At 63.4% G+C, this 57,671-nt stretch carries 47 protein-coding genes, 4 tRNA genes and 1 pseudogene (2 of these 52 cut by a window edge); 32 read left to right on the top strand and 20 right to left on the bottom strand.

Going from position 1 to position 57,671, the window contains the following annotated elements; translation table 11 throughout:
* The 4 genes in view from H8R18_RS06425 to H8R18_RS06410 are tightly spaced (at most 29 nt apart) and all read left to right on the top strand, a layout consistent with a single transcriptional unit that may run on beyond the window.
* Positions 1 to 593: the 3' portion of a MerR family transcriptional regulator gene (locus H8R18_RS06425; RefSeq protein ID WP_191071235.1), read on the top strand. 322 nt of this gene lie to the left of the window's left edge; 593 of the gene's 915 nt are visible here — the last part of the coding sequence; its start codon lies beyond the left edge, outside the window; the stop codon is at positions 591 to 593.
* Positions 594 to 622: 29 nt separating this feature from the next.
* Positions 623 to 2,137, top strand: a complete 1,515-nt coding sequence (guaB, locus tag H8R18_RS06420; protein WP_191071234.1) for an IMP dehydrogenase — start codon at positions 623 to 625, stop codon at positions 2,135 to 2,137.
* Entirely contained in the window at positions 2,134 to 2,841 is a 708-nt protein-coding gene (locus H8R18_RS06415; protein ID WP_191071233.1) for an exonuclease domain-containing protein, read from the top strand. The genes guaB and H8R18_RS06415 overlap by 4 nt, the downstream gene beginning before the upstream one ends.
* Positions 2,842 to 2,851: 10 nt before the next feature.
* Positions 2,852 to 3,583 carry a hypothetical protein gene (locus H8R18_RS06410; RefSeq protein WP_191071232.1) on the top strand — a complete coding sequence of 244 codons (732 nt, stop codon included), beginning with the start codon at positions 2,852 to 2,854 and terminating at the stop codon, positions 3,581 to 3,583.
* Here the strand turns inward: H8R18_RS06410 and H8R18_RS06405 are convergent.
* The gene (locus tag H8R18_RS06405; RefSeq protein WP_191071231.1) at positions 3,580 to 4,116 is read right to left on the bottom strand and encodes a hypothetical protein; all 537 of its coding nucleotides are present in this window, start codon (positions 4,114 to 4,116) and stop codon (positions 3,580 to 3,582) included. The two genes, H8R18_RS06410 and H8R18_RS06405, sit on opposite strands and share 4 nt — an antisense overlap.
* Before the next feature lie 223 nt (positions 4,117 to 4,339).
* On the opposite strand from H8R18_RS06405, the gene H8R18_RS06400 reads away from it, so the two are divergent.
* Together H8R18_RS06400 and H8R18_RS06395 are read left to right on the top strand one after the other, a co-directional pair.
* The gene (locus H8R18_RS06400; protein WP_191071230.1) at positions 4,340 to 5,740 is read left to right on the top strand and encodes a class II fumarate hydratase; all 1,401 of its coding nucleotides are present in this window, start codon (positions 4,340 to 4,342) and stop codon (positions 5,738 to 5,740) included.
* 587 nt (positions 5,741 to 6,327) lie between these two features.
* Positions 6,328 to 7,569, top strand: a complete 1,242-nt coding sequence (locus H8R18_RS06395) for a hypothetical protein (RefSeq protein ID WP_194189199.1) — start codon at positions 6,328 to 6,330, stop codon at positions 7,567 to 7,569.
* Positions 7,570 to 7,584: 15 nt separating this feature from the next.
* Here H8R18_RS06395 and H8R18_RS06390 read toward each other — a convergent pair whose 3' ends face one another.
* On the bottom strand, positions 7,585 to 8,799 hold the full coding sequence (locus tag H8R18_RS06390) for a DUF4032 domain-containing protein (protein ID WP_191071228.1): 1,215 nt from the start codon (positions 8,797 to 8,799) through the stop codon (positions 7,585 to 7,587).
* Between the two features lie 136 nt (positions 8,800 to 8,935).
* Here H8R18_RS06390 and H8R18_RS06385 point away from each other — a divergent pair, with 136 nt between their 5' ends.
* The 8 genes from H8R18_RS06385 (at position 8,936) to H8R18_RS06350 (ending at position 17,106) form a co-directional block, all read left to right on the top strand.
* Positions 8,936 to 10,756, top strand: a complete 1,821-nt coding sequence (locus tag H8R18_RS06385) for a serine/threonine-protein kinase (RefSeq protein ID WP_191071227.1) — start codon at positions 8,936 to 8,938, stop codon at positions 10,754 to 10,756.
* Between the two features lie 51 nt (positions 10,757 to 10,807).
* Positions 10,808 to 11,608 carry a DsbA family protein gene (locus tag H8R18_RS06380; RefSeq protein WP_191071226.1) on the top strand — a complete coding sequence of 267 codons (801 nt, stop codon included), beginning with the start codon at positions 10,808 to 10,810 and terminating at the stop codon, positions 11,606 to 11,608.
* Between the two features lie 47 nt (positions 11,609 to 11,655).
* Positions 11,656 to 11,728 (top strand) — tRNA-Thr (locus H8R18_RS06375).
* Positions 11,729 to 11,910: 182 nt separating this feature from the next.
* A complete protein-coding gene (locus tag H8R18_RS06370) occupies positions 11,911 to 12,138 on the top strand; it encodes a hypothetical protein (RefSeq protein WP_191071225.1) in 228 nt (75 codons plus the stop codon).
* 89 nt (positions 12,139 to 12,227) lie between these two features.
* Positions 12,228 to 13,799: an alpha/beta hydrolase family protein gene (locus H8R18_RS10000; RefSeq protein ID WP_420826892.1), complete on the top strand. Its 1,572-nt coding sequence runs from the start codon at positions 12,228 to 12,230 to the stop codon at positions 13,797 to 13,799.
* A gap of 312 nt (positions 13,800 to 14,111) precedes the next feature.
* Positions 14,112 to 15,440 (top strand): serine/threonine protein kinase, encoded by a 1,329-nt coding sequence (locus H8R18_RS06360; RefSeq protein ID WP_191071223.1) that lies wholly within the window; start codon positions 14,112 to 14,114, stop codon positions 15,438 to 15,440.
* Between the two features lie 2 nt (positions 15,441 to 15,442).
* Positions 15,443 to 16,315, top strand: a complete 873-nt coding sequence (locus H8R18_RS06355; protein ID WP_191071222.1) for an ABC transporter ATP-binding protein — start codon at positions 15,443 to 15,445, stop codon at positions 16,313 to 16,315.
* Positions 16,316 to 16,353: 38 nt separating this feature from the next.
* On the top strand, positions 16,354 to 17,106 hold the full coding sequence (locus tag H8R18_RS06350; protein WP_191071221.1) for an ABC transporter permease: 753 nt from the start codon (positions 16,354 to 16,356) through the stop codon (positions 17,104 to 17,106).
* Positions 17,107 to 17,167: 61 nt separating this feature from the next.
* Here H8R18_RS06350 and H8R18_RS06345 read toward each other — a convergent pair whose 3' ends face one another.
* Both H8R18_RS06345 and H8R18_RS06340 read right to left on the bottom strand, forming a co-directional pair.
* Positions 17,168 to 18,175, bottom strand: a complete 1,008-nt coding sequence (locus H8R18_RS06345; RefSeq protein ID WP_191071220.1) for an aldo/keto reductase — start codon at positions 18,173 to 18,175, stop codon at positions 17,168 to 17,170.
* Positions 18,176 to 18,194: 19 nt separating this feature from the next.
* The gene (locus H8R18_RS06340) at positions 18,195 to 18,554 is read right to left on the bottom strand and encodes a cyclophilin-like fold protein (RefSeq protein ID WP_191071219.1); all 360 of its coding nucleotides are present in this window, start codon (positions 18,552 to 18,554) and stop codon (positions 18,195 to 18,197) included.
* A 428-nt stretch (positions 18,555 to 18,982) separates the two neighbouring features.
* On the opposite strand from H8R18_RS06340, the gene H8R18_RS06335 reads away from it, so the two are divergent.
* The 3 genes from H8R18_RS06335 to H8R18_RS06325 are packed head-to-tail and all read left to right on the top strand — an operon-like array spanning position 18,983 to position 23,233.
* Entirely contained in the window at positions 18,983 to 20,866 is a 1,884-nt protein-coding gene (locus H8R18_RS06335) for a beta-glucoside-specific PTS transporter subunit IIABC (RefSeq protein WP_223875098.1), read from the top strand.
* A gap of 15 nt (positions 20,867 to 20,881) precedes the next feature.
* Positions 20,882 to 22,294, top strand: coding sequence for a glycoside hydrolase family 1 protein (locus tag H8R18_RS06330; RefSeq protein ID WP_191071218.1), 1,413 nt, complete (start codon positions 20,882 to 20,884; stop codon positions 22,292 to 22,294).
* Between the two features lie 9 nt (positions 22,295 to 22,303).
* A complete protein-coding gene (locus H8R18_RS06325) occupies positions 22,304 to 23,233 on the top strand; it encodes a PRD domain-containing protein (protein WP_191071217.1) in 930 nt (309 codons plus the stop codon).
* 132 nt (positions 23,234 to 23,365) lie between these two features.
* Here H8R18_RS06325 and H8R18_RS06320 read toward each other — a convergent pair whose 3' ends face one another.
* The 5 genes from H8R18_RS06320 to H8R18_RS06300 all read right to left on the bottom strand — a co-directional run bounded on the left by H8R18_RS06320 (position 23,366) and on the right by H8R18_RS06300 (position 26,759).
* Complete coding sequence (locus H8R18_RS06320; RefSeq protein WP_191071216.1) at positions 23,366 to 23,605, bottom strand: hypothetical protein; 240 nt, start codon at positions 23,603 to 23,605, stop codon at positions 23,366 to 23,368.
* A gap of 5 nt (positions 23,606 to 23,610) precedes the next feature.
* Positions 23,611 to 24,216 carry a hypothetical protein gene (locus H8R18_RS06315; protein WP_191071215.1) on the bottom strand — a complete coding sequence of 202 codons (606 nt, stop codon included), beginning with the start codon at positions 24,214 to 24,216 and terminating at the stop codon, positions 23,611 to 23,613.
* A 652-nt stretch (positions 24,217 to 24,868) separates the two neighbouring features.
* Positions 24,869 to 24,941: transfer RNA gene (locus H8R18_RS06310), tRNA-Ala, on the bottom strand.
* Between the two features lie 13 nt (positions 24,942 to 24,954).
* Positions 24,955 to 25,030: transfer RNA gene (locus tag H8R18_RS06305), tRNA-Ala, on the bottom strand.
* 85 nt (positions 25,031 to 25,115) lie between these two features.
* Complete coding sequence (locus H8R18_RS06300) at positions 25,116 to 26,759, bottom strand: dolichyl-phosphate-mannose--protein mannosyltransferase (RefSeq protein WP_191071214.1); 1,644 nt, start codon at positions 26,757 to 26,759, stop codon at positions 25,116 to 25,118.
* A 74-nt stretch (positions 26,760 to 26,833) separates the two neighbouring features.
* Here H8R18_RS06300 and rsmI point away from each other — a divergent pair, with 74 nt between their 5' ends.
* Together rsmI and metG are read left to right on the top strand one after the other, a co-directional pair.
* Complete coding sequence (rsmI, locus tag H8R18_RS06295; RefSeq protein ID WP_191071213.1) at positions 26,834 to 27,703, top strand: 16S rRNA (cytidine(1402)-2'-O)-methyltransferase; 870 nt, start codon at positions 26,834 to 26,836, stop codon at positions 27,701 to 27,703.
* 43 nt (positions 27,704 to 27,746) lie between these two features.
* On the top strand, positions 27,747 to 29,561 hold the full coding sequence (gene metG / locus H8R18_RS06290; protein WP_191071212.1) for a methionine--tRNA ligase: 1,815 nt from the start codon (positions 27,747 to 27,749) through the stop codon (positions 29,559 to 29,561).
* Positions 29,562 to 29,628: 67 nt separating this feature from the next.
* On the opposite strand, the gene H8R18_RS06285 is transcribed toward metG, so the two are convergent.
* From H8R18_RS06285 to H8R18_RS06265, 5 genes are read right to left on the bottom strand one after another with little or no spacing between them, the layout of a single operon-like run.
* Positions 29,629 to 30,540: a glycoside hydrolase family protein gene (locus H8R18_RS06285; RefSeq protein WP_191071211.1), complete on the bottom strand. Its 912-nt coding sequence runs from the start codon at positions 30,538 to 30,540 to the stop codon at positions 29,629 to 29,631.
* A gap of 4 nt (positions 30,541 to 30,544) precedes the next feature.
* A complete protein-coding gene (locus tag H8R18_RS06280) occupies positions 30,545 to 31,501 on the bottom strand; it encodes a carbohydrate ABC transporter permease (protein ID WP_191071210.1) in 957 nt (318 codons plus the stop codon).
* 3 nt (positions 31,502 to 31,504) lie between these two features.
* Positions 31,505 to 32,407, bottom strand: coding sequence for a carbohydrate ABC transporter permease (locus H8R18_RS06275; RefSeq protein ID WP_227712776.1), 903 nt, complete (start codon positions 32,405 to 32,407; stop codon positions 31,505 to 31,507).
* A gap of 9 nt (positions 32,408 to 32,416) precedes the next feature.
* Complete coding sequence (locus tag H8R18_RS06270; RefSeq protein ID WP_191071209.1) at positions 32,417 to 33,718, bottom strand: sugar ABC transporter substrate-binding protein; 1,302 nt, start codon at positions 33,716 to 33,718, stop codon at positions 32,417 to 32,419.
* 39 nt (positions 33,719 to 33,757) lie between these two features.
* Positions 33,758 to 34,789, bottom strand: a complete 1,032-nt coding sequence (locus H8R18_RS06265; protein ID WP_191071208.1) for a LacI family DNA-binding transcriptional regulator — start codon at positions 34,787 to 34,789, stop codon at positions 33,758 to 33,760.
* Between the two features lie 155 nt (positions 34,790 to 34,944).
* Between H8R18_RS06265 and H8R18_RS06260 the strand changes: the two genes are divergently transcribed.
* The 7 genes from H8R18_RS06260 to H8R18_RS06230 all read left to right on the top strand — a co-directional run bounded on the left by H8R18_RS06260 (position 34,945) and on the right by H8R18_RS06230 (position 44,601).
* A complete protein-coding gene (locus tag H8R18_RS06260) occupies positions 34,945 to 37,413 on the top strand; it encodes an ATP-dependent helicase (protein WP_191071207.1) in 2,469 nt (822 codons plus the stop codon).
* Positions 37,414 to 37,583: 170 nt separating this feature from the next.
* Positions 37,584 to 38,345 (top strand): ATP-binding cassette domain-containing protein, encoded by a 762-nt coding sequence (locus H8R18_RS06255; protein WP_191071206.1) that lies wholly within the window; start codon positions 37,584 to 37,586, stop codon positions 38,343 to 38,345.
* Entirely contained in the window at positions 38,342 to 39,505 is a 1,164-nt protein-coding gene (locus tag H8R18_RS06250; RefSeq protein ID WP_191071205.1) for a hypothetical protein, read from the top strand. The genes H8R18_RS06255 and H8R18_RS06250 overlap by 4 nt, the downstream gene beginning before the upstream one ends.
* A gap of 59 nt (positions 39,506 to 39,564) precedes the next feature.
* Positions 39,565 to 40,116 carry a hypothetical protein gene (locus H8R18_RS06245; RefSeq protein WP_191071204.1) on the top strand — a complete coding sequence of 184 codons (552 nt, stop codon included), beginning with the start codon at positions 39,565 to 39,567 and terminating at the stop codon, positions 40,114 to 40,116.
* A 228-nt stretch (positions 40,117 to 40,344) separates the two neighbouring features.
* A complete protein-coding gene (locus tag H8R18_RS06240; RefSeq protein WP_191071203.1) occupies positions 40,345 to 42,132 on the top strand; it encodes a sodium:solute symporter family protein in 1,788 nt (595 codons plus the stop codon).
* A 19-nt stretch (positions 42,133 to 42,151) separates the two neighbouring features.
* Positions 42,152 to 42,409, top strand: a complete 258-nt coding sequence (locus H8R18_RS06235; protein WP_191071202.1) for a hypothetical protein — start codon at positions 42,152 to 42,154, stop codon at positions 42,407 to 42,409.
* Positions 42,410 to 42,579: 170 nt separating this feature from the next.
* Positions 42,580 to 44,601 (top strand): hypothetical protein, encoded by a 2,022-nt coding sequence (locus H8R18_RS06230; protein ID WP_191071201.1) that lies wholly within the window; start codon positions 42,580 to 42,582, stop codon positions 44,599 to 44,601.
* On the opposite strand, the gene H8R18_RS06225 is transcribed toward H8R18_RS06230, so the two are convergent.
* Together H8R18_RS06225 and H8R18_RS09995 are read right to left on the bottom strand one after the other, a co-directional pair.
* On the bottom strand, positions 44,598 to 45,602 hold the full coding sequence (locus tag H8R18_RS06225) for an ImmA/IrrE family metallo-endopeptidase (protein ID WP_227712903.1): 1,005 nt from the start codon (positions 45,600 to 45,602) through the stop codon (positions 44,598 to 44,600). The two genes, H8R18_RS06230 and H8R18_RS06225, sit on opposite strands and share 4 nt — an antisense overlap.
* 346 nt (positions 45,603 to 45,948) lie before the next feature.
* Positions 45,949 to 46,059: pseudogene (locus tag H8R18_RS09995) on the bottom strand (hypothetical protein); the annotation flags it as partial.
* A 155-nt stretch (positions 46,060 to 46,214) separates the two neighbouring features.
* Between H8R18_RS09995 and aceA the strand changes: the two are divergent.
* Positions 46,215 to 47,492, top strand: coding sequence for an isocitrate lyase (gene aceA, locus H8R18_RS06220; protein WP_191071199.1), 1,278 nt, complete (start codon positions 46,215 to 46,217; stop codon positions 47,490 to 47,492).
* Between the two features lie 59 nt (positions 47,493 to 47,551).
* Complete coding sequence (gene aceB / locus H8R18_RS06215) at positions 47,552 to 49,192, top strand: malate synthase A (protein WP_191071198.1); 1,641 nt, start codon at positions 47,552 to 47,554, stop codon at positions 49,190 to 49,192.
* A 125-nt stretch (positions 49,193 to 49,317) separates the two neighbouring features.
* On the opposite strand, the gene H8R18_RS06210 is transcribed toward aceB, so the two are convergent.
* Positions 49,318 to 49,743 (bottom strand): hypothetical protein, encoded by a 426-nt coding sequence (locus H8R18_RS06210; RefSeq protein ID WP_191071197.1) that lies wholly within the window; start codon positions 49,741 to 49,743, stop codon positions 49,318 to 49,320.
* 232 nt (positions 49,744 to 49,975) lie between these two features.
* Between H8R18_RS06210 and H8R18_RS06205 the strand changes: the two genes are divergently transcribed.
* Positions 49,976 to 50,578, top strand: coding sequence for a DUF2599 domain-containing protein (locus H8R18_RS06205; protein ID WP_191071196.1), 603 nt, complete (start codon positions 49,976 to 49,978; stop codon positions 50,576 to 50,578).
* 4 nt (positions 50,579 to 50,582) lie between these two features.
* Positions 50,583 to 50,894 carry a hypothetical protein gene (locus H8R18_RS06200; RefSeq protein WP_191071195.1) on the top strand — a complete coding sequence of 104 codons (312 nt, stop codon included), beginning with the start codon at positions 50,583 to 50,585 and terminating at the stop codon, positions 50,892 to 50,894.
* A gap of 1,005 nt (positions 50,895 to 51,899) precedes the next feature.
* Here the strand turns inward: H8R18_RS06200 and H8R18_RS09580 are convergent.
* From H8R18_RS09580 to H8R18_RS06185, 3 genes are all read right to left on the bottom strand, one after another.
* Positions 51,900 to 52,739 (bottom strand): hypothetical protein, encoded by an 840-nt coding sequence (locus tag H8R18_RS09580; protein ID WP_265087364.1) that lies wholly within the window; start codon positions 52,737 to 52,739, stop codon positions 51,900 to 51,902.
* Between the two features lie 963 nt (positions 52,740 to 53,702).
* Positions 53,703 to 53,852, bottom strand: coding sequence for a hypothetical protein (locus H8R18_RS06190; RefSeq protein ID WP_191071194.1), 150 nt, complete (start codon positions 53,850 to 53,852; stop codon positions 53,703 to 53,705).
* Between the two features lie 40 nt (positions 53,853 to 53,892).
* Positions 53,893 to 53,965, bottom strand: a tRNA-Arg gene (locus H8R18_RS06185).
* A gap of 104 nt (positions 53,966 to 54,069) precedes the next feature.
* On the opposite strand from H8R18_RS06185, the gene H8R18_RS09275 reads away from it, so the two are divergent.
* Complete coding sequence (locus H8R18_RS09275; protein WP_227712775.1) at positions 54,070 to 55,725, top strand: hypothetical protein; 1,656 nt, start codon at positions 54,070 to 54,072, stop codon at positions 55,723 to 55,725.
* Positions 55,722 to 57,671 carry the 5' portion of a hypothetical protein gene (locus H8R18_RS09790; protein WP_338089215.1) on the top strand. Its footprint extends 624 nt past the window's final position, so the window shows 1,950 of its 2,574 coding nt (coding positions 1–1,950); it begins with the start codon at positions 55,722 to 55,724; its stop codon lies off the right edge, out of view. Before H8R18_RS09275 ends, H8R18_RS09790 begins: the two co-directional genes overlap by 4 nt.

The following is a 57,671-nucleotide window of genomic DNA, read 5'->3' as shown; positions in this document are numbered from 1 at the left end:
CGCAAGATACCGTCGTCGCGCGCTCCATCCTCGACCGGGCGATCGCCACTGACGGGCTGGTGCACGCGTGGACCCACGTCATCTGCCCGGCACTGGCCATCATCGAGGACCGTCCGCAGGTTTCGTCCCCCGGCCACGCCCCGCGCGTCATGCTCCGGCAGCTGGCGCTGCGCGCGATTCAGCAGGTCGCCGGCAGCGCCGACACGCAGTTTTGTCCCGCCGAGGGCGTCGTTCCCGACGTCGTCATCGCGGTGCCGACGGAATCTGTCATCTCGGGGCACGTGCTCGCCGCGGCGTTGCAATGGGAAGGTGTCCTCACGGGTGTGTTGTCGACGTCGGTGCGCCGACTCAGCAGCGCGTGCGAAGACTACGTGGCCGGCTCGGCCGTGCGCGCCCTCATCATCATCGACGGTCCCGATGATGTGTGCGGCAGCGTCCAGCGCATTCAGGCCGACACCCCCGACCTGGCGGTCTATCTCGTCGGCGACGATACCCCGTGCCTGCTGTCCGCCCACGTCACCCGGCTGCACACCCTGCCGGCGACGGTCGCCGAAATCGTCGAGATCGCCGCGCGCTGGAGCCGGCCTGACTAAGTTGCGCTCGCGGGCGTTAGACTCGAGGCGTGAGTGCTGCATCCTTCACCGCCCCCGTAATTGATGGACTGACCTACGACGACGTTTTACTGCTGCCCGAACCCACCGATGTCGTTCCCTCCGAGGTCGACACGGCCTCGCGTCTGACCCGCGATATCACGCTTCGCCTGCCCGTTTTGTCGGCCGCGATGGATACCGTCACCGAGGCGCGCATGGCGATCGCGATGGCGCGCCAGGGCGGGATCGGGATCCTCCACCGCAACCTCTCGATCGAGGACCAGGCCCAGCAGGTGCGTCAGGTCAAACGCTCCGAGTCCGGTATGGTCTCGGATCCCGTGACGGTCAATCCCGAGGCGACGCTGGAGGAGCTGGATAAGCTGTGCGGCCACTACCGGATCTCGGGGCTGCCCGTCGTCGATGACAACGATGTGCTCGTCGGCATCATCACCAATCGCGACCTGCGTTTTATCCCGACCGCCGAGTGGGGGAGCATGAAGGTGCGCGAGGCGATGACCCCGATGCCCCTCATTACTGCGCCGCGCGGGATCGCTCGCGACGAGGCGCGTAAGCTGCTGGCCGAACACCGGATCGAAAAGCTGCCGCTGCTCGACGATCAGGGGCGTCTGGCCGGACTCATCACGGTAAAAGACTTCGTCAAGACCGAACAGTATCCTCATGCGTCAAAGGACGACGAGGGCCGCCTGCTCGTCGGTGCGGCGCTCGGGTACTGGGGCGACACATGGGAGCGCGCCCAGGCGCTGCGCGACGCCGGTGTCGACGTCCTCGTCGTCGACACGGCTAACGGCGCGGCCCGGCTCGCGTTGGACATGATCGAGCGGCTGAAGTCCGATTCGGCTTTCGCCGGCGTGCAGATCATCGGCGGCAACGTCGCGACGACGGAGGGTGCCCAGGCGCTCATCGATGCTGGTGTCGACGCCGTCAAGGTCGGTGTGGGGCCGGGATCGATCTGCACGACGCGCGTCGTCGCCGGTGTCGGCGTTCCCCAGATCACGGCTATTCAGCTGGCCGCCCAGGCGTGTGGACCCGCCGGCGTGCCCCTCATCGCCGACGGCGGATTGCAGTATTCCGGTGACATCGCCAAGGCGCTGGTGGCCGGTGCCGACACCGTGATGCTCGGGTCGCTGTTGGCCGGGTGTGAGGAAAGCCCGGGCGACCTGGTGTTCGTCAACGGCAAACAGTACAAGCACTATCGCGGCATGGGGTCACTGGGCGCCATGAGCTCGCGTGGTCGCAAGTCGTACTCGAAGGACCGCTATTTCCAGGCTGATGCGACGAGCGACGACAAGATTGTTCCCGAGGGAATCGAGGGGCAGGTGCCCTATTCCGGTTCGCTGGCCTCGGTCATCTATCAGCTCATCGGCGGCCTGCATCAGTCGATGTTCTACACCGGTGCCCGCACGATCGAGCAGCTGAAGTCGCGTGGCCGCTTCGTCAAGATCACTGCCGCCGGACTGCGCGAGTCGCATCCGCATGACGTCCAGATGACGCAGGAAGCACCCAACTACCACTCGGCTATGCGATGAGCCGCGGGTGGGAAGGACCACTGCTCGGCTTTGACACCGAGACGACCGGGGCGCGCCCAAACCAGGACCGGGTCGTGCAGGTGGCGCTGGTTGAACGCCGGGGTGCGCGCGAACGCACCCGCGTGTGGCTCGCCGATCCCGGGATCGAGATTCCGGCCGGAGCCGAGCGCGTCCACGGGATCTCGACCGAGAAGGCGCGCCACGAGGGCGCTGACCGTCGTGAGGTTGTCGATCAGGTGTGCGGATATCTGGCGGCGGCCGCCCGGGCCGGCGTGCCGATCGTCATCTTTAACGCGACATTCGACCTCACGCTGATTGAGGCCGAGGCCGCGCGGGTCGGAGTTCCGACGTTGATCGAGCGCGTCGGAGGGATGCCCTTCGTCATCGACCCGCTCGTCATCGACCGGGCGAAAGACCGCTTCCGCAAGGGCAAGCGTCGCCTCGCCGACATGGCCGACTACTACGGCGTGCGCGGCAGCGAGACTCTTCACGACGCGGGGGCGGACGTGCGTCAGACCCTCGCGGTGTGGGATGCCATCGTCGGGCGCTATCCCGATCTGGCCCAGACCGAACCCGAGCAGCTCATGCGTTTCCAGCGCGAGGCCCATGCCCAGTGGGCGGAGTCGATGAACGCGTGGCTCGCGTCGAGAGGTCGCACCCCCGATGCTCAGGTTGCCTGGCCCATGGCCACACCCACCCACTAAGGAGGCGATCATGCCCACGCGTGTTTCACCCGTCCGCCGCCTTGTCAACGCGGTGATCGGCCTCATCCTGCTTGCCGTGTTGATCGCTTTGTGTTTCCAGATTTATCGCGTAGCGACCGGCCAAACCGCCGTCTATGGGCGCGCGGAGTCCGTCAGCGACAAGGTCGAGGAGCAGATTCGCCCGCAGGCTGCGCCGCATGCCGATACGGCCGAGGTCCGCTCGATCCTGGCGACTCAGCCCGTTGCCGCGACTGAGTTGGGAGGCGACGCCCACCGCGTGACTTTCCGCTCGCCATCGGGGCAGCTGGTGTGCACGATCGCTGACGACGTGTCGGCCCTGGATGCGACCGGGTGGGTGCCGCGGCCGGCGAACGCGTCAGGTCAGGAGGCGACGGGCGCGGGAGCCGTGTGTGTCGGCATCGCCAACCTTGCCGTTCACCGCGGAGATGCGCATGCGTGCGCCGCGGGACAGTCTCTGCGCTCCTCGGTTGTCGGCGTGTGGAACGACTCGCGCGGCATCGGTGCCTGTTCGACTGACGCGACCCGCATGTTCGCCGACGCCCGCGACCACGCCGAGGGCGGGGATCGGTTCCAGATTCCCGAACTGGGTTTTGGGATGCACGTCGAACTGGGGGACTACGGCTGCACGATGACGGGGTCGCAGGCCGTGTGTGCCCAGTTGAGTACGGGCCGCGGCTTCAGCCTCGAAGACAACGTCGACTACGGCTTCTTCCCCAACTAGTTGCCGTTATCTGCGTCGCCCTGCGGCGCTTCGCTGGGGTCGGGGTTCGTCGGCTCCGCGCTCGGTTGCGTGGGGCGAGGAGCCGGTGCCGTCGGCGCCGGCTGTTGAGGTGCCGGCTGCTGTTGCGTCGTCGGCGATTCCGGGGCGTCCTGTGTCGGTTGGGTGGGCCGGGGAGCGTAGGTGCGTCGCGGCCTATTGGAGTACACGGGCGTCGGCTCGGAGGTCGACATCGTGATCGAGGGCTGCGTCACCTGTTCGCTGTGCGTCGATTCCTCCTCGGTACCGCCGCCGATCGCCCCCGTCGACATCGCCCAGATGATCCCGCCGAGCACGAGGACGAGGACGATGAGAAGGACATAGCCGACGATGATGGGCACGCGTCGTTTGGACGGGGTCGGCGGGATGGTCTCGGGCATCTCGCCGGCCTCATCGCGGTAGGCGGGGATCGACGCGGTGTCGGAGATGTCGCCTACCGGCAATCCAAATTTGGGTGTGTCCGAACCGTTCGCGTGCGGTCCGTCGCCGTCAGCCATCGCTTACGTCCCTTTCGTTGCCTCCTTCCATCCTACGAGTCCGCGCGGTCTAGGCCTAGCGAAGCGGGACAGGGGAGGCGGGTAGGAGGTCCCTGGTCGCGCGCCGTGAGGAGGCAATCCCCAGGGGATCTCCAGGTGAAATGTCGGCGATGGTGAGATGTCCGCGCCACAATAGAGGGGATGGGGCGTCCGCCCCGAATCGACACGTAAGGAGTACGTCGCCGTGAGCGAAACCGAGTACCGCATCGAACACGACACCATGGGCGAAGTGAAGGTTCCCAAGGACGCCCTCTATGCCGCGCAGACTCAGCGCGCCGTTGAAAACTTCCCGATCTCCGGTCGCACCCTCTCTCCTCACCACATCGCCGCGCTTGGCCAGATCAAGCGTGCGGCTGCACTGGCCAACGCCGAGCTGGGCGTACTCGACGAGGCCACCTCGAAGGCGATCGTCGAGGCCGCAGAACGCCTCATCGGCGGTGAGTTCGACGATCAGTACCCGATCGACATCTTCCAGACCGGGTCGGGCACGTCGTCGAACATGAACACGAACGAGGTGCTCGGCACCGTTGCCACCCAGATCAAGGGCGAGAAGGTTCATCCGAACGATCACGTCAACGCCTCGCAGTCCTCCAACGACGTCTTCCCGTCCTCGATCCACATTGCCGCCTACCAGGCGATTGACGAGGTGCTGCTGCCCAAGCTCGACGTCCTGGCGTCCTCGCTCGAGAAGAAGGCTGAGGAATTCGCCGACGTCGTCAAGGCCGGGCGCACGCATCTGATGGACGCGACGCCGATCATGCTCGGTCAGGAATTCTCCGGATACGCCGCCCAGATTCGTCTCGGCATCGACCGCGTCAAGAACGCCCTGCCGCGCCTGGCCGAGCTGCCGTTGGGTGGCACCGCCGTCGGCACGGGTATTAACACTCCCGAGGGCTTCTCGGCGCGCGTCATCGAGCTGATCGCCGAAAACACCGGACTGCCGTTCACCGAGGCGACGAACCACTTCGAGGCCCAGGCGGCGCAGGATTCGCTCGTCGAGACCTCGGGTGCGCTGCGCACGGTCGCCGTGTCGATGGTCAAGATCGCGAACGACCTGCGGTGGGCGTCGTCCGGTCCGCGTTCGGGCATCGGCGAGATTCAGCTGCCCGACCTGCAGCCGGGGTCATCGATCATGCCGGGCAAGGTCAACCCGGTTCTGCCCGAGGCCACGGTCATGGTTGCCGCGCAGGTCATCGGCAATGACGCGACGATCACGTTCGCTGGCGCTCAGGGTAACTTCGACTTGCTCGTCATGCTGCCGGTCATGGCCGCGGACCTGCTCGAATCGATCAACTGCCTGGGCAACGTTGCCGAGCTGTTGGCCGTTCGGTGCGTCGACGGCATCATCGCTAACCGCGAACGCTGCCTCGAGCTGGCCGAGTCTTCGCCGTCGATCGTGACCCCGCTGAACCGGCTCATCGGCTACGAGAACGCCGCGAAGATCGCGAAGCACTCGGTGAAGAAGGGCATCACCGTCAAGGAGGCCGCTCTTGACCTCGGCTATGTCAAGGACGGGGCGCTCACCGAGGAGCAGCTGGACGCCGCTCTCGACGTCGCGACGATGACGCGACCGAGTGGTAAGTAAGCTCTACCTATCACGCAGAGGGGCTGGGCGCACACGAGGTGTGTGCCCAGCCCCTCTCATATTTGCCTGTGATCTTCACCACTTACGCTCGACCGTGTTCGCGGGGGAGCACAGGTGGACCGCGGTGGTCTAGCCGCGCCGACCTGCGCAATCGCTTGACCGTTCATCGAAATAGCGCCGTTATGTGAGAGGTGTTCTCGGAGGGGCAGGTGTGGTCGCGAGCTGGTGGTCTGGTCGCGCGGTAGAAAAGTGTGCATGTGGAAAGAATGAGACCGTTGTGAAAGTGGTTGCGACGCGCGGGGGCGCCCCGTAGAAACGGTCCTGTAGGCATTCGCCTGCACATCGTGTCTGACATAGAGGAGACAGTCGTGGAATTTATTAACCAGCTCCTGGGTGTGGCCAAGCAGATCGTCGACCTCGTTATGGGCATCCTTCATAGCGTGGGGGTTATTGGCTAAGCGGTGGCATCCGCGCGAGGAACGTGGGCGGCGAGGATCAGCGATGACCTCGCCGCCCACCCGTTCCCGCGCTGTTCCGACCCCCGCCGCAGGGGTTTTCGCTACTGTGGGATGTGTAACGGATCACCGATGACGGAGGGCACGCACATGCCGACGCAGGAGCCTCTGGCTACGTGGACAGTTCAGGAAGGTGCGATGGTGGCACCCCACCTCGATCCGCACGAGGTGGCTCGCGAGCTGGCGTCGCTCAACGTTGTGGCGGAACTCGATTGGTATCCGGCAACGCCTCACCTGTTGGGGCTCAATATCTTGCAAAATCGCGCCGGTGGCGTGGCTGCGTTGGATCGCGCTGACGCGCTGTATCGGGTGGGTGCGACGAACGCCGAGGTCGTGCGCCACCTCGCGCGTCATTTCCAGGCGGATGTGCACATCGGTGACCAGTCTGCCAACGATATTCCTGCGAGTGTCACGTTCCCCGAGGTCGGCACCGACTCTCCGACGCTGCGCGCCGTCGAGATCACGTCGATGCCCGCCGCGTCGGTCCCATTCTGTGCCGCGGCCGAGGGACGTTCTCTCGGGGTGCGTGAACTTGACAACGGCCAGCGCACGGTCTTTTACGAATTGCCGGACGAGGACTTCGTCATGGGCGCAATGGTGACGATGACTCCGGCGGTGGGGTTCTTCGTCTCGCCCGAGGATGCCAAGCTCGTCGCGGTTCTCGAACAGGGTGAGGCCGCCCCCGAATCCCTCGCGGTCCATTCGTGGACTATGCGTACCCTCGTCATCGCCGGTGCGGTGACGAGCGGGGATCCGCAGCTCGAGCAGCGGGTGCGCGCTGATCTGGGGCACCGCGAGAATCCCCGGCGCGTCGCCGGAATCGTCACGGACGCCGACGCCGAGGGACTCGAGACGGCGTTTGCCATGACGGGGCGCGAGGGCGTTCTCGCGGCGTTGCAGGCGCTTGGAGTGCCCGCCGAATTGGCGTCCTTCCTCTACGGCCACGTTGACCTCGAGGATGTCCCGGGGGCCGACGTCCATCACAAGCCAGGCTGGCGTGACGCGCTGGGATCCCACGTCGACATCCTCATGGGTAACAACGGCGTCGAGGAGCCGGCCTTTCTCTCGCTGTACCGGCGCACCTACCTGGAGCGCCCGTGGCTCGGGCGCGGTCTCGCGCTGGGCGAGGCGGCAATTGGCGCGGCCCTCACCGTCGTGGCGGCGCGGGCGGGAACGCAGCGCAACGCCTGGCACAAGATCGGGGGCACCCTGGGTGCGGCTCTCTTGGCAGACTCGGTGGCCGAGGTGACGATGGCGACCTATCTGGGACAGCGCCTGCGCCGCTACCGCGACGCACACGATGCCACAGAGTAGGCGCGAGGCTTCGGCCTAAACGGGGTCGGGGTAGTTGAGGACGCGTTCCTCGTCCGCGCGCTCGGCCAGCTGCGACGCGATGTAGTCGGCAACGGCATCCTCTGTCGACACGTCTTTGCCGGCCTTTTCCGACAGGTACCAGCGGTGTTCGAGGATCTCGTGGAACACCTGGGCGGGTTCGAGCTTGGCCCGCATGTGTGGCGGGATGGCGGCGATGGTCGGGGCGAACACCTCGGCCAGCCAACGCGCGGCGACGGTGGATAGCGGCAGCATGGGGCCGGTGGTCGCCCGATACGTTTCGATGTCGTTGAGCAGGCGCTGAGCCTGCTTCTCCTCGACGCTGAGTCCGGTCAGGTCGTGGATCTGGCGGCGGTAGTGGCCGGCGTCGACGATGCGCGGCTGGACGGTGAGGACGCCCTCCTGCGTGTCGATCGCCATTTCGCCGACGTCGAATCCCAGCTCGTTGAGGCGGCGGATGCGCTGGTCGAGTTCCCACCGGTTCGACACGTCAATGACCTGCTTGGCCGTGAGATCGTTCCACAATTCTTGGTAGCGGTGCACCGTGTGTTCGCCGATATCGACGACGTCGTAATCGTCCGGCAGGACGCCGCCCGATTGAAGATCCATGAGCTCGCCGATGATATTGACGCGGGCAAGGTCGACGTCGTAGTCGCGCTGACCGTCGGAGAGTTCGGGGTAGATGCGCGCGGTCTCGGCGTCGACGAAATAGGCTGCGTACTCCCCAGCATCGCGACGAAACAGCGTGTTCGACAGCGACACGTCGCCCCAGTAAACCCCGGCGAGGTGCAGGCGCACGAGAAGGACGGCCAGGGAGTCGAGCACGCGACGCAGTCGCGTCGGTGACATCCGCTGCTGCAACAGCGAGCGATAGGGGAGCGAGAAGTGGAGGTGGCGCGTGACGAGGGCCGCAGGCAGCGGTTCACCATCGAGGGTTTGGCGACCAGAAATGACGGCGATCGGCTCAACCGTCGGCAGATCGGTGCGCTGGAGCCGGTGCAGAATCTGGTACTCGTGGCTGGCCAGGGATTCCTCGATTTCCTTGACCGCAAGGACGTTGCCGGCGACCTCGGCATAACGCACGACGTGGCGCGACAGACCGCGTGGCAGAGACGAGACGACCTCGCGCGGCCACTCGGCGAGCGGCGTGTGCCAATCCATATCGAGAAGCCACGACGCGGGGCGCGCGGCAGTGATGTGCAGTCCGGTCATGGCTCCTCGTTTGGCTCGATTCCGCCAGCCGGAAAGGAGGGGATAGCTGGCGTGGTGTTCTTAGTCTATGCAGTCCGGTAACCCGAAAGCGAGACCCCATCGTAAGACGCAACGCGCGATCGCCTAGGCTGGAGGCGTGGGGCAGAGGATCGGTAACTACGAACTGCGTGAGCAGCTTGGCACAGGGGGGATGGGAACCGTCTATCGGGCGTGCGGACCCGATGGGGCAACGGTGGCGCTTAAACTCCTGCACCCGGCGCTCGCCGGCGATGAGCAAGCGCGCCGACGAATGCAGCGCGAGGCCGCCGTCCTCACGAAGGTTGCCTCCCCCGGGGTGGCGGCAATCATCGACTGGGAAATCGATACCGATCAGCCGTTCGTCGTCACCGAGTACGTCAACGGCCCAACGCTCGCCGATGACGTTCGCCACCAGGGCGCGTGGAATCGCGAGGATCTGGCCGACCTAGCTCAGCGCCTCGCCGAGATCCTGCGTGCCGTGCACGCAGCGGGCATCATTCACCGCGACATCAAGCCGTCGAACATCATGCTGTCGGCGGCCGGTCCCGTCCTCATCGATTTCGGCATTGCTCAGCTGGTCGACGGCGAACGTCTGACGCAAACGGGCCGAATCATGGGGACCCCCGGCTACGTCCCGCCCGAACTCATCGGGGGACAATCCCCGAGCGAGGCGTCGGACTGGTGGGCGTGGGCGTCAGTCCTGCTCTACTGCGCGACCGGCCGTGCCCCCTTCGGGTCGGGACCGTTTGAGAGCGTGCTGGCCCGCGTCGTCCACTCCAGCCCCGATCTTGAGGGGCTAGATAGCGAGCTCGCCGACATCTTGCGCGCGGGACTGCGTGCTGAGCCCGACCAGCGCGCCGATGCATTCGCCATCGCCACCGCCCTAGCACAGGCCCCGGGAACGTGTGACCTTTCCACGTTGCGTGCGCCCGAGGCGGCAGCCACCCAGGTACTTTCGGCACCCGAGGGTGGCCAAGATACAGCGACGACGCTCCTCGATGGTGAGCGGACGCGCCCGCTGACGCCGGCAGATATGACGCCACCGGCTCCACCCGCGGCATACACCGCACCAAACGAGCCGAGGCCCTATCCCGGTGCGGGCACACAGGAGACCCGGGTCTTCGCCGGCGCATCGCCGTCAGCGCCGCCCCCGTATCCCGTCGCGGCAAATCCCGCGCTGGGCTTGGACGCGGCGGCTGCAACCGCGCCCGCCGCATCGATGCCCGAGGCCGAGCAGAGTCCATGGGACGGCGGAAACGCCCGGCACCACTGGTATACGCCGTATCGGCCCCCGCGCCACGTCGTCACCTGGCCGATGTCTCTCGCGGCACTCCTGTGCGGGGCAGCACTGACGTTGCACACCCAGCTGCTCATGCCCGTCGTCGCCGCGTGCGCCGTCGTCGTGCTGGCCTGTTACGGTCACGTCGGTGCGCGCCTCGAGGCCGAGCGGATGCAGCGCGGTTTCGCCTCCGACGGCGACGTCTCACGCGCGCTCGTAGCGCTGCCCGGTGGCTTGCTGCGGGCGCTCGCGGGAACCGCCGGTGCCGCCGTCCTCGTCACCGGCGGGGCGTGGGCCGCGTGGTGGGGCCTACAGCTGAGCAGCCGCGGGGCGTCCTCGCCGTGGACGTTGCGCCAGGCGCTCTTGTTCCCGCAGGAACTGCTGGCGAGCGAGCGGGCGCAGCTGTGGGGCGTCATCGTCGTCATGGCGATGATCGGCTGGGCGTCGCCGATGCTCAAGACTGCACGGTCGGGGTATCAGCGCCTGTGCGCTCAGGTCCTGTCTCCGTGGTGGCTTCGGCTCGTCATTGTCGCGGTACTGCTCATCATTGCGTGGGCCAGCTTGAGTATGACGGGCGTCGGCGGCGTCGTTACCGACTGGATGGCCTCCCTTGTCTCCCGCAGCTCGGCGGCCTCTGGTCTCGCGAGGTATGCAGCCTAACGCTAGGCTAGGCGGCGTAGTTTGGGGTAGTGGCAGAAGGAGATCCCCCCAATGAGCCGAAAATCTCAGCCGCGTTCGTCCAACGCGACCATGCGCGCGGTCCAGGAACGGCGCGACCAGCAGCGTAAGCGCGACCGGCGCACGCTCGTCACCATTAGCGCAGCCGTCATCGTTGTCCTCCTTGTCCTTGCGGGACTCGTGACCTGGGCGGTGCTCCAGCGCCAATCGGATATCGCCTCCGGGGAGGGCGCGTCGAAGAGCCTCACCCTGTCGACGGCGATCAAGCAGGACCGAGGCATGGTTCTTGGCGCGGATGGTCCCGGCAAGGCAACAGCGGGCGCACCGGTTGTCGAGCTGTATTTCGACTACTCGTGCGCTCACTGCGTGGATTTTGAACACCGCGTCGGCAAGGACGTCATGGCGGATGTCGCTGCTGGGAAATACACGCTGAAGCTCCATCCCGTTCTCACCGAGGCGCTGCCTTACCAGTATCCGGCGACCGAGCTGTCACTGCGGGTGTATCAGTCTCAGCCCGACAAGTTCACGGCACTTCATGAGGCCTTGACCGAGGAGGCCTATCAGGCGATGGTCAATCGCGATTACGATCCGTTGACCAACGATCCCGTCGAGACGGTGCGTAAGGTCGGGAAGAAGGTCGGCATCGACGATAAGATTCTCGACACCCTCAGCACGGGGGCGTCGCAGTCGATCCTTACGGATTGGTCGAAGGCGTGGACGAGCAGCGGCCTGAGCGCCGACGGAAAGTACGGCACGCCGATGTTCGTTCGCGACGGCAAGATGGTGCAGATTACGAGCATCGACGATGCCCTAGCGAAGATGCGCGGCGAGTAGCCGAGCGGGTATGCTGAGGCGGGTCCGTGCCCGCGTCGGCATGCCATGCCTCCTTAGCTCAGTTGGTAGAGCAACGGTCTTGTAAACCGTAGGTCGCGAGTTCGAGTCTCGCAGGGGGCTCTGAGGCCCACCATCTGTAGCTCCCTCGATAGAACTCATTGGGCCAACGCTGTCGTGCAGAATCCCGAGTTGACTAGCGAATGGACATCTCACTCGACGTATAGGAAATCTTGACGAAACGTGGGGGTGCCGCTACTATGTGTTGGGTGGCCAACGGGGGCCACGGTAGTGAAAGGTGAAATATGAATCGGGATCAGTTCGTAAACGCTATGCTCACTGACTTCAATGTCGTTTCCGACTATTTCAACGACCCGGCAGGCACTGTTGCTCGCTTCGGCATGAGCGCCAAGGAGAGTGCGGCGTTTGTGGCCAGGGATCTCGATGCGCTCGCGCGGCTCGGCATCGACGGGGATCTCGTTAGCGCGGCGCTCTCTGGTGCGCACAGCAAGACCTGCCCTATCCCGGTCTAAAATGACAGGCCGATAGGCGGGCGCAAAACGGGTGTAGGGCACCTGCCTTTGCTTGGCACGGCTGCCCTACACCTGTCTGAAGGCGGCTAATGAATGTGATCGGCGTGCTGACTAGCAATTCTTGCGGTGTCGCAACTCTAGTTTGTCAAATCGATGGCGATCGTTACCTGTGTCGGCCGGCGTTGAGTAACGGGCCCTCGCGTCGAATAAGGTCTCTCGAGATTGTGCGGGGAATGCGTGTCGAAGGATCTCTTGTCCCCGATTTGGCCGGCGAGAGATTCATCTCGATACGCGACGATAAATGTCATGTGTACGACTGGATGGGAGCTAAAGTTCTCGAGCTTGCGATCGCGCCCACTATGGTACCCCTGGCGGTTATGGGGCAAGAGCGACTTCTGATAGTTGCGCGGGGGCCACGTGGATTTTGTACTATGTTGCGGAGCGGTAATATGTGCACGAGCATATTTGTATCTGCTTTTCGTCCAGAGAATGCCTTGGCCTCTCCAAGCGGTACGCGAGTGGCTCTGTATGTCCGACGCGGTAGGGCGCCTTTTGCTCATGAATGCATAGTTCTTGACGATGTTGGCGAGCTCCTCGGTCGTGTGGCCGCTACGCCAATTACATGGATAAGCGATAGATTTCTTTTGGTGGCTTTAAATGAGAATTTAAGCGGCGTGGCAATAGTTGATATCGACGGTCAGGCAATAAAGAGTAGATCCGTCGCGCCTGCTGAGGTTTCTCGGACTTCACCGTATGGTGCGATCAATTCACGTATTTACCTTCAGTCGGACTGTAGCGTCTACGCCGAGGGCGCTAGCCCAAGTCCCGGATATGCCCATTGGGCTTCTGTTGATGACACTCAGTCTGTCTGGTCGTGCTTTAGACACGCTCCCGCCCTCCGAAATGTAGGAAGAGAATCGGTTGAGCGGTCTGCGTCGGGCGCTAGTGAATATGTTTCCTGGCGCACGACTGCTGGCGTGATAAATGGGCTCGCGATAGGAAATGGTGATACGCTTATTATCCTTCTGCCAGGAGGGCCGGGGCAGCCCGTTTTGGACCGCTATACAGCTGCCTTTAGCTGGATGTGCAGTTCGAGGACCTCCGTGTGGGTTCCGCAGCTCAGCGGATCGAGTGGGCTGGGCGCTGAGCATCGGTCTCGTATCTATGGAGCGTGGGGTAGCCAAGATTTGCGAGAATTGCATGCCCTTATAGCTTTGGCGAAAGCGCGTAAATTCGCCGCGGTTATCCTGGTGGGTCATAGCTACGGCGCGTATCTGGCACTGCTTAGCGCTAATCGAAAACTTGATGGCCTAGTGGCGATTGCGCCTTTTTCGACTGTGGACGATCTATGGCAGAACGTTGCTTCTTCGAAGGTGCTATTGACTGAATGGGGCTTAGATCATGCGTATTGCAGGCAGAATTGCGGGCGGCCGCCGGCTGCACGGGAGCGGTTAGCTCGTCACGTCTGCGTGGTTGGAAGCCGTCAGGATCATGTTACGCCTTGGACCGAAGAATTGTCGGATTATGCTTCCGAGTTATGCTGCTCGTCGGGAGATATTCTAGAGGTTTTGGATTTCGACCATTCGCTTGTTCGATGCGAGGATGCTGCTATGGTTGGCCGTATTGTTCGAGGATTTTTCAGTGAGCATTTCGGAGTATGAACTTGGGTGTCTCCGACGCCGCGTTGGGGAACAATTCTGGGGCCTGTTTGAAGATCTCGTCGCAGAATGTGTCTCGAGTGAGTTTATGTCGCCGACGGCTTGGTATCTTCTGTATCGTCTCAGCATCGTTGGTTACGAGGCTCGCCCCGATAGGAGGTTTCGGACTTCAGAAATAGCTATGTTGGCATCCCATTTTGGAGTCGAGAGGCCGGGTGACCTCGCGGTAGCCTACAGTCATTGTGTACTTTGTTTGGCGGTGAAAGATGACGTTGAGATTTTCGGCGATGGTTTTACGGTATGAAGGGTGCCGTTATGGATTACAATCTGGCCTGCACTGAGGTTTTAAATCATGTTGAGGTGGGTTGTCGGATCTTGCATACCCCGGTCTGGACACAGATCGGAGACACTGATCACCTTCCAGAGGTTGGTTTCAAGCTCCATGTCTCCGCTGGATTGGATAATGCAGGAGATGTATTACTTCGAGTTGCGGAGCAACTCGTAGGTCAGGTACCGTTCAAGTTCGCGCGAGATGCGCACACTGTAGCGACGCTTAACATGGGCACGCTCGGGATTGCACAGGCTGGAAAGGTGATAACGGTCTACCCGCAGGACGTGGCGGAATTTTTTAGTGTGGTAGATACACTGAGAGCAGCGCTTGGGCGTCAATCTGGACCGCGTCCGCTGAGCGATTGCGCTGTTCCTGATTCTGACTGTTTGTACTACAGGTATGGATCGCTTGTTACAAAGGGCACGGATGTTGAGGATCCCGGCCTCGAGGCGGGGCGTGAGCGGTTCCCCGGATGCGCACTACCCGAGGGCGTGGAGAACCCGTTCGGCGAGGAGGGCGGTCCATCTAAGGGCGAGAGTGCTCTTTTTGCGGGGCGATATTTAGTTACCCGTAGCCTGTCTATGCGTGGAAAAGGTGGCGTTTTTGAGGCGCTTGATTTCTCGGCGAAACCGGGGTCGTGTTTGCCGCAGCGGGTGGTTCTAAAGGAAGCAAGAGCCTTTGCTGAACGCGATAGTTGTGGTGTAGACGCGGTGGATCGATTAAACCGTCAGTGCCGTTTTTTGGATGTGCTGGGAGATTTGCCCGCCGTACCAGCTGTTATTGACACGTTTGTGTTCGATTCGTCTACTTTTGTTGTGTTGAAGTATATTGATGGCGCCGGAACGCTTGTTCGCGCTGGTACTGGTAGCGACTCTCCCATTTTTGGGGCGGATTTAGAGTGTGCGTTACGCTATTTTTTGAACGCGATGGTGCGGCCGTGCCATGCGCGCGGTGTTCTATTGAATGATATCTCGTCAGGAAATCTCTTCATGGATGACCGTAACGGTCGTGTGTGGATGTGTGATCTTGAAGAGGCCACGATGCGTTCTATGGACGTCGATCCATATGTTCCGCTTGCGACCCCTGGTTATCTTTCGCCCGCGTGGCCGCGTCCTTCGCGTGAACGGGATTTATTTGCGTTGATGAGAGTGGCGTTGTTTGCTGCTCATCCTGCATGGCATACTAGTATTTTAAGTAACGAAGAGGGTGCGTTTTGGAAACCAGCTTTCTCGTCCTTGGATTGCATGCACAGGTTTTGTAAGCGTATCTGTAAGGAAGAGGGGCTAGATGCGCGGGAGGTGTTTTATTTATGAGGATGGCGATTCGCGTAAGCGGGGCGCAGAAACGCTACGGCGACCATGTCGCTCTCGACATTGCCGAGCTAGAGATCCCGAGCGGCCGCGTTGTTGGGCTGTTGGGAGAGAACGGCGCGGGAAAATCCACCCTCATCGACCTGATAGCCGGGGTGTCGAGCCCCACGCGTGGACATATCGAGACAGCAAGTTCGAAGATCGGCTGGTGCTCGCAGCGACTGGTCATTGACTGGTTTGTCAGCGGCTGGATGAATGTCTGGCTCGGCGCGTGTCTCGCCGGCTTGTCGGGATCGCAGGCGAAGGAGGCGACCGACCGCGCGATCACCCAGGCGGGTTTGGACGATGCGAAGCTTGACTCTACTCCCGAAGTTCTTTCGGGTGGCCAGCAGCAACGGTTGATGATCGCACGAACGTTTGCCATGAACCCCGATATCTATCTGCTAGATGAGCCGACCGTGGGCCTCGATATCGGCAATCTCGAGCGCTTTACCCAGCGTGTCCGTGAGGTGAGGGCCGATGGTGCCACCGTTATCGTGTCGTCTCACGAGTTTGAAGCGGTCGAAGACCTGATTGATGATGTCATCTTTCTCGCGGGTGGACGCGTCACGTTCTTTGGGAGTAGGCGCGACTTCACCGACACGTTTGTCACGCGAGAAGTCATTCGTGTCGTCGTGGACCGGCCAGTCGATCGCGAGGAGCTTGGCGAGATTCCTGGTTGTTCGATGGAGGTCGACGGGACTGCGGTGGTGATCGATGCGCCTCGTGGCACCGATTTTGCGGCAGTGCTTTCGTGTTTGCCAGCGGATGCGGATGTCCGTGAGTATGCCCGCCAGCCCGTAGGACTTCGGCAGGCTGTGAAGTGGGCGTCGCAGTGAGGCGGCGTGGGAAATCGTCGAAGGTGGGGAGCGTAGACATGAACTGGTGGAGTTCTTTCCGGGCGCTGTGTCGACTCGAGATTTGCGGCGCCGATCTGAATACGTGGCGGCGATGGTTGTCGTTCTGCATCTCGCCTGCGGCCTACTTTTGCCTGCTCGGCCTTGGCTTGTCGGGCATCCTGGGTGGCGAGGACTATCTGGAATTTGTGGGGCCGGGCATCGTCGTTATGCAGGCGCTGTCTGCGCTGTCGCAGATCATCTATCGGGTTGTTATCGAACGGCGGTGGGGTCTGGCGGCAATGAAGCTCCAGGCGGGAGTTCCCATGAGCGCGTATCTTGCCAGTCTCCTCGTGCCGCGCATCATCATCTTTTTGCTTCAAGGATTCGTGGTGCTGGTGTGCATGCTGGCCTTCGGCGTGAGGGTGTCGCCGCTCCCGGCGCTACTTGGCCTCCTTGGCTCAGTGGTGTGCGTGGTCTTTTGGAGCTTCCTCGGCGTCATTGTCACCAGTGTCGTGTCGAATTATCAGACACGCGATTTCATCGTCAGCATCATCGTGCTGCCGTTGACTTTTTCGGCGCCGGTGTTCTATCGCCTCGAGGGCGCGCCGACGCTCGTTCGCGTGCTGGCTCGAGTTAACCCGCTCAGCTATCAGGTTCAGTGGGTGCGCGGACTGTTCAACTCCAAGTTCGTGCTGGTCGACTTCGCCGTCGTCATCATCCTCGTGGTCGTGTGCTGTGGTTTCGCGCTGAGGGCAGTAAACGGATTGCGGATCGCAAGTTTCGAGGGATGAGCCTCACCCAACAGCTGCGCTCGCGCGTCGCGGGGACTAAAAGCCCCGCGACGCGTTGGCGCTATGCGCGATATTCGCCGGCGAGTGCTGCCTCGCCGGGGTGTGCGAGCGGACCGACGAGGGCGCGGGGGATATACGGCTCTTCGAGGTAGGCAATGTCGTCGCTCGACAGCTGAAGCGTCGTCGCCGCGATGGCCTGGTCGACGCGCTGGCGACGTGAGCAGCCGACGACGGGAACGGCTGGCCCATGCGACCACTGCCAGGCAAGCGCGACCTGAGCCATCTCGACTCCGTGCTTGTCCGCGACCTCTTTGACGCGCGCAATGATCGGCAGCGCGTTGTCGCGTTCCGCGTCGTATTTGCTGCGCATCGTCTCGTCGGTTTGCGAGCGAGTTGACTCGGTATCCCACGTCGGTCGCGTCAAATGACCCGAGGCCAGCGGGGAGTAGGGGGTGGGCACGACTCCGTATTGGCGGCACACCCGCAGCAATTCGCGCTCGTTTTCTCGATACAACAGGTTGTGGTGGCACTGCATCGTCGAGAACCCGACCCAGCCGTTGATTTCGGCAGCGTGAATCATGTTGTGGAACTGGTAGGCGTACATTTCGCTGGCGCCGATTGCGCGAATCTTGCCCGACCTCACGAGATCATCCAGGGTGCTCAGGGTTTCCTCAATCGGCGTCGAATAGTCGAAGCGGTGAAGGATGTAGAGGTCCAGGTAATCCGTACGGAGGCGACGGAGGCTGCCCTCGATCTCGCGACGGATGGCCCGGGCTGACGTGCCGCCGTCGTTGTAAAAGACCTTCGAGGCGAGGACGACCTTCTCGCGGGGAATGCCGAGATCGCGCAGGGCCCGACCGATGTAGTCCTCGCTGGTACCGTGCGCGTACGAATTGGCGGTGTCGATAAACGTAATGCCGCGCTCGAACGCGTAGCCGATGATGTCGCGGGTGTCGTCGGCGTCGAGCGTCCACTGGTGCCAGCCGTGACCAGCTTCGCCGAAGGTCATACCGCCCAGGCAGATGGGCGAGACGGGGGTATCGATTCCTGGCAGGGATAGGTACTTCATCGTGTCCTCTTCCTTCTGTTTAGTTTCCGCTGTTGCTTGCGGTGAGGGTAATCGTGGCGTGGGGGACGTCAAGCAAGTCAACAAGATCGCTGTGAGTCCGCCCCGTGATTCGCCCGAGTTTTGTGTAGCTCCACGAGTGAGAGTTGAAGAATGTCACGAGATGATCTCCACCGTAGAGGACGATGTCGCCAGCTCGGGTGTGCATGTTGGTATCAGTGCGCGGAAACGAGCGTGGCAGTGCTCCGACCTGTTCGACACCGTCGTAACGGTGAGCTGTCACCGAGATCGGGGCGGTTTGCACGGCCTCGTGGAGGCCGCGCGTCGCGGCGTTATCTTCCCACTCGACGTCAACTTCGACGTTGTTCACGCTCAGTTTCATAGCGATCTCCTCTGTGTTTTGTGAGGGGGTGGTGCTGGTAGGTGGCTGTGGCGACGCGTGCTCACCTGCTGGGCCGCAACCGCTCACTAGGGCTATGACCAGTAGAAGCAGCAGGACCACCCAGCGGCGTGTCCTCATCCTCAGCCGGTACAGCGCGCGAGAGTTCTGATGAGGGGCGAGGGGATAGTCGTCGCGGCGGCTAGGCATAGGGCCTCAGACTGTCGACCGTGGCGAAGCTGGCGTGCATAGCGCCACGGTAAAAGGTGAAGCGAGCTTTAAGTCAAGAGCGGGCGCGTCGCTTATTTCCTTGCGCGCAACGCCGGCCGCGTCCTACAGTGAGGGCAGGATTGTTACTCAATCGAGGCAAGACCTGAGACTGCGCTGGCCGTCTCAGGTCTTTTTTGTACCCGTCTTAGCTGAAAGGACCGATGATGGCGACAGATTTTGCCGCGATCGCGCCCAGGCTCGTGGACCTCGTTGGCGGTGCTGCCAACGTCGAGGCCCTCTCACATTGCGCGACGCGACTCCGCTTCGTCTTGCGGGATAACTCCCGCGCCGACGCGGATGCGATCAAAGCGCTGCCGGGAGTGATTACCGTGATGAAAGCCGGCGGGCAGGTGCAGGTGGTGATCGGCAACGACGTGTCCGAGCTCTATGAGCAGGTCAAGCCCCTCCTGACCCAGACACCGGCCGAGGCTCAGCAAGCGAGCGGCGAGCGAGGCAATCTGCTTGACCGCTTCATTAGCCTGATCTCGGCCCTCATCAATCCGCTGATTTGGCCGTTTGCTGGAGCAGGCCTTCTCAAGGCTTTCGTTACTCTGGGGACGACGTACCTGGGGCTGGATACGGAGTCGAGCACCTACGTGATCCTCAACGCCGCCGGGGACGCGATCTTCTACTTCCTGCCGATATTCTTGGCGCTCACGGCCGCACGGCGGTTCGGCGCCAACGAGATCACGTCGATGGCACTTGGTGCCGCCCTCGTCTATCCGACGATCGTCGCGCTGGCCGAGTCTCCAGATCCGGTGACGTTCTTCGGCATCCCCGTCGTCATGGCCACCTACACCTCGTCGGTGATTCCCATCGTCATCACCGTATGGATCCAGAAATACCTGGAGAAGGGGCTGCGACGGATTCTGCCTTCGGCAATCAGGAATTTCACGACGCCGCTGCTCGTCATGACCATCATGGTGCCGCTCATCCTCATGACGGTGGGACCGGTGACGCAGGGAATCTCCTCAGCCCTCGCCACGGGAGTTAACTGGCTGCTGAGCAGTGTTCCGTGGCTCGCGGGCGCGCTGCTGGGTGCGTTCTGGCAGGTCTTCGTGATCTTCGGCGTCCACTGGGGCCTGGTGCCGCTTGCGCTCACCGAGATTAGCGAGATGGGCTACTCGACGATGATGGCACCGCTCGCTCCCGCAGTGCTGGCTCAGGGGGCAGCGATCGTTGCTGTGGCGATCCGGACGAAGAGCCCCGAGCGTCGTCGCGTCGCCGGCCCAGCTGCGCTGTCGGCCCTGCTGGCGGGCATCACCGAGCCGGGCATTTACGGCGTCAACTTGCCGCTCAAGCGACCGTTCGTCTGCGGGTGCATCGGCGGTGCGATCGGCGGTGCGATGGCGGCTATGGCGGGTGCTGCCGCATCCGCTTTTGTGGTCCCTTCAGCCATCGCTATTCCGGCCTATATCAGTCACGGATCGGTGCCGCTGTTTCTTGCCGGGATCGGCGTCGCCATCGTCGTCTCCTTCGCATTGACGTTGCTCGTCGGCTTCCGTGAAGAGGAACCCGCTCGTGACGAGAACGCGGTGGGTGCAGCTGAGGAGGCGCCGGCACCCGTGGAAGCCGCCGGCGTTGTGGAAGTGACGACCGAGATCGCCTCGCCGGCGACGGGCCACATCGTCGCGCTCTCGGACGTCAACGATCGGGTGTTCGCGTCGGGAGCCATGGGGCAAGGGGTTGGCGTGGCCTCGCCCAGCGGTCCGGTGCTCGCGCCGGTGAGCGGGACAATCGTGACGGCCATGGACACGGCTCACGCCTACGGCATCAAAACGGATGACAACGTGGAGGTGCTCGTCCACATCGGTGTCGACACGGTGAAGCTCGGCGGAGAGGGCTTCGTTGCCCGCGTGGCTACGAAGCAGCGAGTCCAGGCGGGCGACGTCCTCGCCGACGTCGATTGGGCAACGCTCGAAAAAGGCGGATACGACCCGACGGTTATCACTATCGTCATGAATGCCAAGAAGCTCACGACGGTAACGCCGCGCTCAGCTGGCGACGTCGACGCCGGGCAGTCCATCATCGACATTGAGAAATAAGGAGGAGGAACGGTCGTGAGTGATCTTTTCCCGAAAGACTTTTTGTGGGGCGGCGCCGTTGCCGCGAACCAGGTCGAGGGGGCGTATAATGAGGGCGGCAAGGGGCTGTCGATCCAAGATGTCCTGCCCCACGGCATCAAGACGCCGCCCACCGCGGAGCCGACGCCCGACAACCTCAAGCTCGAGGCGATCGACTTCTATCATCGCTACCCCGATGACATCGCACTGCTCGCCGAGATGGGCTTCAAGGTGTTTCGCACCTCGATCGCGTGGTCGCGCATCTTCCCGCGCGGCGATGAGGAGGAACCCAACGAGGAGGGCCTGGCGTTCTACGACCGGCTTTTCGACGAGTTGGATAAGTACGGGATCACCTCGCTGGTGACGATCAGCCACTACGAGACGCCGCTTCACCTGGCCCGCACCTACAACGGGTGGACCGACCGGCGCCTGATCGATTTCTATCTGAAGTACTGCGAGGTCATCTTCCGCCGGTGGGGCGATCGGGTGCCTTATTGGTTGACGTTCAACGAGATCAATTCGGTTTTGCATTTTCCGTTCGTCTCGGGCGGCATTGCCACGCCGAAGGATGAGCTGAGCCGAGCCGACCTGTATCAGGCGATCCACCACGAGTTCGTCGCCTCGGCGGCGGCAACCAAGCTGGCGCGCGAGATCATGCCCCAGGCGCGCATCGGGTGCATGGTTGTGGCAGCTCCCGTCTACCCGTTGACGCCCGACCCGCGCGACGTGCTGGCCGCCATGCACACCGACCACGACTCCCTGGCGTTCTCGGACGTGCACGTGCGCGGAGAATACCCCGGGTATTTCTTGCGCCGCCTGCGCGAAGAAGGCGTCGATCTGAAGATGGGTGACGACGACCTGCGCATTCTCAAAGAGAACACGGTCGACTTCGTCTCGTTCAGCTACTACATGTCCGTGTGCGAGTCGGGTACTCGCGAGGTTCCCGCGGGGGAGGGCAACATCGTCGGCGGTATTCCCAACCCGACGTTGCCGGCCAGCGAGTGGGGCTGGCAGATCGACCCGGTGGGCTTGCGGATTGTCCTCAACCAGTTCTGGGATCGCTGGCAAAAGCCGCTGTTCATCGTCGAGAACGGCCTGGGCGCGAAAGATGTGCTCGTTGAGGGCCCCGATGGGACGCCCACCGTTGATGACGACTACCGCATCGACTACCTCAACGATCACCTGGTGCAGGTGCGCGAGGCCATTGCCGACGGCGTCGACGTCATGGGGTACACGACGTGGGGCTGTATCGACTGCGTGTCGGCGTCCACCGCGGAGCTGTCGAAGCGCTATGGCTTCATTTACGTTGACCGCAACGACGACGGCACGGGGACGCTCGCGCGGTACCGGAAGAAGTCGTTTGGCTGGTATCGAGACGTCATCGCGTCTCGCGGAGCCACCCTCCGCTAGGCGGTTGGCGTGACCAGGCGTGTTATGCGCGCCCTCAAGGTGCTCAATAACAACGTCGTCCTCGTTCAGGACGGGGACGACGTTGTTATCGTCACCGGGCGGGGGATCGGCTATCAGGTTCGCCCCGGCGCGCCGATTGACCAGGGTGCCATTCAGCGGATCTTTGCCCCGTGCAGCGAAGACGACACACTGACTCTCGCGCGCCTGCTAGCCGATATCCCCGCCAACCACATCGTCCTCGTCGATCGCGCGCTTGAACGTGTCGCCCGCGAGCATCCTGCGGCGCGGCGGGCGAGGGAATCCGTCTCGGCCACCGTCGCCCTGGCTGATCACGTGAGTTTTGCGATCGCACGAGTGCGTTCGGGCGTCACGGTGACGTATCCGCTGCGCAGCGAGATCGCCCACCTTTACCCCGAGGAATTGGCAGCGGCTGATCGATTGGTTGCCGAGCTTTCGGCTCTCATCGGTGACGTCGACCTGCCGGCGGGGGAGGCCGTCGCCATTGCGCTGCACCTGGTCAACGCCAGTTTCTCGTCCACTGATCTGACACACACGTATGAGCTGACGGACGCGATCATTCAGGTGTTCGACGTCATCGAGCAGTTCTATGGGCGTCCCGTCGATCGCGACGGGCTGACGGCGGCGCGCTTTACCGCGCACATGCGATATTTCTTCGTGCGCCTGGCGCGCGCGGAGCAATTTGACGAGTCTGACGTGCGCATGTCCGCGTTGATTACCGAGGCTTATCCCGAGGCGCACCGGTGCGCCATGTTGGTGAAAACGCTGCTCGAAGCCTGGCTGGAGACCGAAATTTCCCCGGCCGAGATCGCCTATCTCGCTCTGCACATCGAGCGTTTCTCGGAGAAGGATGACCGCGGCGAGACCGCCCAAGCTCACGAGGCGGCGAAGCAGCGCGGATACGCGGATCCGACGCAATGACCAGGGCGGTAAGGATAAGAAATACTTATGGACTCGTTGTCTGGAGTCTTTGTTTTCGAATAGTCCTGGTTCCGGGTCGCGGGCCGTGACGGATATTCAATTGATGTGATGGCGGATCGTGGCGCGTTGTTTCTATGATCCTTCTGGCTTATCTTGCGGATCGTATCTGGGGAGCTGTTTTAGAGTGGTGTAGCTGACCGTGGCCATGATGAGTCCGATACCGCATAGGGCGATCAGCAGCTCCGCATCGTTGAGTGTCGTCATGCGGTTGGGGTTCTTGTCGAATAAAAGGGGGATTGTTGTTAAGGCAAGTATGCCGAGGAGCGTAATGGATAGCACCGCAAGTAATCGGGCTAACGTTTTCGTGTCCATGGCGATTACCAGTATCCAAAGCATTTGACGACGCCAGTTATTGACGCGCCGCCGAGCGTGACGATCCCTCCGACGCAAGCAGCGCAGACCGCTTTAGAAAATGTTGGTTCTGGTACCGCGCAGGAGCCGCCGCACAGCGAGAGGACGACCGCGGCTACTCCTGAGCTGACACCCAACACGGCGGCAAGGCATGCGACGGCCTTCTGCCATGACCGATCCAGTGGGAAAGAGGGGGTGCTGTTTCCTCCGGGGGCGTCGAAATCCAGATCGCCTACATACGCCGTTTTCTCGAGAGATTTGCCTCCGTTAATCCATTGCGCAATATTTATGAAACCGTCGTCGGTCTTCTTTGTGTGTGTTTCGGCGTAGTTTGACACTTGCCCGTCGGGACTAAAGATGACCGTGAAATTGCTGATGCGTACTGCGCCAGTGATTGGTATCGTGACGCCGTAATGGGTCCCCTCGGGCGTCGGGAGAGCGTAAGCTACCGCGCGATCAAAGGCTAACGATGGCGGTGTGGTGAACACTTTGACGCGAGAGGTATCGAAGAGATCTCGCGTATGGGTAATGAGCTTTTCGCTAGTGTCGGCCGAAACGGCTTCAAACTTCAAGCCACCATTGTCGGGTGCGGAGCAGCTGGAATTTGAATTCGAGGCATTCCCCAGTGGTGAAATGGTACTGGGTGCGCTCGGTCCAAGAGGCATCTTTGCGGGCTGGCGTTCCGATGTGGAGGCGATTCCCGCGCCTGCGACAACAAGTGCTCCCGTTGTCAGAAGCGTAACGCAGGCCCTGAGTAGAATCTTGTGGGGTTTCAATTTGGTGCCTTCCGTCGGATGAGCTTTTGTCGATCGTGGCGGTGGCGTGTCCGTGCTTGAAGTGCTCGACAGGGTTGCGGTGCGGACGTCGCCGCTTGTCAAGTTCACTGTATATGATGTGTGTCACTTTGTGCAAGTGTGACGTCGTGTGTGGGCCTCACTGTGCGGACGTCAGAAGCTGGTGTTTCTCCTGCGTCTCGCTAGCGTGCGGTGGCGGTCGGTGAGTGATAGGTGGTGACTCCGTCGATCTCACCCGTGAATTTCGTGCTTGCGCGGCTCGGTGTTACCGCGGCTGGTCTGGTGTGGGGCAGGGCTGCGCGTAGCCGAGTGGGGCTTCGTTTGCGTGCGTGGCGGCACTGCCGTTGGTTCAGCTTGTGCAGCGCGCGAGCGACCATGATCCGGAGTGAGGAGTTGAGGTTTCGCTGTCGCGGCAGTAAATGGCTGATCGTGGAGCTAGGGGGATTCGAACCCCCGACCTCTTCCATGCCATGGAAGCGCGCTACCAACTGCGCCATAGCCCCCTGAGAACTCAGGTGGTGGAGCTAGGGGGATTCGAACCCCCGACCTTCTCATTGCGAACGAGACGCGCTACCAACTGCGCCATAGCCCCTTAACGACCACCCACTATAGAGAGGGAGCGGTCGTGGAGGCAAATCGGGTGGGCGACCGTCGAGGTGGCGTTGCTCACGAGGCGCTCAGATCCACGAGGGCAGCCACATGCGCCACTGCCAGTGATCGCGTGGAATGTCCCAGGCGGCGACGACGGGGAGGAAGAACAGACCGCACGCTATGACGAGGATCACGAGTGCCCAGGCGAGTAGGCGTGCTCGCGGCGATGTCGCCACGCGCGGCGGGCGCATCCGCAACTCCCACGCGATGAGCGGCCAGGCGTGCGGAACGACCTCGCCGAGGAACGTCGCAATGAGGTAAGCAACCGCCAACGTGACGAACGGGACGAGCACGACCGTGTAGAACATGAAGATCGTGCGATCCCAATAGATAAACCACGGCACCCACGTCCCCACGTAACCGAACACGATGAAGCCCGCGCGCCAATCGCGCAGCGAGAACGCCATGATGAGGACGAAGGCGAGGGCGGCGACCCCCAGCCACCACATCGCCGGATTGCCGATTGTCGTCGAGGCGCGCACGAATTCGTGATTGCCGCGCAGCTGCGACGACCACATCATCGACGTCGGGCGCAGGTCAAAGATCCACTGGGCGGCGTTTGCCTGATACCGGTGTGGAGATGTCACGCCCTCGTGGAATTTCAGGGTGTCGCGTTGATAAATCCAAAAGTCGCGGACGAGGCCGAGGAGGCGGCTGGCTCCCGAGGCACCGTGATCGTAGGCGCGTGGATGGATGAACCACGACGTCCACGTCACCAGGTACACGACCACCGCGGTGGGAACGAGCTGGACAAACGCCGGGATGCCGCCGCGCGTGACGCCGCGGCGCAGCGCGGTTAGAAAAGACAGGCTACCGGCACGCCTAGCGGTGACCTCACGGATAAACAGGAAGATCCCACCGGCGGCGATGACATAGAGGGCGTTCCACTTCACGCCCAGCGCCAGGCCCCACAAGATGCCGGTGAGGACGAGCCATGGCCGCCATAGCGAGAAGGTCTCGCGGGTACTGGAAGCGCCCGCGCTCGCGCGCAGGTGCCGGCTCAGCCGCTCGTGCCACGAGAACTGATCGCGCACGAAGCTCACGCATCCCGCTAATAAAAAGACGGCGACGAAGACGTCGAGAAGCCCGATGCGCGACACGGAGACGGCGACGCCATCTAAGGCAAGGAAGATCCCGCACATCGCGGTGACGATGGGCGAATCGAACAGCTGGCGAGCCAACACGCAGATGAGGGCAACCATGACGATTCCGGCGATCGCCGGCATGAGCCGCCACGCCCACGGATGCGTCCACCCGAACAGCTCCGGGCCAATGCCGAGCAGCCATTTGCCCAGTTGGGGGTGAACGACGAAGGCGCCTTCTCGCGACAAGCCCGAATAGTCGCCGGCGGCGAAGGCCTCGTTGACGTTGTCTGCCCACTGCCCCTCGTAGCCGAGATGCCACAGAGAATAGGAGTCCTTGACGTAGTACGTCTCGTCGAAGGCAATCCGGTTGACCCCACCCAGCGCGCTCAATCGCGTCCACGCGGCGACGATGACGCTGAGGAGGAGGGCGGCAAGGTGGCCGCGTGCCGTCGCCGTGCCCTCGCGCGGTCCTCGCGGGCTGCGGGGGCGGAAACCGTCGGCCCAGGCGTGCGCGAGGCGAAAGGTCGCGCGGGGACGAGCACGCGTGAGCGTGGGTGAGACAACCTCAAGTGGCGTATCTGTCACGCTGTGATTGTACGGGGCCGGCTTTCGCGTGCCCGTCAAGGCGGCCAGGCGTGCGAGCGTGAGACGATGAGGCCATGAGTGAGCACCGCACCGAGCCCGTGTTGATCCCCGGCACGATCGCACTTGCGGCCACGCCGATCGGCAATCCCCTCGATGCGTCGGTGCGACTGCGCCGCGCCCTCGCCGAGGCCGACGTCATCGCCGCTGAGGACACCCGCCGCCTCGAACGCTTAGCCGCTGCCCTTGACGTCGCGCTGCACGCGCGCATCGTTGCCAGCCACGACCACAACGAACGCGACCGCGCCCCCTGGCTCATCGAGGAGGCCCAGGCCGGCAAGCGCGTTCTCGTCGTCTCCGACGCTGGGATGCCCCTCATCTCCGACCCCGGCTTCGCCGTCGTTCAGGCCGCTCACGAGGCGGGCGTGGCGCTCACCATTCTGCCCGGTCCATCGGCTCCTCTGGCCGCGCTTGCCCTGTCGGGGCTGTCGCCGGCTCGGTTCTCCTTCGAGGGGTTTGTTCCGCGCAAATCCGGCGAACGCGGGCGAGTCTTCGCGGCGCTTGCACATGAGGAGCGCACTCTTATCTTCTTCGAGTCGCCCCGCCGCCTGGCCGACACCCTTACCGCTGCCGTCGAGGCGTTTGGCGCGGAGCGTCGAGGTGCCGTGTGCCGCGAGCTGACGAAAACGTATGAGGACATCTGGCGTGGCAGCCTTGCCGATCTTGCCGAACGCGCCCGCGATGGTGTGCTCGGCGAGATCGTCCTCGTCATTGCCCCCGCGCCCGCAGCCGACGCCGATGTGTCCTCGCTCGCCGACGAGGCCCTTCGCCTCGCCGAGGGGGGAATGCGCCTCAAGGACGCCGCCCGCCACGTCGCCGTCGCAGGAGTCAGCGCGCGCGACATCTTCCACGAGGCACTGGCCCACAAAGCCTCGCGCCGGGAGTAAGGCGAGATGAGAGCGGCCGCGCCGTGCCGCTAGACTGGCGCCCATGAGCCGTATTCTTTCCGCAGTTGCCTGGCCGTATGCCAACGGTCCCCGCCATATCGGCCACGTCGCCGGTTTTGGAGTCCCCTCCGACGTGTTCTCGCGCTACATGCGCATGGCGGGCCACGACGTCCTCATGGTTTCAGGCACCGACGAACACGGCACGCCCATCCTCGTCCAAGCCGACGCCGACGGCATGACGCCGCGCGAACTTGCCGACCGCAACAACCGGCTCATCGTTGAGGATCTCACGCGCCTGGGCCTGTCCTACGACCTCTTCACCCGCACGACGACCGGCAACCATTACGACGTCGTGCGCCGAATGTTCGCGCGCGTGCGCGATAACGGCTACATGGTCACCCAGAGCCAGATGTCGGCCATCTCGCCGTCGACGGGACGCACCCTTCCCGATCGCTACATCGAAGGAACCTGTCCGATCTGTGGGGCCGCGGGCGCTCGCGGGGACCAGTGCGACGCGTGCGGGAACCAGCTCGACCCGGTCGACCTCATTAATCCTGTCTCGCGGATCAACGGCGAAACCCCCAAGTTTGTCGAATCGACTCACTATTTCTTGGATCTGCCGGCCCTGGCCGAGGCGTTGACGCAGTGGCTCAACGAACGCGAAGAATCGGGCACGTGGCGTCCGAACGTCATCCGGTTCTCGCTCAACATCCTCGACGACATCAAGCCGCGCGCGATGACGCGTGACATCGACTGGGGTATCCCCGTTCCCGGCTGGGAAGACCAGCCGAACAAGCGCCTCTACGTGTGGTTCGACGCCGTCGTCGGCTACCTGTCGGCGTCGATCGAATGGGCGCGCCGCAGCGGCAACCCCGATGCGTGGCGGGAATGGTGGAACAATCCCGAGGCGCTGTCCTACTACTTCATGGGCAAGGACAACATTGTCTTCCACTCCCAGATTTGGCCGGCCGAGATGCTCGGCTACAACGGTGAGGGCTCACGCGGTGGCGAACCCGGGGATCTCGGGACCCTCAACCTGCCGACCGAGGTCGTCTCCAGCGAGTTCTTGACGATGGAGGGCAAGAAGTTCTCGACGTCAAAGTCCGTCGTTATTTACGTGCGCGACATGCTCGAGCGCTACCAGGCCGATGCCCTGCGCTACTTCATTTCCGCGGCCGGTCCCGAGAACCAGGACGCCGACTTTACGTGGAGCGAATTCGTTCGCCGCACGAACGATGAACTCGTCGCCGCGTGGGGGAACCTCGTCAATCGCTCGGCATCGATGATCCATAAGAAGTTCGGCGAGATCCCCACGCCGGGACAGTTGGAAGACGTCGACCGCGAGCTGCTGGACGCGCTGGCCGCGGGCTTTGATCGGGTCGGTGAGTCGATTCGCACCCACCACCAAAAGGCCGCGCTGGGTGAGGCCATGCGCCTGGTGGGACTCGCCAACCGCTACGTTGCCGACACCGAGCCGTTCCGCCTCAAGGGCGAGGACCAGCGCGAACGCCTGGCGACGGTGCTGTGGACGCTGGCGCAGGCCGTGTCCGACCTCAACGTCATGCTCAGCCCGTTCCTGCCTTTCAGCGCCAACGCCATCGACGAGATCTTTGGCGGCGACGGGACACTGGCACCGCTGCCGCGCATCGAGGAGGTCGAGGACCTCGACGTGACGAACGACGACGGATCGGCGCGGACATACCCGATCATCACCGGCGACTACGCGAGCGTGCGCGCGTGGGGACGTCACGACGTCACCCCCGGGGTGGCAGTCGCCAAGCCGAAGCCCGTCTTCACCAAGCTCGATCCGGCAATCATCGACGAGGAGCTGGAGCGCCTGGGCATTACGCCGGCTTAATCGCGCCTGAATGTGACACGGCCCCGACCACGTGAAGCGGTCGGGGCCGTGCGCGTGTGAGACGGACTCAGGCGGGAGTGCGCAGTTCCAGATCACGCCAGGCGATGGGATCGGCCACGACACCGGGGAAATTCGTGTCATCGACGGAATCGAACCCGGTGAACCACCACTGCGCGGACGTGTCCTGGAAGAGCTGTCCGGCATAGAGGTGATCGGGACTGACGTAGCGGGCACCGGCCAGGTCGAAGGGACCCAGCGGTGATTCGCCCTTGGCCACCCACACCGATCCTTGTGAGGGATCGACCAGCATCGTCGCCCCGCACGAGAACACGAGGTAATCCGTCCCATCGATGCGGCGAACCTGCGAACACTCGAGGTGGCGGAACCGCGACGGCTCGGTGAGGGGTTCACGCACTTGCCACGTCTCGAGGTCATCCGATACGGCATGGCCGATCACCCCGCCGTAACCGGGAGGGGCCCCGGCAGCCGACGCCGTAATCACCATGTGCCAGCGGCCCTCGTGGCGGAACACGAACGGGTCGCGCCAATTGACGTCGGCGTCGCCGGGAACGGCGTACCAGCGCGGATCTGCCTCGAGAGGAGGCCGCGACATGCGCGTGAAGGTCACGCCGTCACGCGAGTCCGCCCAGCCGATGCGCTGGACGAGCCGGCCCCCGTCGCCGTGGGATATCCCCGTGTAAAACAGCCGGATAAACCCATCCGGGTGACGGATTGCCGATCCCGTCCAGCAGGCCCGGTCATCGAAGGCCGGGGCATCGGCGTGAACGAGCGCGTCGGGCAATAACTGCCACGTCGCCCCGTCGTCGTGCGAGACCGCGTGCCCGATAGAAGCACGGAAGTGCCGGCGAAACGGATCATGCAGGGCTCGCGATGCGCGAAGAAAGAACAGATCCAGGTGGTCATCACCCGTGAGGATCCAGTGATCCCAAATCCAGTGATCGCGAAGTCGCAGAGCCATCGCCTTACCCCTTAACCCCCGACGACGCCAGCGACGAGACGAACGAGCGCTGGAAGATGACGAAGATGATGAGGACCGGAACGGTGATAATCGTCGCGTAGGCCATGATCTGTCCCCAGTCGGGATTGAGCTGGAAGAAGTACTGCATACCGACGCTCACCGGACGCATCGACGGCTTCTGGACCGCCATGAGTGGCCACAGATACGAGTTCCACGCCGGCAGCATCGTGATGATGGCGACCGTCGCGAATGTCGGCCCCGACATGGGAGCGATGATGCGCCGATAAATCGTCCACCAATTCGCGCCATCGACGCGGGCAGCTTCGTCAAACTCCTTGGGAATCGTCTTGAAGTGCTGCACGAAGAGGAAGATCGCCAACGCATTCGCCACGAAGGGCAGAATCTGGACCTGGTAGGTGTTCAACATGCCCTGCTTGAGCAAGAAGCCGTCGTGTGCCCACGTGATCGCGGGCAGCTTCGAGACCCAATAGACCATCGGCACGGCGATCGTCTCGAACGGCACCATGAGGGTCGCAAGCACGATCGACAACACGAAGCCCGCGCCGCGGAAACGCATCCGCGCGATCGCGAAGCCGATCATGGAATTGACGATGAGGCCGAGCACGACCGTGGCGACCGTGATGATCACCGAGTTTGCCATGAACTGCAGCGCCGGCACGCGCTGGGACGCGCCGGTGTAATTCGACAGCGTCAAGTCGCCCACCGGCAAGAACGCCTTGATAGAGCCCAGGTCGCCGAGGATCTGCTGGTCCGAGGCCTTAAACGAGGACACGACCATGAACAACAGCGGAGCCACCGCGATGATTGCCGCCAGAATAAGTCCGGCGTACACGGTCACGAGGTAGCGCCGCTTCGCGGCCACCTTGCCAACCTGGCGGCGCTTGCGCGGACGAGCCTGGTCGGTGACAACGGGAGAGGTAGGAGGAATCGTCGTAGCCATCGGTCAGTCCTTATCTCGAGTCAGGTAGCGCTGAATCGCGGTAATCACGAGCACCAGCGCAAAGAAGATCAGCGAAATCGCGGCACCGTAACCGACATCTTGTTCACGGAAGCCCTTGCGCACGGCGTGGTAGACGATTGTCGACGTCGTGTCCTTCGGACCACCCTGCGTCATGACGTCGATCTGGATGAACAGGCCCAGCGCGGCGATCGTGATCGTCACGAGGATGAACACCATCGTCGACCGCAGCCCCGGCCATGTGACATAGCGGAACTTCTGCCACGCACTGACCCCGTCGAGGTCAGCCGCCTCATACAGGGACGGATCGATCATTTGCAGGCCCGACAGCCAGATGATCATGTGCAAGCCCACGGCCTGCCAGATCGACAACACGATGATGGCCGGCATGGCTGTTCCCGGAGTCTGCAACCACGGGATCGCCGTCCACGCTCCGCCGGTGAGGGTGTTGAAGACGGAATTGAACAGGCCGTCTTCCTGGTAGAAGAAGCTCCACAGAATCGACACGACGACCATCGAGGTGACGACTGGCATGAAGATCATCGTGCGGAACGCCGTCACGCCCTTGACCTTCTGGTTGACGAGAATCGCCAGCGCCAACGCGATACCCGATTGGACGGGGACGACGACGATCGCGAACAACGCCGTATTGATGAGCGAGCGCACGAACGTCGGATCGGCCGTGAAGGCGCGAATGAAGTTCGTCAGCCCGGCAAACTCGGTGGGGTTGGGAGAAACGAGACGCGCGTTCGTAAAGGAGAGCGCAAACGTCAACAGGATGGGAATGATGAGGAACAGCGTCATCAGCAACAGAGCCGGGGCCGACATAGCCCACGCGCTGAGTTCCCGACGCGTGTTCGCACGCGAACGAACAGTTGTGGTAGCCACAGGTCTCACCTACTTCTTCTTCATTCCGTAGCCGTCATTGGCCTTGATATTGGCGTCGATATCGACGACCGCCTGGTCCAGGCTGCTCTTGACATCGGCACCCGCCATGATGTCGTGCATCGCCTTATCGAACACCGACGAGATCACCGCGTATCCGGGCGTGGGCGGGCGAATCATCGAGTACTTCTCGGCAATGGGGAACAGCGGTTCCATCGGGGCGCCTGGGGCGAAGTTCTTCGTGTACTTGTTCGCACGCTCTCGCGCGGGGAAGTTACCCGAGTTATCCGAGACCTTGACGAGGTACTTGTCTTGCAGCAGCGTCGCGATAAAGCCGTTGGCAGCGGGCTTGTTCGCGCACGTCGCCGAGACACCCCACTGCCACGAACCACCGCCGACCTTGGGGCCGTGGCCGAAATCGACGGGCGGAAGGATGAGGACCTCGTCGGTGCCCAGGGCTTCCTGGGCCTGGTCGACCTTCCACCCGCCGGTGTACATGAGGGCGGCCTTGCCCTTGGTGAAGTCGATTCCGTCTTGCGAGGGGGTCTTCGAGGCATAGCCCTTGGCGAACAGATCTTGGAACCACTTGCCGAACGCGATGGCCTCGGGGCCGTTGAGGGCGCCGTCGGCCGACAGATAGGTGTCGCGGTTGATGAGGTCACCGCCGAAGGACTGCAACATGGGGGAATAGGCGTAGGACCACCACTCGCCGCTATCCCACACGGACATGTCGATCGCGCGATCGTAGTGGGGATCCTTCGACAGCTTTTCCAGCGCGGCGTCGAATTCTGCCTTCGTCCACGGGTGGTCGACGTCGGGAATCCGGATGCCGTTATCGACGAGAGCCGACTTGCGGGCGAGGATCGTCAACGACGTATCGAAGGCACCCACGGAGTACAAGGTGCCGTTCCATTCGCCGCGAGCCGATTCCAGCAGCGTGTCCGTGGTGTCGGCCGGCAAGTCCAGCGGAGCCAGGTACCCCGACCACGCCCAGTTCGGCATGATGGGGCCGTCAAGGTCGAACAGGCACGGCAGGTCGCCCGACGAGGCCGCCCCGACGATCGCCTCGTTGTAGGAGCGCTGAGGGAACTCGGTGATGTTGATGGTGACATCGCTGTTCGCCATGTACTCCTCGGCGGCGGCACGAATGACCGACAACTCGGGTTCGTTACCGCCGACGTGCGTCCATAGCTCGAGCGTGTGAGGGTCGCCGCCGCTCATGCCCTGCTGAGATGAGCAGCCCGCGAGGGCCACCATCGCGGCAGCGGCGGCTGCGGCAAGCACCCGCGTGCGGCGTGGGATAACAGGGGACATCAGTGTTCCTTTCTTGAGATGAGCGCGCGGAGGGCACCGTCACGCCGGTGGGGGTGCCGTTGTTCCGCGCACAATCAGCGGACAGGGAAATCGATAGCGGGCGGTCCCTGGATCGGGGGCGGGTCCATCAGCTGGGGGAGTGCCCGTGACCAGGGACGTGATTGTCCACCGCGCCATGTCGGCGTGGGGGAGTTGAACGGTCGTCAACGACGGCACGCTGAATTCGATGAGCGTCGTAAAGTTGTCGAACCCTACGAGCGAGAGATCGTCGGGAATCTTCAGCCCCAGCTCGGCGGCAACCTGGGCGACGACGATCGCCGTGGAGTCGTTGTAGCAAAAGAACGCCGTCGGGCGGTCGGGTTGGGTGAGGATGTCGCGCGTTGCCTGTTTCATCTCGGCGTACGCGCGGGTATTGACGGTCCTGGTGCAACTGGGCAGGAGGGCGAGTCCGGCCTCGGCCAGGGCCATCTCGACGCCTCGGCGGCGCAGGGGAGCAGCGTCAACCGAATCGCAGTCGTTGAGGAAGGCGACGCGGCGATGTCCGAGCGTGACGAGGTGGGCCACCGCATCGTGAGCACCTTGGACCTCGTCGGGAACGAGGGCGCAAATATGCGGATCTTCGGTGTAGCCGTCAAGGATGATGAGTCCGTCTCCGGCATGGCGCGGCACCCGCACTCGCCGGTGGTACATCGACGCGTAGGCGACCCCGCGAACCTGGTGTGAGGACAGGTCGCGAATTGCGGCGTCGGCGGCGTCGGGGTCGCCGTCGGTCTCGATGACGATGAGGAGGTGACCGTAGGCCCGGGCCGTCTCGGTGGCCGCGGCGATGAGCGTCGTCGCGTACGGGGTCGAGGCCACCTGCTGGGTGATGAAACCGATGGTGTCCGACTGTGCGGTGCGCAGGCCCAGTGCCAGTTCGTTGCGGACGTAATTGAGGCGGTCGGCGGCCTGGCGGATGGCGTCGGCGCGAGGTTCGGAAACACGACCACGGTAGCGCCCGGACAGCACCATCGAAGCTGCCGCGGTGGACACGCCCACCTCGCGCGCAACATCGGCGAGTGTCACAGCCATCGGAGACTCCATTGGTCCGGGAAACGGTGTGATGCTGACGTTAAGGCGTTAAGCGATTAACTGCAAGGAGTTGGGGCCACTAATTTGTCGACGTCGCGCGCGTAGCGCGTGAGCGGGCAGGGAGGAGCGGTATCGCGGAGACTAGGGTGGGAGCGATGACTACCTCACCCTTCGATGCGTTGATTGCTGCGACGACGACACGGCGTTCCGCCCTGCCTCACGAAGCCCCGCTCGGTGGTGCGTGGCAGGAGCAGGCAACGGTCGGGGGCGCTGACGTCGAGAGCGTCGTCGCGGGCCTCAACGAGCGCCAGCGCGAGGCCGTCGAACACCGTGGCACCCCGCTGCTTGTGACCGCGGGTGCGGGGTCAGGGAAAACCCGGGTGCTCACGCGCCGCATCGCGCACCTGCTGGCAACGGGGGACGCGAGAGCCAGCGAGATCCTCGCGATCACCTTCACGAATAAGGCGGCGGCCGAGATGCGCGAGCGTGTTCACGCTCTCGTCGGACCCGAAGCGCGTTTTATGCAGGTGTCGACTTTCCATTCGCTATGCGTGCGGATTCTGCGAGAGCATCATGAGGCCGCCGGGTTGCGGTCGACGTTTTCTATCTACGATGCCGCGGATTCGGCGCGGCTGATGAAGATGGTCGCCGACGAGGTGGGGATCGACACGAAGCGGACCAGCGAGAGAGTCCTGTGTAACCGCGTCTCTGATCTCAAGAACGAACTCGTCGGTCCGGCTGAGTACGCCGAGCGGTTCCATCGCGACCCCGTGGCTAAAGCCGTGGCCGAGGTCTATCCGCTCTATCAGCGCCGGCTGGCTGATGCTCACGCTGTGGATTTCGACGACCTCATCATGACGACGGTGATGCTGTTGCGCGACAATGCTGCCGTTGCCGAACACTTCCACCGGCGCTTCCGCCACATTCTCGTCGACGAATATCAAGACACTAATCACGCCCAATATGTCCTCGTCACGCAGCTGGTCGGCAACGGGCGTGACGGGGTGGATCCCGGGCAACTGACCGTCGTCGGCGACTCGGATCAATCGATTTATGCCTTCCGTGGCGCGACGATTCGCAATATCGAACAATTTGGCGACGATTTTCCCGGTGCGCGCGAGGTCATTCTCGATCAGAATTACCGCTCAACTCAGAACATCTTGTCGGCTGCCAACGCCGTCATCGGCAGCGGCCAGGGGCAGCGATCTAAGAACCTGTGGACCGATCAGGGCAGCGGCGACAAGATCGTCGTCAACGCCTGTCCCTCCGATCGAGCCGAGGCCCAATTTGTCGGGCGTGAGATCGAGACCCTGCACAAGCAGGGGCGAGCGTGGTCGGATTTCGCGATCTTCTTCCGCACAAACGCCCAGTCGCGCCTGCTCGAGGAAATGCTCATGGGCGCGGGAATGCCCTACCGCCTCATTGGCGGGACGAAGTTCTACGAGCGCAAGGAAATTAAAGACGCCATCGCCTACCTGCGCGCGGCGTCGAATCCCGACGACACCGTGAACATGCGCCGGATCGTCAACGAGCCGCGTCGCGGGATCGGCCCGCGAGCCCTCGGATCTCTGCTCGCTCACGCCGATACCTACGGCGTGAGCTTTGGGGTGGCGATCGCTCACGTGTGGGCAGCGGTCGCGCGCGAACTTGGCCAGGACCCCGCGTCGACGCCGGGGGAGCTCGCCGGGTTCGACACGGCGCAACCCAGTCCCGACGTCGTCGGGTTGGGCAAAGCCGCACGTGCGAACCTGCATGCGTTTTGGCAGATACTCATCGACGCCCGTGCCGCTGACGCCGCCGGGCGCCCGCCCGCAGAAATCCTCGACTCCCTCATGGATGCGACCGGGTATCTCGGTTTGTTGCAGGCCTCGGACGATCCCCAAGACGGCGTGCGCGCCGAGAACCTCGCGGAACTCCACGCGGTTGCCGAGGACTTCGCCATCGCCGAGCCGGATGGACGCCTCGCCGATTTCCTCGAGCGGATCTCGCTCGTTGCCGACGCCGATCAGCTGGCCGACGTTGACGATGGCGGTCAGATCACCCTCATGACCATTCACACGGCGAAGGGATTGGAATTCCCCGTCGTCTTCGTCACGGGAATGGAAGATGGGACGTTCCCGCACTCGCGCTCGCTCGGCAGCGCGAGCGAGCTGGACGAGGAACGCCGCCTTGCCTACGTCGCCATCACGCGCGCGCGCGAGCTGCTTTACCTCACGCGAGCGGGCACGCGTACCCAGTGGGGAACCCCGATGGAGCTGCCGGCCTCGCGGTTCCTCGACGCCCTGCCGCCCGATGTCACCGACGTGCGCGATAGCCTCACGCCGACCGAGCGCATCCGGGCGGCCTCGCCCTCCTACGGCTCGGGGGCGTGGGGTGGTGGGCGCGTCCGCTCCCGTGGTCAGCGCCGGATCGACCGCAACCGCGCGGGCAGCTCGACCCCGCCGACGCAGCCGAAGACTTTGGTCCAGGTTTCGCGCGGCGACCGCGTCAACCATGACACCTTTGGGTTGGGACGCGTCGTTGAGACGGGAGGCAGCGGGGCCTCGACGTGGGCGAAGGTCGATTTTGGTGATGGGTCGGTTAAGCGCCTGCTGCTGCGATACGCCCCGATGGAGAAGCTCTAGTCTGCCGATACACGACGAAAGCGGTTGTGACGCGCGCCGCGCGGTCCGTTATCGGGTCGTTCGCGCTTGTGATGTGTGACACTGTGTTGCATGGGGTGTCCATTGAGGAGGGGCGCGATGAGGCGATTCGGATACGGCACCGACGCGCAGGGCCGCGCGTATCACTAGCGATGGACGACGAAGCGCTTTCCTGTGTGGAGCTGTGCGCCGGGTATGGGCGTACGCGGGTCCTCCACGATGTGACGTGCTCCTTCGCTGCGGGTATTACGGGGGTCGTTGGCGTCAACGGCGCCGGCAAAACGACGTGGCTGCGTATCCTCGCGGGTATCGCAGCGCCGCAGGCGGGCAGGATGAGCTGGTGTGGACGGGATATTCGCGGTGAGCGGGATCGCTCCGTTCTGCGGGCCTCGCTGGGGTACCTACCGCAGAACCCGCATTGGCATCCTCAGGCTCGCGTGCGTGACATGATCGAGTTTTTCCTCTCGTGTCGGGGCATCCCCAGGTCGCGCGTGAGTCGGCTGTGTGAGCGGGCGCTCGCGGCTACAGACGGCGAAGGTTTTGCTGGTCGGCCCCTTCAGGCCCTATCGGGAGGTCAGACGCGGCGAGCCTTCCTCGCGTTGGCGATCGCGCATCGGCCCCGCGTCCTCGTGCTTGACGAGCCGACCGCGGGCCTTGACCCGCTTCAGCGCATTGGCCTGCGCACGATGGTGCGATCGCTGAGTGCTGACACCATCGTCATCTGGGCTACCCATGAGGTTGGTGACCTTGAGCATGCAGCCTCGCACATCGTTGCGCTCGATTCCGGTGCGCTCGCGTGGGCGGGGGACCTTGACGAACTTTCGGCGCGTGGTCAGCGCTCGCCCCAGCACGGTCTTAGTGTTCTTGAGTCGGGACTCGTCGAGGTCCTGCAGGCAGGGGGAGCCCGACGATGACGTGGCCGCGCGTGCTCATTGGACTGTTGACTTGGGTGGGTGCCTTTGTCGTCAATCTCTATACCGACCGGCATCTGCTCGGCTACTCATTCACTGGGCTTTACGATCTCGCCCTCGTGGCCACGACACTCGTATGGCCCCTCCTCGTTGGTGTCGGCGCCGCAGTCATGGTCTACGAGTTGGGGCCGCGCTCGCGCGACAGCCTGCTCCTCAGTCTGCCTCTGGCCGGGCGTGTCCGCGCCTGTTTGCGGGCACTGGCTCCCGTGTGGTGGGGCGCGCTTGCCGGTGGGGGAATCTGCGTTGCCATCGCCGCGGCCATCGCTCTTCCCCAGGAGTATTACCCGCCGGTACGCACATTCCTCACTCTCGTGCCCGCCGCAGCAGGCTCCCTCGCAGCCATCGCCTGTGGCGCGCTCGTCGGCGCGTTGACGCGCTCGTGGGTGGCCCCGCCCATCATCGCCCTCATCGTCTACGGGGTTATCTTTTCCAGCTACACGGTTCGCGAGGGGGTCCTCAAACAACTGAGCATCTCGCCTGCCTTCCATCTCGGGTGGGTTCCATCAGCGTCGACCACGCTTGCCGCCACGGGCGCCCACCTGCTCCTCATCGCAGCCGCCGCGTCCGGTCTGTGGTGGGTGAGCGCACGCTCGCGAGTGGCGGCCGGGTGCGCCCTGGCCCTCGCCGCCGGATGGGTCGCCTGGTTGCCGCACGTGGCTGACCTCGATCCGCTCCAGGCCTCGCCTCGCTCATCGTGGGCCTGTCAGAGTCTTCCCAACAGCGGAAATTCCCTGTGCGTCGCGGGTGAATTGCGCCCGTCGCTCACGGGGCTCGGGCGTGAGCTCGCACCTGTTGATGCGAGGCTGCACGCCCTCGACCCCACGTTGACCCTCACCTATGGGCCGATACCGGGGGAGGGCGTGATCGCTCTCGAATCGCCCGGAGCCCAAAAGGGGGATGTCCTTGCCGAGGTGTGCGCCGATGCCGTCGCCTCGGCCGTGTGCGACGAGGCCGGCAGCTCACCGGCGTGCGACACCTCGCGTATGAGCGCTTACCTACGCGCCGCGCAAACAACAGTCTTCGACGAGCCTGCCTACAGCGAGGCTGAGGCCAGCGATATCCTCGCGCGAGTCCGTCCCCGACTCGCGGGGGAGGCGCCGTGACGCGCTGGGGCCGCTTCCGAAGGTTTTGTGCCTCTCGGCAGCCCCTCCACGTTCTGGCCATGGGGCTTGCGCTCGTGTGTTGCGCGAGCGTCGCGATCCTCTATCCGGTTGTCGCCGTGCCCGCTTTCTATGATCGAGCCTATCTCCTCATCGCTGTCGTGCCCCTTGTTGTGCCAGCCTTGGGGGTGCAGGCCTTCACCTGTCCACACCGCGACCTCGAGGCGGGGCTACCGGGCGCGACCCTGCGCCGGCTGCGGCTGGAGTGGTATCTCGTCGCCAGTTGTGTTGGCGTGACCGCACTGGTGCTGGTGAATCTCGCATGGCAGACCGGTATGGCGGAGACGCTCTACGACCTGCGTCAGCTGGCCTGGGGAATGGCAATGGCCGTGACCAGCGCGGTCATCACGCCCGCGCGCATATCGTGGATGCCTCCCCTGGTCGCGGGGATGGGCCTGTGGATCTTTGGTACTGATCCTGACAGCGGGGCCGGCTATGCCTGGGCGCTTCCCCTCGCCTCTTGGGAGAGCTGGCCGGCTGCGGCCACAGCCTTGGCCGCGTGGGCGGGAGCGGGATTTCTCTACCTCATCCGTGATGGCGCCGAGCGCAACTAGTTGGGCGCGGCACTCACATGTGCGAAGGTCGATTTTGGTGACGGCCCGGTGAAGCGATTGCTGTTGCGGTATGTCCCGATGGAGAAGCTCTGACCTGCGTGAACGATCAACCCGTGGACGTTTCGTGCGTGTCCTTGCCGAAGATGTCTATACCACCTAGGGTGGTGAGGGCAGTGCGCGGTCAATGGGGCCGCGCCTATCCCGTTCATGTCAAGGAAGGCATTACTGATGGGACTCTACGACGCGGGTGTCGTACCCGCGACCACGACATTGATTGATCCGAAGTGGTTTGACTATTTCCCCATCGTCATCTACTTCGGCTTCGTCTTGGCCGTCGGCTTCATCATGAAACGCAAGGCGGCGACGAGTGAAGAATTCCTGACCTCGGGTCGGTCGCTGCCCGCGTGGGTGACCGGCATTGCGTTCGTATCGGCGAACCTCGGGGCCGTCGAAATCATGGGTATGTCGGCCAATGGCGCCCAATACGGCATGGCGACGTTCCACTACTTCTGGATCGGCGCGATCCCGGCCATGATTTTCCTCGGCATCGTCATGATGCCGTTCTACTACGGCTCGAAGGTCCGCTCGGTTCCCGAGTTCATGTACAAGCGCTACGGCACAGCGGCCCACCTCATCAACGCCCTGTCGTTCGCGCTGGCGCAGCTGCTCATCGGCGGCGTCAACCTCTATCTGCTGGGCAAGATCGTCAACGGCATGCTGGGAATCCCGCTGTGGATTTCGCTCGTCGTCGCTGCCGTCATCGTCCTCGTCTACATCACCTCGGGCGGCCTGTCCGCGGCGATCTACAACGAGGTGTTGCAGTTCTTCGTCATCATCGCAGCGCTGTTGCCCGTGACGCTGATCGGGCTGTACAAGGTCGGCGGCTGGCAGGGCCTGACCCATCGCATCACCGAGATGGCCTCCGGCGTTCCCGCCAATTCGGCATACGACCCGAGCGCCGTCGACCAGCTGCACTCGTGGCCGGGCACGCTCATCTCGGGATTCGATTCGCCCGTCCTCTCGGTCGTCGGCCTCGTCTTTGGCCTCGGCTTCGTCTTGTCGTTCGGGTACTGGACGACGAACTTCGTCGAGGTTCAGCGCGCGATGGCGTCCGACTCCATTGCGGCCGCCCAGAAGAGTCCGATCATCGGGACGTTCTTCAAGATGTTCGTTCCCTTCGTCGTCATTGTTCCCGGCATGATCGCCGCCGTCCTCATCCCCGAGATCCAGCACATGAAGGGCACCCAGATGGGGCTGTCGGCGACGTCGCTGAGCGAACTCGCCTCGCAATTCGGGCCGACGCCCGACGGCTACACCGTCACCTACAACGACGCGATGCTGCTCATGATGCGCGACCTGCTGCCCAACGGCCTGCTGGGCCTGGCGATCACCGGTTTGCTTGCCTCGTTCATGGCCGGTATGGCCGCGAACGTGTCGGCGTTCAATACGGTGTTCGTCGTCGACATCTACGAGCGCTACATCAAGCCGGATGAGTCCGACGAGAAGTACCTGAAGGTCGGCCGTAACGCGACCGTCGTCGCCTGCATCGTCGCCATCTTCACCGCGCTCATCGCCGCGAAGTACAACAACATCTTGGACCTGCTCCAGCAGCTGTTCTCGATGTTCAACGCACCGCTGTTCGCCACCTTCATCATCGGGATGCTGTGGAAGCGGGCGACCCCGCACGGCGGCTGGTCCGGCCTGTTGTTCGGCACGCTCGCCGCGCTTGGCGTGAACTGCGCCGTGTGGTTCGGCTTCCTGTCGTTCCCGGGCCAGGGGCAGGCGTACCTGGCGGCTATCTCGGCGTTCGTCGTCGACTTCATCGTCACCGTCGTGGTCTCGCTCATGACGCAGCCCAAGCCGGACGCGGAGCTCGAGGGCTTCGTCTGGTCGCTGACGCCGAAGGCCAAGCGCATCGACCCGCAGACCGCGACGCTGCCCGTGTGGCGTCGCCCCGTCCCGATCGCTATCGCCTCGGCGGTGTGCGTGATCGTCCTCAACTCGATTTTCCACTGAGCCGAAAGGAAGCTCGACCATGAAACGTCTATCTATCGGCGATATCCGAGTCGTCATCGGCTCGGTTCTCGGAATCATCGGGATCTTCTTGCTCGTGTGTTCGTTCTTCACGACCTCGGCCGAGGAATTGGCTAAGTCGGGAGGAATCCACGCGAACCTGTGGGCCGGCTTGGCCCTGCTCGTCGTTGCGATTGTCATGTGGGCGTGGGCTTTTGTCGCTCCCGATGGTGGCAAGAGCACCGACTCCGTCGATGAGGCGGCCCATACCGGTCGCTAATCTGACACCGTGAGTCTCGGCCGTCACCGGCGCGCATGCGCGGGTGACGGCCGAGACGTCTGAGCCGTGCACGTGATGGACGATAGTCTGAGAAGACACACCACCTTGACGATCGGGTCGCGCATGCTGGCGGGGTGACGCCGGTGCCGGCACACCACGGGAGCCTCGCTATGCCGAAGAAGAAACTTGCCTTTAATTCGAACAGTGCGCGCAAGTCCCTCGACGCCATCGAACGTCTCGAGCGCCATCAGGCGAGCGTCGACGGCGAGGGTACGGCCGCGGCAGATCCTGCTGATTCCCGTGCGTCATCCCCGCTCTCGTCCCCGCCCGGACAGCCCGCCACCTACCCCGAGCGCCTGCGTCGCAGCGTGGGAGAACGCGTGCGCGTCCTGGCTCATCGTGAGGATGGGCGCGACTTTGCCCGTCAGCTGCTCGCTCCCGATCGCCATGACGTTGCCGTCCTCATCGCTGCTTTCGACGGCCTGGAGTTCATCGATCTCGACGTTCTCCTCGACGAGGTATCTTCCGACGTGCTCATTGCCCTGGCGGCATCGACGGCGGTCTCGGCCGGCCTCATCGATGAGCTGAAGGCGGCCACGGGCAACGGCTACCTCGGCGTCGCTGCGGAAATCGTGCGGGTCTATGGCTACGGCGGGACGTGGTGGGACCGTCAGGTGCCTCGAATCGAGGTGCGCAAGGCTCCGATCGATCACGCTCGCTATGTCGCTCACGCCGTGCGCCGGTGTGAGGACAACAGCACCGCGACGACATATTCGCGCTCGGAGACCCGCCAGGTCGTCGAACCGCGCCTAGTGACCGGCACGGCAGGCCTTTACGAGGACGACCCCTATCAGGCCTACGTCAGCGTTGAGGGGCAGCTCTACACTCTGAATTTCGCGACTCTCGGCGTTGACCCCGGCCTGGTCGTCACCGACGTATTGGCGCAGGGAACGGAGGTGAGAGTCCGGGTCAACGACGCCGACGGTCTCGTCACGGCCATTCCCGACTTGGTCTCATCGGCACAGTTGCAGCGCCAGGTGCGCGCTGACACCGTCGTGCTGGGGCGTATTCACGCGACAGGTCCGGCAGGTGACGTCGAGGTGGCCCCGGGAATGATTGTGCCGATTTCCGGGGTGACCGACAGTTTCCGCGTCGGCCAGATCATCCCCGTTGCCCTCCTTGACGATGGTGAGGGCGTGCGTGCCGAGTTGGCCGATGAGGACGAACTTTCCCACGTCGTCAGCTACATCCCGGATGGGCCTTCCTGGCTGTACGCCGAGTACCAGACGCAGGAGCGCAAAAACGCCGAGGAATACGCGCGAGAAATCGTCGATGCCGACACCGATCGCGTCGAACCCCACGATGTCATCAGCGTCATCGAGGACGAGTTAGAGCGGCTGCGCCGCGCCATCGATCAGGCCTTCGACGACAATGTCGCCGAGTACTCCACCATCGAACGCATCGAGCAACAAGACAAGCGTGAACAGGCCTACCGCCTGGCCATCGAGGACCTCAAACGGCAACTGCACAGCCAACGCACGCAGACACAACAGGCCAAAGACGAGGCAGCGCGCTCTCGCGCTCGCGTCGAAATCCTCGAGAAACAGCTGGAACATGCGGAGCAGGACCGCGCCACCGACAAATCCCGGATCGAGCGCCTGTCGCACCGATATACACCCGAACAGCTGCGCGCCCTCACCGCGCCGAAACCGCAGGCGGCTAGCCCCACGCGTTCCCGCGACGGGGGCGAGTGGGAAGCACGTATCGGCGGACAGGAGTTCTCGAGCCCCGAAGAGCAGCTGAGGTTCGAAATCGAGCTCATGTGGAGCATATGGTTCAGCCTCGAGGATAAGGAGAAGTGGCCGATTCGGCCCTACACCTTCTCGAAGGGCTTTTTCGATACCTTGCACACGGTGGGCCGGCAGGTGCCTCGACGCAAGTTGCTGCGCGTTCTCGCCGAGATCGTGACGTGCAAATCGCGCGAGGGAGCCCACGCGCGCATCCTCGATAAGCGGTCGAGTGGGCAGGGCGGGGCGAAAACCCGGCCCCGCAACGACGGCGCGATAGCGCGTCGAGTGCGGCTGGAACAGTCAACGCACGCCGCGCGTCGTGTGCTCTATTGGGATCTTCCCGACGGCACGGTCGAGCTGTCGGCTATCGCCGTCCACGACGATTACCAGGGATACAACTAATCGCTCAGCCCCGCCTGGCCCTCGAGGAATTCGTATATCTCGACGGGATCTAACCCCGGAAATGCGCCCGGAGGAACCGCCGCAAGCAGGTGGGCGTGCGCGCGCACCTGCGCGAAGGCGTGTTCCTCCCACCTGTCGGCCAGGTGCTGGGGCGATAGCCGGCAGCAACTGCGATCCGGACACGTCGACGACTGGCGATGCGGCGTCGCGCGCAACCGAAACCACTTCGAGTCCGTAAACGGGACACCGAGACCGACGCTGAATTCGCCGGCGCTCGCGGTCGTCACCTGCGCGGTGCAGAAGAACGTTCCCGCCGACGTGTCGGTGTACTGGGCGTGCGGGGCAAAGCGGTCGGGCTGGGCGAAGGCCTGGCGCACCGCCCACTTTCGGCACGCTAACTGGCCTTCAATGGCACCCGTGACGTCCGTGGGGAAGACGACGCCGTCGTTTGCATAGGCCTTGTAGATGACGCCGTCGCGCGAGACTCGCGAAAAGTGCACGGGGATCGACAGGTGGTGCGTCGCGAGATTCGTGAACCGGTGCACGGCTGTCTCGTAGGGAACGGCGAAATGGTGGGCGAACTCGTGGAGGTCGAGGCGGCGCTCGAGCTTCGCTGAACGCAGGTAGGACAGCGCGAGCGACTCGGGCATGAGGAGCGCGCAGGCAAAGTAGTTCGATTCCACGCGTTGACGCAGAAAGGTCGCGAATGTCGCCGGGCGGTCGTGGTCGAGCGCGAGATCGGCCAGCGCGCGCAGGACATGAATCCGCTCGTCGCGCCCGTCGCGCGAGGATGCGGGCAGGTAGAGGCGGCGGTTGCGATAGTCGAGCAGGCTGCGCGCGGCGTAGGGCAGGTCGGCGGAACGCACGATCGTGTAGTCGAAGCGCTTGACGATGCTGCGCAGCAGCGACGCGTCCAGGGGGCCGCCACTGTGCCCGATTGCCTCGGTCAGCTGAGCGGCCCGCGCCTCGATGGTGGGGAAGTAGTTGCCGCGCGCGAGCATGTCGGCGCGTAGCTGCCGATTGGCCGCGCGGGCCTCTTCCGGGGTCGAGGAGCGAATCGTCGTCGCCGCGGCGAGCGCGTGGTGGAGGCCGACGAGCGCGCGCAGCTCTTCCGTCCCGATGCGCTCCGGGTGGGACACACGGGGGAGCTGGGCTTTGCGGGCGCTTGGGGCGTCTTGGAGTTTCGCTAATTCGAGTTCGAGGCCGGCGCGCTCGCTCGGCGGTTCCTGGGCGAGCAGGACGTCCATCGATACCCCGAGTTCGGCCGCGATGGCGGTGAGGATAGACAGACGCGGGGCGTTTGCCCGTTTCGATTTGCGAGAGGTAGGAGGAGGAATAGCCGACGGCGTTCGCCACACTGCCCAGCGTGCGCCGGGCCGCCTTGCGGGCGTGGCGGATCCGCTTGCCGAGCAGGGCCTCGTCAACGTCGCCGAGTGAAGACTGCGCTGTCTGTGCCATATGTGAAGAATAGGCGGATTTTGCATAAAAAATCTCTAGATCGGGTTTCTTGACCTCGAGATAGTTGGGGTGTCGGAAGCCATATTGATCCCGTCGCCGCAGCAGCCGAAGGGTCTCGCGGAGCCGGGATGACACGTGAGTAAGAGGTCATCATCATGAGCACGAGCAGGATTGAGCGAATCGCCGGCATCGAGAACGACTGGGCGACAAATCCGCGGTGGGCGGGAATCACCCGTCCCTACACGGCCGAGCAGGTGGTCGCCTTGCAGGGATCGATCATCGAAGAGGCCACGCTGGCACGCAAGGGTGCCGCGCGGCTGTGGGATCGCCTGACGACGACGTCGTACACGAACGCGCTGGGAGCCATCACCGGCAATCAGGCGGTGGAGATGGCCAAGGCCGGCCTGCAGGCGATCTATCTGTCGGGATGGCAGGTGGCCGCCGACGGCAACACCGCCGATGCGACCTACCCAGACCAGTCCCTCTACCCCTACGACTCCGTGCCAAAGATGGTGCGCCGCATAAACAATGCGCTCGCCCGCGCCGACGAGATCGAGTGGAGCGAGGGTCGGGAGGACACGGATTATTTCCTGCCAATCGTCGCCGACGCCGAAGCCGGCTTCGGCGGTCCGCTCAACGCGTTTGAACTGATGAAGGCGATGATCCGCTCGGGTGCCTCGGGAGTGCACTGGGAGGACCAGCTCTCGAGCGAGAAGAAGTGCGGCCACCTGGGTGGGAAGGTGCTCATCCCGACCTCGCAGCACATCCGCAACCTGACGGCTGCGCGCCTGGCCGCGGACGTCATGGGAGTTCCCACCCTCATCGTCGCCCGTACCGACTCGTTGGCGGCGACGCTCATCACCTCAGACATCGACGAGATCGATCGGCAGTTCCTCACCGGAGAGCGCTCGCCCGAAGGCCACTTCTACACCCGTGAGGGAGAAGAGGTCGTCATCGCTCGCCTCAAGGCGTTCGCCCCCTATGCCGACCTGTTGTGGTTCGAGACGAACACGCCGGACATGGAGATGGCGCGTCGCGTCGCCGAAGCGGTCAAGGCGGAGTTCCCCGACAAGATGCTCGCCTACAACTGCTCGCCGTCGTTCAACTGGAAAGCCAATCTCGACGACGACCAGATCGCGCGTTTCCAACGCGAGCTGGGCGAGATGGGGTACCGCTTCCAGTTCATCACGCTCGCGGGATTCCACCAGATCAACTACGGCATGTTCGAGTTGGCCGAGGGGTATCGCGACCGCGATATGAGCGCGTTTGTCGAGCTGCAACAGAAGGAATTCGCGGCCGAGTCGCGCGGCTATACAGCGGTGCGCCACCAGCGCGAGGTTGGCGCGGGATACTTCGACATGGTCGCGACGACGGTCAACCCCGATTCGTCGACAACCGCGATCAAGGGATCGACCGAAGAAGCCCAATTCTGAAATCTGTAGGGGTGTCGCCCGTGGCGATGCCCGTGATGACTCAAGGAAGAGTGACGAAGATGAACAGGAAAACTCTCACGGGGGCCGACATCGAAATTCGGCGCCCCACCGGTGAAGACCCCGGATCGAACCCGATGGCGCGCGAAGGTGAGATCCTCACGCCTGAGGCGCTGGATTTCCTCGCGGCGCTGCATGAGCGTTTCCACCACCGCCGCGCCGAGCGCTTGGCCTATCGCCACGACCGTCGTAAGCGCCTGGCCGGTGGATACCTGCCGCATTTCCGCCCGGATGGCGCGGCGATCCGTGACGACGACAGCTGGCGAGTCGCCCCGATTGCGCCCGGCCTGGCCAAGCGCCACGTCGAGATCACGGGTCCAACGGAACGCAAGATGACGATCAACGCCCTCAACTCGGGTGCCGATTGCTGGCTCGCCGATCTCGAGGACGCCAATACCCCGCACTGGGCAAACGTCATCGGCGGGCAGATCAATCTTTACGACGCGATTCGCGAAACGATTTCCTATACGGCGCCCACGGGCAAGAAGTACACGTTGGGCGAGGGGCCGCGGCCGACGATCATCGTGCGCCCGCGCGGGTGGCACATGACGGAAAAGCACCTGCGGATCGGTGGGCACTCGACGTCGGCGTCGCTGACGGACTTCGGGCTGTATTTCTTCCACAACGCCGCCGAGCTGATCGAGCGTGGGGTGGGGCCGTATTTCTATCTGCCCAAGATGGAGAATCGCGAGGAGGCGAAGCTGTGGGCGGACGTCTTCACCTTCGCCGAGGACTACGTCGAAATCGACCACGGGACCATCCGCGCGACCTGCCTCATCGAGACGATCATGGCGCCGTTCGAGATGGAGGAGATCCTGTGGGAGCTGCGCGAGTATTCGGCGGGGTTGAATGCGGGGCGCTGGGACTACATTTTCTCGGCGATCAAGAAGTTCCGCGATTCCGGCCCCAAGTGGGTCCTGCCCGATCGCGGTGACATCACGATGACCGTTCCCTTCATGAGGGCCTACACGGAGTTGCTCGTTCGCACGTGCCACAAGCGCGGTGCCCACGCGATCGGCGGCATGAGCGCCTTCATTCCGTCGAAGGATCCTGAGGCGAACGCCGCCGCCGAGGCTAAAGTTCGCGAGGACAAGGGGCGCGAGGCCGACGACGGTTTCGACGGGTCGTGGGTGGCCCACCCCGGCATGGTCGGATATGTCCGCGAGGTCTTCGACGCCAAACTCGGCGACGCCGATTACCAGATCGCGCGTACCCGCGACGACGTCAAGGTGAATGAGGACGACCTGCTGGCGATGCCGCGCACACCCGGAGCGATCACCGACGGGGGAGTGCGCACGAACATCTCGGTCGGCATCCGCTATCTCGCCTCGTGGATTGGGGGCAACGGCGCTGCGGCGATCAACGGCCTCATGGAGGATGCGGCGACGGCCGAAATCTCGCGCTCGCAGATTTGGCAGTGGCTCCACCACTCGTGCACGACCGAAGAGGGCAATGCGATCACTTCGGACTATGTGCGGGCGATCCTTGCCGAAGAGCGCGAGCGGTTCCTCGCCGAGGTCGACGGCGACGAACGGGCCGCGCGGATCATCGAGAACGCCACCGAGATGTTCGCCGAGGTCTGCCTCGCCGAGCAGTTCCCGACCTTCCTGACGATCCCCGCCTACGCGGCCTATATCGAATAGCGGTGACGCCGGCCTCTAGCCGAACCCGTTAGCACGCGGTCCCTGGGGAGGCGAGAGGTGAGCCTTCCCAGGGACCGCTGTGTGCTTAGGTGCACTGGATAGTCGATGCCGGTTTCGCGGTTGCGCTATCGTTCGTCTGCTGGCAGATCTTTGCCGGTCCCCATTCGGTATATTTCTGCCTTAGTGAGGGAGCCGCCAGATGAGCCATCCGTATAAACCGCGTCGACTGTCTCGGCGGCCATCCGAAGAGCCTTTGACTCGTCATTTGTGAACGCGATCGGCGCTCCAGTCCATTCAGCAAGGTTGTCGAACACGTTGATCATGGTGTCCCACGTCTCCCGGTCGGCGTGGACCGATGCGGGATCGAACACGACTGTGACAACGTCATTTTCAATGCGGACGTCCGTGACAGCTTTGGTGAGCGTGACTCCGTCGACAGCGTAGGCTCGCTGGGCGTGGCTTCGGTCGTCTGCTCCGTTACCTCGAATGTGGGCGTGGGAATCGCGGAACTGGCTGGCAAGCTGCTTTCTCGCGCTCGTTAGGAGCCGCACCGAGAGATGCTGAGGAGCACGATGGCTATGACAACCCAAACGATCCAATTCCTGTACCAGGGCTTGGAAGGCTTTGCGTCCTCGACTGGTGGCGTCTGCTGTTCGGTGGGAGACCGATGGTGTTGGAACCTAGCGCCATTTTGCAGCTAATGCTGGCGCTGGTTGACAACGGTGGCATGGTGTGGTAACCTGTGATGACAGATATACACCTACGGAGCTGTAGGAGGTTTCGATGGCAGTTCGAAATTCGTTAATCAAGGCGTTGGGATGCTTGTCCGCAGTTGCCGCTTCGCTGGTGTTTATAGTTCCTACCGACGCGTCTGCAAGTGCGAGTTCGCGTCTTACGGTAGAAGATCAGCAGAACCTTTCGCGCATCTTGGGGCACACGCCATCTTTTGAAGAAACCAACATGTATCTTGACCAGTACGGTCGTGTTCCCACTACTTCGGAAATTAACGCTTACTTGAAGGCCGAAGATGGTGGCGGTGAACAAAGCGTCGCGGTCTCCAGCTATGGTGTCGAACGGACGGCTGTGGCGGGCACGTTTGGAACCTATTTTCAGTACGGTAAGTGGATTAACCGCGGTGGCGTAGTGTCCCTCTCGCTGATGCCAAAGAGTGGTGGCATTGGGAACTACGGAAGTGTTCAAACTTGGAACGCGGTGTACCAAAAGTTTCATCTGGCGAGCCAGTGGACGCGACACCGGGCAACGGGCGTGGATGCGAGCATGAAGAAGCAATACTTGTGTCATTTCAAGTACGGCATGCTCAAGACTCCTTGGAACCTTGAGCCGCACAAGAAAGCGGCTGACGTTAGCTCCATTAACTGCAATTAGGTCGGTGGTCTCCATGGTGGATCTAATCCCAGCAATTCTTGTTGTAGCTGCGCTCGTGGTTGACCTCGTGGTTTTCCTGAAGTTCGGCTCGGTAGGGGCTAAGGCAACCAGAACCGGGTCGGCGGCCCTCGCTACCCTCGTCATCTGTCTAGCTGGTTCGCCCTTCGTAGCGATCGCGTTGCTACCGCTGGACCTTGACGTTGCCGACTTCTACGCGATGTGGCGTCTGCCGGTGGTGATCCTGCTGGCGCTCGGCGCGGTTACTGCCATCTGGAGGATCGCGTCCACGAACTCTAAGGCAGCTCGTCTGCTTTGAGGTGCGTGTAGCCGTGATTGGCGTTTTCACCCGCTTATAGCTTGACAGCAGTGCTTGTGCGCGACTTACCGAGAGGGTGCGCCCGTAGCTCTGGTGTGTCGCTTGAGCTTCCCTGAGGGTGGCACTCTCCTACGTCGATTGCTGCTTCGATAGTTTCGCGCAGGTAATGCGACTTCGAAGGCCTCGTGGATACGTAGGGCCGCTCAAACTTGGCGGTGGTTTCCTATATGTTCAGGTGGGTTGCCGCTGGGATAGCAAGAGCTGCGTGGGTTCTTTCGTGTCTCTGCTACGTGAGATCCAGGCCCCTCGATACGATTCGAACGTGCGACACCCACTGAAGGAGCTCATCAGAGCCCCTGATCACATGGTCAATATTGCTTTCACTGGGTGGTGACTGCCGTGGCTGACCCGAGGGGAGGGGTGTTCTGGACGCGGCGCGCCGCAGATGTGATCTGTGCCACTCGCTTGTCGGTGGCGTCAGCTGCGTCTCGTTCCGGCGCGATTTGCTGTTTCCTCACTCGGAGAGCCTAACGCGCACTTAGGCGGATTGCATTGGAGACTAGGTGCGGACTTGCCGGGCTGACCACCTTGCCAGGGTCAGTGGGCGTGCGCGTATGTGCTCGTGCGGTCTGAGGCGGGAGTCGGGCGGCCGGCCCGCGTAAGGTTCGTCGGGATTGCGGTAGTTCGCGCGGATCTACTCGCCAACGGTGCAGTGGTAACGGCGCTGGTTGTTATCCGCGTGCGGTGTCAACGGCGAGTTTTGTAATCGGGCTCGAATTATCGAACGAGCGGACAGCTGACGCACGCCAATGACGGAATGTAGACGTGCCCTCCGACTGGCGCAGTTAGGGTGGTCAATAAGTATACTCATCACGGTGTGTGAGGGGGGGGGGATTGGCGCGACATGCGGCGCTGGTAGATCCCGATTCGGGAATGATCTTGTTGGATAGTCTCTGTGAGACAGGATCGTACCTATGGGGGCCGGCTCGCGTAAACTCCTGATCATCAGTCGTCTTCGGAGGGTACCCGTCGCATGATTGCGGCGCGGACAGCTGCGAAAGATGCCTCAACTGGGTTGATGTCCAGAAGCGTGCCGAACAGGACGTCGGTATAGGTCCGTATCGGAATCTTGGAGCGTGAGTAGAGTTTCCGCTCGGCTACCGGGATGGCTGCCTGATATGTCCACGAGCTGGACATTTGATTGATTAGATATCCTGAGAGCGAGCTGTGCGCCATGCGTGGGGTTCGTTCTTTTTGTGCGATCATGTTGCGGGCGGCATACCAGATGCCAGCGTGGAAAGAGCCGAGTTGAAGGTCCTCTTCAGCCTCGACACGACGACGCAGAGTTGCAGCCTGCGATGGCGTAAGTGAAACCTTCCGTCCATACCGGCTGACTTCGTAATCGAGAAGATAACGCACTTCCTGATGAATGACATGGCGTGCAATGTCGAGAAGTTCGTCCGCCTCATCACGTGTGATGTGGTACTGGACTCGGCTGGACCAGCTTTCGTTCAGAGCATGCCCTTCGGGCGTTATGGAGAGCAAGCACCGGTCGGGGGTCCAGTGGAGTTCGCCATCCGCCTCTGTGAAGACCGCGTGCGGGTTACGAAGAGTGGCCGCGCCGTTCGCCAGCAGTTCGATCGCAATCTCCGCGAGTTGCCGGCTGGATACTTCGTCGTCATAGCTTACAGCAAAGACATCACCCCATGGACGTTCGCCGTCGTGGAAGGCGACAGTATCCAGTGTGAGCAGCGCGACCTGCGCGGCTGTGCTCAGGCGGGGAGAGTTGCACATTTCCTCGCTTTCAGCGCGGAGGTGGCGGATCCATTCGAGGCCGCGTTGCACTATGGCGACATGTGCAGCCTGGGCTGCTGCGCGGGCCGCAAGCTGCTCGCGTCGACGCTTTTCTTGTGCTCGCTCGCGGCATGCGTCACATCCGTTATGAAGCCCTTTTAAGAGGTCAATCGTTGCCTGCCTCGAGCGGACGGCGCTGGCGCCACCGCACAGGGGACACCTGGGGCTTGTCATCACAGTGACGGTAGTCGCATTTATTCGCTGTAGAAGTTGGTGAGAACGTAGTTCCCATTCTGTGGCGATAGTCTTGACTGTTCGAGACCAGAATCTGGTACCTCCATCGAACAGTGGGGTGTGATCCCAATACTGGCGCGCGAGCTCTAGGTCTGCATTATCGCCGGCAATTTGCCGTGTTACAAAAGTTACGTGTAGGGGGTCCATAAAGTGACTTCCTAAGTTCTTCAAATGGTGTGTGGGATTGGTGGATAGTCAAGTAGGCGACGCTAAAGCACTTGAAAAGCCGGTCTGGGAGGGCGCGCTTGTCTCCGGGCTTAGGTAGCCCTATGGGAATCGATGCGCGCAGTGACGACGCCACTTGCCGGTACCGGGCAAGATCGTCGGGGTCGGGTGTCACGGTCCAGTTTAGCTGCCTCGTGGCTGGCCAGACCAGAGTTTCTACCCAGATAATGACGTGCCCACCCAGCATGGTGCGCTCTCGCCCATAGCGAGCAAATGACTAGCCAAGCTAGTTCGATTGCTAGGAGTAGGCCTCATGGCTGTGCCGAAGCACATCTCCGTCCGTAATCGCCAGCTCACCCGTGTAGCTTCTACGCCGTGACGGGGCATCAAGAATGTCCTCAACTTGAATGTACCCTCGACGTCGCCGACTTCTACGCGATGTGGCGTCTGCCGGTCGTGACCCTGTTGGCGCTGGGAGCTGTCGGCGCCATCTGGAGAATCGCATCGAGCCGATCCCGCGCAGCTCGTCGGTCCTGAGTCGCGTGCGGCGCTAGTTCACAGCTCGACGCCGTACTCGCGGGCGACCTGGTCGAGGGAATACGTCGGCAAGTCCCCGGCGTGTGCCGCGCGAGCCTCTTCGAGGATGGCGTGCTCCCACGCCATGCGATCGACTGATTCCTCGGTTGCGGCTGGGATATCAGACATGCGCGCGTCCTTTCGGTCTCCTCGATATACGGGATCCAGGTGCCCCCGACACGATTCGAACGTGCGACACCCGCTTTAGGAGAGCGGTGCTCTATCCCCTGAGCTACGGGGGCTGGCCGGATCATGGTAACACCGATGCTGATGCGCTCGATCGTTCTGGTGCGGCGCACCGCAGGTCCTCCGCGCTCTGGCTAGGTGGCGCGGTTAGGGTGGGAGCGTGAGCACTCTCAAGAGAATCCGCCTGCCCTGGCAGCGCGAGACAGCAGACGACACCGAAAGCTCGACGGCGTCGACATCCTCGGTCGAGGAGATGCCCGAGGTGGCCGGTAGCGACGGCGAGAGTGTTCCTCCCACACCGGTAGCCGGCACTCCGGTGCCCGAGCCGTCCCGCGACGCAGACGCGGAGGCCGAGTCGTCGTCGGACACGGATGCGACGTCGGCTTCGGTGGAGCAGACACACGCGCAACCGCCGGCGGCGGATGGGCCGAGCGATCCGGCCCACGAGCAGGTCGCGGCACTGCTGGAGACCTGGCGGGCCGACCTCGAGCGGCTTGCCGACGACGGGCCATCGCGGACGTACATCGAGCTGTCCGCTGCTCACCCCACCGGCGTCGCCCAGCTGTACGCGGGGCGCCCCACGCGCCTGTCCGTCCTCGTGCGCGAAGAAGGCGCGCTGGCACATGCCCAGCTGCGGGCCCGCGAGGTTCTGGCCTCCCAAGCTCACATGGTCGAGGCCCACGGCATCGGTCCCGTCTACCTGGCGATCGGGACGGCCTCGTGGACCGAGGGGTCACACGTCGATAACCTGCGCACCGGTGCCGCGAGCACGATGGCGCCAGGAACTCAGCCCATGCCCACGCGCGTTTCCGGACCGGCGTTGCTGTGCCCGGTGAAGCTCGCGGGGGAGGACGACGGCGACGTCCTCATTCGCCGCGAACCCACCGTTGCCCTGTGGGCGCCACTCGAGCACGCCCTGAAGAAGCGTGGTGCCGGGGAGGACCTCGACGCCGTGCTGTCGGCGACGACGGGTGCTCACGGTTTTACGACGACGCGCGCGCTGGCACAGCTGCGTCAGGTCGGGCAGCGCTGCCTCGTCTCCTTCGATCTCTACGACTCGTTGACGATTGGGCAGTATCAGCATCCCGTCCACGACGCGATTTCGGCCCTCGATGACGCGGCTCCCGAGCTCGTCGAATCCCCGCTGCTCTCGGCGATGGCCGGCATCGACGGGGCCGCCGAGGCGATCCGCACCGAGTTGGCCCCCGCACAGTCGACCGACCGCGACCCGCGGGTGGAACACGGCGTCGGCGACCTCGATCCGCTGCAACACGACGTGCTGGACGCGGTGGCGGCGGGAGGACACATCTTCCTCGCCACGCCTGCGGGCACCTCGTCTGCACCGACGGTGCTGGCGTTGCTCGCCGATCAGATTCGCGCCGGCCGTTCCGTCACCTACGTGGCCGGTACCTCCCGCCACGCCCGGGCCCTCGTCGCCGAGGCCGAGCGGGGGGGCTGTCCGAGATGGTCGCCGACTTCACCGCCCCGGATTGGCAGCGCCGCGTCGCGCGTCGCGCGCTCAACGCCCTCTCGCGTGGCGAAATCGACGACCCCGACGGCGACGTCGTGGCCATGCGTGCCGAGCTCACCGGCGTGCGAGATGACCTCGGTGGCTATATCGATCGCCTCCACGTGCGCATGGCGCCGTGGGGCGTGTCGGCGTACGACTGCCTGCAGGTCCTCACCGACCTCACGTCCGGTCCGGCCGGGCCACGCACCCGCGTGCGCTTTGACGTCGAGACGCTCACGCGCATTGCCGAGGACGGCGCGGCGCGGGCGCGCGAACTCATCCAGGCCGCCGACCGGCTCGGCATGATTCGAGAGACGGGCACAAAGAACGCGTGGCATCGCGTCGTGTTGTCCTCGCCGAGCGACGTCGAGCCGGCGCTGACCAGCGTTCGTGAAACGTCGAGCGGTGTGCTGCCGAAAGTGCGCTCCGATATCGAGCAGGCCACGCGCGAAACCGGGCTGACGAGGGCTAACACGCTCGCCGAGTGGGACGATCAGCTGCGTATGCTCGAGGGAGTTCGCGCGTCGCTCGACGTCTTTGTCCCCGAAATCTTCGAGGCCTCAGCCGCCGACATGGTCATCGCGACGGCCACGAAGCGCTGGCGCGAGGACCACTCGATCCACATGAAGGCCGGCCAGCGGCGCCGGCTCATCAAGCAGGCGCGTGACTACGTGCGGCCGGGCCGCACGGTGGACGACCTCCACGCCGAACTCATCCGCATTCAAGAACAGCGCCAGATCTGGCGGCAGTACTCGCCCGGCGGCGGCTACCCGGTCATGCCCGAGGGCCTCGACGAGATGAGCGAGAACGCTCGGCGCCTGCGCGAGGACCTGCTCACGCTCGACAAACTGCTCGGCCCCGCCTACGACGGCCTCGTCGAGTGGGACTTTGCCCGCATCGGCCGGGAACTGGGGGCGCTTGCGGCCGACGATGACGCCATTAAAGTGTTGCCCGAGCGCGTTGAGACGATCCACGATATCCATGCCCTCGGCCTCGACGGTCTCATCGAGGACCTGCGTTCCCGCGGAGTTCCTCGCGAAAACGCCGTCGCCGAGCTCGACCTCGCCTGGTGGGCATCGGCGCTGTCGCAAATCCTCCACTCGGATTCGCGGCTCGAGGGTTTCGACGGTGCCCGACTGGAATCGCTCGTCACCTCTCTGCGCGAACTCGACCGCGCCCACGTCGAATCTTTGGCGACGCAGAGCCTGCGTATCTTCCGTGAGCAGTCGGCTCAGCGTCTTGCCCGACGTGCCGACGAAGCCCAGCAGCTGCGCCAGGCCATCGAATCGGGTTCTGTGGCCGGGCTGTTGCGCGCCATCGGGGCGTCTTCGCTGGGTCGCGCCCTCGTGCCGTTGCAGATCGTCCCGCCAGCGCTCGCCTCGCAGCTGGCCGGAGCCGCCACGCGCGTCGATCTCGTCGTCTTCGACGGGGTGGAGGGCGCACCACTCGGTGAGCTCGCGGTCCCGTTGGGGCGCGCCAGTCAGGTCGTCGTCGTCGTCGGGGATTCCCGTCGCGGCGGCGACGGATTGCCGGCGCTCGCCGCCGAATTGCTGCCGCGACTGTCGCTGCCGGTTGCCTCGGCCCGCATCAACGGCGTCGTCGCGTCGTTCCTCGCCGAACATGGCTACGGCTCGGACATCGTGCCGATCGCGCAGCCGTCCCAGCCCGCCAGCATCGATTACGTCCTCGTGGATGGGCGGGGCATGCCCGCTCCCGGCGTCAATGCCGTGGAGTCGACCGCAGCCGAAGTGGCGAAGGTCGTCGACCACGTCATTGCCCATGCGCTCGAACGACCTGAAGACACCTTAGCGGTCATTGCCTGCAACGATCGTCACGCACAGCGGTTGAGCGAAGCCGTGCTCTCGGCCGTCGCCGACTCCCCGGCGATCGACAGCTTCTTCCGCACCGACGGGGACGAGCCCTTCCTCGTCACATCGCTGCGGCGATGCTCGGGGATTACCCGTGACCGGATCATCGTGTCGACAGGGTATGGCAAGACGCCGCACGGGCGGGTCGTCCACGATTTCGGAGATCTTGCCGGGGAGAACGGGGCTGCCCATCTCGTCGACGCGCTGCTGAGCACCCGCGGCGAGCTGACGATCGTGACCGCGCTCGACCCCGACGAAGTCGAACTGCGCCGCGTTCCCACCGAAGGAACACGGTTGCTCCACGATCTCCTCGAGCGAGCGAAACATCACCCGAAGGATCCCTCGCTGCTACAGATCGCCGAGACCCTCGACGAGGAAGATGCC

Source organism: Nanchangia anserum, from assembly GCF_015240065.1.
Taxonomy (GTDB): Bacteria; Actinomycetota; Actinomycetes; order Actinomycetales; family Actinomycetaceae; genus Nanchangia; species Nanchangia anserum.
The sequence above is the reverse complement of the archived record's forward strand: the minus strand, read 5'-3'. Positions and strand labels throughout refer to the sequence as shown.

Bases quoted from the DNA above. Each gene is read 5' to 3' on its own strand.
- H8R18_RS06340 (WP_191071219.1), bottom strand. From the start codon at position 18,554: ATGAAACTGAGCGTGAACAACGTCGAAGTTGACGTCGAGTGGGAAGAT.
- H8R18_RS06345 (WP_191071220.1), bottom strand. From the start codon at position 18,175: ATGAAGTACCTATCCCTGCCAGGAATCGATACCCCCGTCTCGCCCATC.
- H8R18_RS06335 (WP_223875098.1), top strand. From the start codon at position 18,983: ATGATGGCGACAGATTTTGCCGCGATCGCGCCCAGGCTCGTGGACCTC.
- H8R18_RS06390 (WP_191071228.1), bottom strand. From the start codon at position 8,799: ATGACCGGACTGCACATCACTGCCGCGCGCCCCGCGTCGTGGCTTCTC.
- H8R18_RS06415 (WP_191071233.1), top strand. From the start codon at position 2,134: ATGAGCCGCGGGTGGGAAGGACCACTGCTCGGCTTTGACACCGAGACG.
- H8R18_RS06280 (WP_191071210.1), bottom strand. From the start codon at position 31,501: ATGGCTACGACGATTCCTCCTACCTCTCCCGTTGTCACCGACCAGGCT.
- H8R18_RS06245 (WP_191071204.1), top strand. From the start codon at position 39,565: ATGGGGCTTGCGCTCGTGTGTTGCGCGAGCGTCGCGATCCTCTATCCG.
- H8R18_RS06255 (WP_191071206.1), top strand. From the start codon at position 37,584: ATGGACGACGAAGCGCTTTCCTGTGTGGAGCTGTGCGCCGGGTATGGG.
- H8R18_RS06260 (WP_191071207.1), top strand. From the start codon at position 34,945: ATGACTACCTCACCCTTCGATGCGTTGATTGCTGCGACGACGACACGG.
- H8R18_RS06190 (WP_191071194.1), bottom strand. From the start codon at position 53,852: ATGTCTGATATCCCAGCCGCAACCGAGGAATCAGTCGATCGCATGGCG.
- H8R18_RS06250 (WP_191071205.1), top strand. From the start codon at position 38,342: ATGACGTGGCCGCGCGTGCTCATTGGACTGTTGACTTGGGTGGGTGCC.
- H8R18_RS06205 (WP_191071196.1), top strand. From the start codon at position 49,976: ATGGCAGTTCGAAATTCGTTAATCAAGGCGTTGGGATGCTTGTCCGCA.
- H8R18_RS06265 (WP_191071208.1), bottom strand. From the start codon at position 34,789: ATGGCTGTGACACTCGCCGATGTTGCGCGCGAGGTGGGCGTGTCCACC.
- H8R18_RS10000 (WP_420826892.1), top strand. From the start codon at position 12,228: ATGAATGTGATCGGCGTGCTGACTAGCAATTCTTGCGGTGTCGCAACT.
- H8R18_RS06370 (WP_191071225.1), top strand. From the start codon at position 11,911: ATGAATCGGGATCAGTTCGTAAACGCTATGCTCACTGACTTCAATGTC.
- H8R18_RS06395 (WP_194189199.1), top strand. From the start codon at position 6,328: ATGACGGAGGGCACGCACATGCCGACGCAGGAGCCTCTGGCTACGTGG.
- aceB (WP_191071198.1), top strand. From the start codon at position 47,552: ATGAACAGGAAAACTCTCACGGGGGCCGACATCGAAATTCGGCGCCCC.
- H8R18_RS06235 (WP_191071202.1), top strand. From the start codon at position 42,152: ATGAAACGTCTATCTATCGGCGATATCCGAGTCGTCATCGGCTCGGTT.
- H8R18_RS06360 (WP_191071223.1), top strand. From the start codon at position 14,112: ATGGATTACAATCTGGCCTGCACTGAGGTTTTAAATCATGTTGAGGTG.
- H8R18_RS06240 (WP_191071203.1), top strand. From the start codon at position 40,345: ATGGGACTCTACGACGCGGGTGTCGTACCCGCGACCACGACATTGATT.
- aceA (WP_191071199.1), top strand. From the start codon at position 46,215: ATGAGCACGAGCAGGATTGAGCGAATCGCCGGCATCGAGAACGACTGG.
- metG (WP_191071212.1), top strand. From the start codon at position 27,747: ATGAGCCGTATTCTTTCCGCAGTTGCCTGGCCGTATGCCAACGGTCCC.
- H8R18_RS06285 (WP_191071211.1), bottom strand. From the start codon at position 30,540: ATGGCTCTGCGACTTCGCGATCACTGGATTTGGGATCACTGGATCCTC.
- rsmI (WP_191071213.1), top strand. From the start codon at position 26,834: ATGAGTGAGCACCGCACCGAGCCCGTGTTGATCCCCGGCACGATCGCA.
- H8R18_RS06350 (WP_191071221.1), top strand. From the start codon at position 16,354: ATGAACTGGTGGAGTTCTTTCCGGGCGCTGTGTCGACTCGAGATTTGC.
- H8R18_RS06410 (WP_191071232.1), top strand. From the start codon at position 2,852: ATGCCCACGCGTGTTTCACCCGTCCGCCGCCTTGTCAACGCGGTGATC.
- H8R18_RS06230 (WP_191071201.1), top strand. From the start codon at position 42,580: ATGCCGAAGAAGAAACTTGCCTTTAATTCGAACAGTGCGCGCAAGTCC.
- H8R18_RS06405 (WP_191071231.1), bottom strand. From the start codon at position 4,116: ATGGCTGACGGCGACGGACCGCACGCGAACGGTTCGGACACACCCAAA.
- H8R18_RS06270 (WP_191071209.1), bottom strand. From the start codon at position 33,718: ATGTCCCCTGTTATCCCACGCCGCACGCGGGTGCTTGCCGCAGCCGCC.
- H8R18_RS06225 (WP_227712903.1), bottom strand. From the start codon at position 45,602: ATGCTCGCGCGCGGCAACTACTTCCCCACCATCGAGGCGCGGGCCGCT.
- H8R18_RS06380 (WP_191071226.1), top strand. From the start codon at position 10,808: ATGAGCCGAAAATCTCAGCCGCGTTCGTCCAACGCGACCATGCGCGCG.
- H8R18_RS06355 (WP_191071222.1), top strand. From the start codon at position 15,443: ATGGCGATTCGCGTAAGCGGGGCGCAGAAACGCTACGGCGACCATGTC.
- H8R18_RS06320 (WP_191071216.1), bottom strand. From the start codon at position 23,605: ATGGACACGAAAACGTTAGCCCGATTACTTGCGGTGCTATCCATTACG.